This is a genomic window from Parabacteroides sp. AM58-2XD, assembly GCF_003463685.1.
In the GTDB taxonomy this organism is placed as follows: Bacteria; Bacteroidota; Bacteroidia; order Bacteroidales; family Tannerellaceae; genus Parabacteroides; species Parabacteroides segnis.
Window position 1 is genome coordinate 1 of sequence record NZ_QSDP01000042.1, and the last position, 51,914, is coordinate 51,914.

29 protein-coding genes and 6 pseudogenes are annotated in these 51,914 nt (G+C 44.4%); 12 read left to right on the top strand and 23 right to left on the bottom strand.

All coding sequences use genetic code 11. The features are described from left to right. Positions 1-677: 677 nt before the first annotated feature. The 3 genes and pseudogenes from DXA15_RS11705 to DXA15_RS11715 all read right to left on the bottom strand — a co-directional run bounded on the left by DXA15_RS11705 (position 678) and on the right by DXA15_RS11715 (position 7,362). A pseudogene (locus tag DXA15_RS11705) lies at positions 678-2,263 on the bottom strand (sulfatase). Positions 2,264-2,288: 25 nt separating this feature from the next. Next, positions 2,289-4,154: a RagB/SusD family nutrient uptake outer membrane protein gene (locus DXA15_RS11710; RefSeq protein WP_128134132.1), complete on the bottom strand. Its 1,866-nt coding sequence runs from the start codon at positions 4,152-4,154 to the stop codon at positions 2,289-2,291. A 12-nt stretch (positions 4,155-4,166) separates the two neighbouring features. Further along, positions 4,167-7,362 (bottom strand): annotated as a pseudogene (locus DXA15_RS11715) (SusC/RagA family TonB-linked outer membrane protein). 274 nt (positions 7,363-7,636) lie between these two features. Here DXA15_RS11715 and DXA15_RS26390 point away from each other — a divergent pair. From DXA15_RS26390 to DXA15_RS11720, 3 genes are read left to right on the top strand one after another with little or no spacing between them, the layout of a single operon-like run. Further along, positions 7,637-7,933, top strand: coding sequence for a two-component regulator propeller domain-containing protein (locus tag DXA15_RS26390; protein ID WP_233567200.1), 297 nt, complete (start codon positions 7,637-7,639; stop codon positions 7,931-7,933). After that, positions 7,915-8,649, top strand: a complete 735-nt coding sequence (locus DXA15_RS26395; protein WP_233567207.1) for a two-component regulator propeller domain-containing protein — start codon at positions 7,915-7,917, stop codon at positions 8,647-8,649. Before DXA15_RS26390 ends, DXA15_RS26395 begins: the two co-directional genes overlap by 19 nt. Before the next feature lie 37 nt (positions 8,650-8,686). Beyond that, positions 8,687-11,602, top strand: coding sequence for a response regulator (locus DXA15_RS11720; protein ID WP_233567201.1), 2,916 nt, complete (start codon positions 8,687-8,689; stop codon positions 11,600-11,602). 353 nt (positions 11,603-11,955) lie between these two features. Here DXA15_RS11720 and DXA15_RS11725 read toward each other — a convergent pair whose 3' ends face one another. The 4 genes and pseudogenes from DXA15_RS11725 to DXA15_RS11740 all read right to left on the bottom strand — a co-directional run bounded on the left by DXA15_RS11725 (position 11,956) and on the right by DXA15_RS11740 (position 17,107). After that, positions 11,956-13,305 carry a Gfo/Idh/MocA family protein gene (locus DXA15_RS11725; RefSeq protein ID WP_128134133.1) on the bottom strand — a complete coding sequence of 450 codons (1,350 nt, stop codon included), beginning with the start codon at positions 13,303-13,305 and terminating at the stop codon, positions 11,956-11,958. 123 nt (positions 13,306-13,428) lie between these two features. Beyond that, the gene (locus DXA15_RS11730) at positions 13,429-14,214 is read right to left on the bottom strand and encodes a porin family protein (protein WP_128134134.1); all 786 of its coding nucleotides are present in this window, start codon (positions 14,212-14,214) and stop codon (positions 13,429-13,431) included. 12 nt (positions 14,215-14,226) lie between these two features. Then, positions 14,227-15,321, bottom strand: coding sequence for a PCMD domain-containing protein (locus DXA15_RS11735; protein WP_128134135.1), 1,095 nt, complete (start codon positions 15,319-15,321; stop codon positions 14,227-14,229). Between the two features lie 221 nt (positions 15,322-15,542). Then, positions 15,543-17,107 (bottom strand): annotated as a pseudogene (locus tag DXA15_RS11740) (DUF4301 family protein). 131 nt (positions 17,108-17,238) lie between these two features. Between DXA15_RS11740 and DXA15_RS11745 the strand changes: the two are divergent. After that, on the top strand, positions 17,239-19,452 hold the full coding sequence (locus DXA15_RS11745; RefSeq protein ID WP_128134136.1) for a bifunctional (p)ppGpp synthetase/guanosine-3',5'-bis(diphosphate) 3'-pyrophosphohydrolase: 2,214 nt from the start codon (positions 17,239-17,241) through the stop codon (positions 19,450-19,452). A 231-nt stretch (positions 19,453-19,683) separates the two neighbouring features. Here DXA15_RS11745 and DXA15_RS11750 read toward each other — a convergent pair whose 3' ends face one another. Next, positions 19,684-20,526, bottom strand: a complete 843-nt coding sequence (locus tag DXA15_RS11750) for a mechanosensitive ion channel family protein (RefSeq protein ID WP_007654449.1) — start codon at positions 20,524-20,526, stop codon at positions 19,684-19,686. Positions 20,527-20,685: 159 nt separating this feature from the next. Here DXA15_RS11750 and DXA15_RS11755 point away from each other — a divergent pair, with 159 nt between their 5' ends. Continuing rightward, positions 20,686-21,507 carry a tetratricopeptide repeat protein gene (locus DXA15_RS11755; RefSeq protein WP_128134137.1) on the top strand — a complete coding sequence of 274 codons (822 nt, stop codon included), beginning with the start codon at positions 20,686-20,688 and terminating at the stop codon, positions 21,505-21,507. Between the two features lie 353 nt (positions 21,508-21,860). On the opposite strand, the pseudogene leuB reads toward DXA15_RS11755, so the two are convergent. The 8 genes and pseudogenes from leuB to DXA15_RS11795 form a co-directional block, all read right to left on the bottom strand. Further along, positions 21,861-22,866, bottom strand: a pseudogene (gene leuB, locus DXA15_RS11760) (3-isopropylmalate dehydrogenase). Between the two features lie 77 nt (positions 22,867-22,943). Continuing rightward, positions 22,944-23,390: a methylglyoxal synthase gene (locus DXA15_RS11765; protein ID WP_007654467.1), complete on the bottom strand. Its 447-nt coding sequence runs from the start codon at positions 23,388-23,390 to the stop codon at positions 22,944-22,946. Between the two features lie 18 nt (positions 23,391-23,408). Continuing rightward, the gene (locus DXA15_RS11770; RefSeq protein ID WP_128134138.1) at positions 23,409-24,920 is read right to left on the bottom strand and encodes an alpha-isopropylmalate synthase regulatory domain-containing protein; all 1,512 of its coding nucleotides are present in this window, start codon (positions 24,918-24,920) and stop codon (positions 23,409-23,411) included. Position 24,921: 1 nt separating this feature from the next. After that, complete coding sequence (leuD, locus tag DXA15_RS11775; protein WP_128134139.1) at positions 24,922-25,512, bottom strand: 3-isopropylmalate dehydratase small subunit; 591 nt, start codon at positions 25,510-25,512, stop codon at positions 24,922-24,924. A 33-nt stretch (positions 25,513-25,545) separates the two neighbouring features. Then, positions 25,546-26,942: pseudogene (gene leuC, locus DXA15_RS11780) on the bottom strand (3-isopropylmalate dehydratase large subunit). Positions 26,943-26,960: 18 nt separating this feature from the next. Further along, positions 26,961-28,457 (bottom strand): 2-isopropylmalate synthase, encoded by a 1,497-nt coding sequence (locus DXA15_RS11785; RefSeq protein WP_128134140.1) that lies wholly within the window; start codon positions 28,455-28,457, stop codon positions 26,961-26,963. A 351-nt stretch (positions 28,458-28,808) separates the two neighbouring features. Further along, positions 28,809-30,232, bottom strand: a pseudogene (locus DXA15_RS11790) (arabinose isomerase). Between the two features lie 16 nt (positions 30,233-30,248). Next, positions 30,249-32,426 (bottom strand): glycosyl hydrolase, encoded by a 2,178-nt coding sequence (locus DXA15_RS11795; RefSeq protein WP_128134141.1) that lies wholly within the window; start codon positions 32,424-32,426, stop codon positions 30,249-30,251. Between the two features lie 213 nt (positions 32,427-32,639). Between DXA15_RS11795 and DXA15_RS11800 the strand changes: the two genes are divergently transcribed. The 4 genes from DXA15_RS11800 (at position 32,640) to DXA15_RS27970 (ending at position 34,772) form a co-directional block, all read left to right on the top strand. Then, positions 32,640-33,152, top strand: a complete 513-nt coding sequence (locus DXA15_RS11800; protein WP_128134142.1) for an RNA polymerase sigma factor — start codon at positions 32,640-32,642, stop codon at positions 33,150-33,152. Positions 33,153-33,245: 93 nt separating this feature from the next. Next, positions 33,246-33,731 carry a FecR family protein gene (locus DXA15_RS11805; protein ID WP_128134143.1) on the top strand — a complete coding sequence of 162 codons (486 nt, stop codon included), beginning with the start codon at positions 33,246-33,248 and terminating at the stop codon, positions 33,729-33,731. A gap of 35 nt (positions 33,732-33,766) precedes the next feature. Beyond that, entirely contained in the window at positions 33,767-34,150 is a 384-nt protein-coding gene (locus tag DXA15_RS11810) for a FecR family protein (RefSeq protein WP_128134144.1), read from the top strand. A 310-nt stretch (positions 34,151-34,460) separates the two neighbouring features. Beyond that, positions 34,461-34,772 (top strand): STN domain-containing protein, encoded by a 312-nt coding sequence (locus tag DXA15_RS27970; RefSeq protein WP_369683064.1) that lies wholly within the window; start codon positions 34,461-34,463, stop codon positions 34,770-34,772. Here DXA15_RS27970 and DXA15_RS26400 read toward each other — a convergent pair. After that, entirely contained in the window at positions 34,682-34,897 is a 216-nt protein-coding gene (locus DXA15_RS26400; protein WP_233567203.1) for a hypothetical protein, read from the bottom strand. The genes DXA15_RS27970 and DXA15_RS26400 overlap by 91 nt on opposite strands. Here DXA15_RS26400 and DXA15_RS11820 point away from each other — a divergent pair. Together DXA15_RS11820 and DXA15_RS11825 are read left to right on the top strand one after the other, a co-directional pair. Beyond that, positions 34,802-37,552 (top strand): TonB-dependent receptor, encoded by a 2,751-nt coding sequence (locus tag DXA15_RS11820; RefSeq protein ID WP_233567209.1) that lies wholly within the window; start codon positions 34,802-34,804, stop codon positions 37,550-37,552. The two genes, DXA15_RS26400 and DXA15_RS11820, sit on opposite strands and share 96 nt — an antisense overlap. Positions 37,553-37,565: 13 nt before the next feature. Further along, a complete protein-coding gene (locus DXA15_RS11825; protein ID WP_128134147.1) occupies positions 37,566-39,209 on the top strand; it encodes a RagB/SusD family nutrient uptake outer membrane protein in 1,644 nt (547 codons plus the stop codon). Between the two features lie 109 nt (positions 39,210-39,318). On the opposite strand, the gene DXA15_RS11830 is transcribed toward DXA15_RS11825, so the two are convergent. After that, the gene (locus DXA15_RS11830; RefSeq protein ID WP_128134148.1) at positions 39,319-40,482 is read right to left on the bottom strand and encodes a metallophosphoesterase family protein; all 1,164 of its coding nucleotides are present in this window, start codon (positions 40,480-40,482) and stop codon (positions 39,319-39,321) included. Positions 40,483-40,844: 362 nt separating this feature from the next. On the opposite strand from DXA15_RS11830, the gene DXA15_RS11835 reads away from it, so the two are divergent. After that, positions 40,845-41,126 carry an HU family DNA-binding protein gene (locus tag DXA15_RS11835; protein ID WP_128134149.1) on the top strand — a complete coding sequence of 94 codons (282 nt, stop codon included), beginning with the start codon at positions 40,845-40,847 and terminating at the stop codon, positions 41,124-41,126. A gap of 170 nt (positions 41,127-41,296) precedes the next feature. On the opposite strand, the gene DXA15_RS11840 is transcribed toward DXA15_RS11835, so the two are convergent. The 5 genes from DXA15_RS11840 to DXA15_RS11855 form a co-directional block, all read right to left on the bottom strand. After that, complete coding sequence (locus DXA15_RS11840) at positions 41,297-42,886, bottom strand: RagB/SusD family nutrient uptake outer membrane protein (protein ID WP_128134150.1); 1,590 nt, start codon at positions 42,884-42,886, stop codon at positions 41,297-41,299. Between the two features lie 18 nt (positions 42,887-42,904). Next, entirely contained in the window at positions 42,905-44,461 is a 1,557-nt protein-coding gene (locus tag DXA15_RS26405) for a TonB-dependent receptor (protein ID WP_233567204.1), read from the bottom strand. Positions 44,462-44,578: 117 nt separating this feature from the next. Then, complete coding sequence (locus DXA15_RS26410) at positions 44,579-46,183, bottom strand: SusC/RagA family TonB-linked outer membrane protein (protein ID WP_233567205.1); 1,605 nt, start codon at positions 46,181-46,183, stop codon at positions 44,579-44,581. A gap of 474 nt (positions 46,184-46,657) precedes the next feature. Then, a complete protein-coding gene (locus DXA15_RS11850) occupies positions 46,658-48,316 on the bottom strand; it encodes a RagB/SusD family nutrient uptake outer membrane protein (RefSeq protein WP_128134151.1) in 1,659 nt (552 codons plus the stop codon). A gap of 15 nt (positions 48,317-48,331) precedes the next feature. Continuing rightward, on the bottom strand, positions 48,332-51,652 hold the full coding sequence (locus DXA15_RS11855) for a TonB-dependent receptor (protein ID WP_128134152.1): 3,321 nt from the start codon (positions 51,650-51,652) through the stop codon (positions 48,332-48,334). Positions 51,653-51,914: the final 262 nt, after the last annotated feature.

Genomic DNA, 51,914 nt, shown 5'->3' on the forward strand with positions numbered 1-51,914 from the left:
AGAATGATACAATTATTGATATATTCCCTCAATAAAAGTTTATCAAAATAAATCCTTCATTCCTTCATCTATATGATATCTTGTTGGTTATCTTTATGTTACTGATAATAAATAATGAACAAAATGAAGGAAACGCTTTTCAATCCCTGATTTTTAGCTAATAATTGATAGCTTCCAATACCATAAAAAGGTAAATATCTACCGGAAGATTATCTGTCAGCATATCTTATTCTAATACAGAGCCAGTGAACCCTTAGTCCTGATATGCTTTCTTCTTTCTTGTTTTTCAATTATCTGACACTTGTTTGCCATCTGTCGAACGCTTGTTCGATAATTGTGCGATAAGCGTTCGACATATGACAAACAACAACGCATATATAACCTACAGAATAGCAGACTATTAGGATATACCTAATTATCTATTACCGGACTCCTACTTCTTTTCTACCTGTTAACAAAGCCATTTCCTTCATCTTGTTCATCATTTATTATCAGTAACATAAAGATAACCAACAAGATATCATATAGATGAAGGATTTATTTTGATAAACTTTTATTGAGATGTTTAAGCGAATAAAGCATTTATACGATATATATAAAAAGAACCCCTGAAGCCTTTTTGTTCGACTCCAGGGGTTCAACTATCCACATCTCCTTTACCTATTTCACTTATTCTGTTAGCTTTTCTTTGCTAATTCCGATTCGATAGGATCGTTATATTGTTTCTGCAATTTGTGCAGTTCGTCCATCAACTGTTTGGTGATTTCTTCCGTACCGGGTTTATTATAAATGTTATTCATTTCCATCGGGTCGTTTTGCAGGTCGTAAAGTTCCCATACGTCGATGTCATTATAGAAATGCATTAATTTATAACGGTCTGTACGTACGCCATAATGACGTTTTACCATGTGTTCGGCCGGGAACTCATAATAATGGTAATACAAGGAAGTACGCCAGTCTTTCGGATGCTCGCCTTTCAGCAACGGCAGGTAAGAATCACCCTGGATATCTTCAGGAACCGGAGCGCCTGCCAGTTCGAGGAAGGTAGCGGCATGGTCGATATTCTGAACCATTTCAGGAATATCACCCTTTATGCCACCCGGATAGCGAACCAACATCGGTGTGCGGAAAGATTCTTCATACATGAAACGTTTGTCAAACCAACCGTGTTCACCCATATAGAATCCCTGATCGGATGTATAAACGATAATCGTATTATCCAGCAGATCGTTCTTTTCCAGATAATCCAATACACGACCTACATTACGGTCTACCGAATGGATGACACGAATATAATCGTGCATATACTGCTGGTATTTCCATTCTGCTAACGCCTTGCCGGAAAGTTTCTTTTCCTTGAACTCTTTGATGATCGGGTCATAATGCTTGTCCCAGGCGGCTTTCTGTTCCGGAGTCATCCGGTTGTACATATTACGTCCGGCTTTTTCCAATCCCGGATTGGAGTGGATCTCGTTTTCTTTGTCAGCCAGTTTCAGGTCATACACCAGATCCATGTCTTTAATGACACTCATTTCCTGCTGCGAAGCGGCTATACGGCCTCATATTTGTCGTAGAAAGTTTCCGGTATTGGGAAAACAACATCCTTATACAATTCCAGATCGCAGGTATCCGGCATCCAGGTACGGTGCGGAGCCTTATGATGCAGGAGCAGGCAGAACGGTTTGTTCTTATCCCTTTTCTGGTCCATCCAGTCGATAGCCAGATCGGTTGTTATATTGGTGGCGTATCCTTCTATTTGTTTCTTTTCTCCGTTATCGATAAAATAAGGATTGTAATAATCGCCCTGTCCTATCAATATGTTCCAGTAATCGAACCCGGTAGGTTCGGATGTCAGGTGCCATTTACCGACAATAGCGGTCTGGTAACCGGCTTGCTTCAATAGTTTCGGGAACGTCTGTTGTCCGCCGTCGAATGTTTTCGTGTTGTCGGTAAAGCCGTTTGAATGGCTATGCTTACCGGTCAGCAGACAGGCACGGCTGGGACCACTCAACGAGTTGGCAACGAAACTGTTGGTAAAACGGACTCCCTCTTTGGCGATGCGGTCGATGTTCGGAGTCTCGATGAACCGATGATCATACGCACTGATTGTCTGAAACGAATGATCATCACACATAATGTAGAGGATATTCATTGGCTTCTTAGCCTCCTCTGCCCCTGCTTTTTTCTCTTTGCAGGAAGGCAGCGATGCTAACACCGCTGCTCCCGTTAATGAGAATAATACTTTAGACCTAATGTTCTTCATATTCTATATACTTGTATAAATTAGATTACCATCCCGGGTTCTGTTCCCATTTACCTCCTGTCAAAGACAACATACGAGGTTGAATAGGCAACAAATAGTCGCGACCTACATTAAACCGCCATCCCTGCTCATAACCTGCCGGATTGCTGGGCACAACATAACGAAGTGCGTCACCCGGTTTACCTGTCAGGAAGAGATTGTTTCCGGAAGCCTGGTCGTAAACCAACTTACCGCCAAATGCGGGATGGTTTTCCAGGTTACTTCCAGTAAATAAGGCACCTTTCGGCCATTTGCCAACGATCAGTTCTTCGGCAGCAGCCCAACGAAGAATATCTTCCAGACGACGGCCTTCACAGGCTTTCTCGATACGACGTTCACGGCGGACAGCCTGAATATATTTATCCAGATGACGGAACGGATAATCAGCTTCCTGATTATACTCCCGATCAAAATCTACGGCAGGCATACCGGCGCGGTCACGTAACGGTTGCAAAGCTACAATTATTTTCTGAGAATTGGCCGCTCCGTCCAACTCGGCCAACGCTTCGGCATAATTTAACAGGATATCGGCATAACGGAACTGGATTGCCGGGGTTGCTCCTTTAGCTTCAGCATCCAGGCTACCGGTATAATCGATCTGTACATATTTCAGTAAAGAATAACCTGTCATATTCTGATTGTAAGACGAAGTACCAATCAGTGGCGGAACGACATAGTAAGGAGGCAAATCATCCGGACGCAGTTGTTGTCCGGGCGTACAGATCGTCTGCGACAAACGCGGATCACGTACGGTAGGCAATAACTCATCACCAAACACCTTCTTTGCATTTACCAATGCTGCACCGATAAACGGTTTGCCATCTTTTGTCAGATAATCATCGATCAAAGATGCAGTAACACCGATGCTACCTCCTCCCTGGTTCAGATAACGATTTACACTGTTACCCACCTGATCGCCATCATACATTTTAAACCAAAGTACTTCGGAATTAGCCGATAAGTCGGTGGTTTGAAACATCTGGCGGTAGTCATCCAGTTCGTTACCAGTAGAATATATTTTCCATACTCCGCGATCCATTACATCTTTGGCGGCATCGGCAGCCTGTGTAAAGTACCCGCGAATCTTTTCATCCGTTACGGAAGGATCAAAAAACTTATCGCCTTTTGCCTTATGATATTTCTCCCAGGTACCCTCGAAAAGAGCCACTTCACTCTTCAATGCACGGGCAACATCCTTATGGACACGCATGGAAGCACTATTATTCTGTATACCCAAATAAGAAATAGCCTTGTCCAGGTCGGCCAAAATGCTATCCGCCACTACGGTCCGGCTATCCCGAGGTAACTGCATCTCTTCTTCATTAGGGTCAAGCGGAGTACTTACCCATGTCAATGGGCCATAATCCACAAACATCCTGTAATAGTACCAGGCCCGGAAGTAATAGGCTTCGCCGACATACTGATCATAATCGGGACTTCCCTGTTCCACACAGTTATCTAAATTGGCTAATAAAAAGTTCAAATTACGGATAGCCGTATAATTGGTCAGTTTGGCTGCACCGCTCAAAGTAGTCTCCCCTACCAGACGCGAGCTAACAGAACTGGATGACATATTATCACTATTTATATCAGAACCGGCAATACCGTCACCACTACCACCGGCACCGAAGTCTTGTCCCCGCAAGCCGTTACCAAAATTTACTTTTATTTTATCATCTTCATATTTCGGATTGCCTATCTGATAAAACATGTCCAGATAATTTCTCATTTCACCTGTACTGCTGAAAGGCTGCGCAGTCGAAAGTACGCCTTCCGGCATTTTATCCATATCGAAGCAGGATGTTAGGCTGAAAGCCAGAATCACGCCTAAAAATATATTTCTTTTTTTCATATGATCTCTAAATTATAAGTTAACAACCAAGCCTACAGATACTACACGGTTCATCGGATAGTTCTTACCACCCTCACTGGTGTAGTCGTTCTTTGTATAGATCGCTTCCGGGTCAAACATACCTTTCAGTTTTGTAAAGGTCAGCAGGTTTTCACCAGAGAAGAATACCTGAACTTTCTGCATACCTACTTTATTCGTCCAGATAGCAGGAAGGTCATAGCTGATTGTCAGGTTTTTCAAACGGCAATAAGCACCACTCTGAATATATCGGTCGCTGGTAGTCATTGTTTTATCACGGAACGGAACAACACCGCCTGCTGTATGGATATAGGGCTTCGGATAATAAGCTCCCGGATTCGATTCACTCCAGAAATCCAGATGTTCCTTAAACACAGTTACCTGTGCATAGGGACCGCTTCCCCAGAAGTAAGCGCCTGTTCCCGGATCCCAATCACGTTTGCCAACTCCTTGGAACATCATGCTCAGGCTGATGCCTTTCCAACTGATAGAACCGTTAACTGTGTACTGATAACGCGGAGTCGTATTACCGATTACCGTCATATCGCCCATATCATCCAATGTATTTGTCCCGTTATTGATCTTATTATCATTATTCAGGTCACGATATTTCACATCACCCGGAGTCCAGGGTTTACCACTGATAAATGACAAGTCATACTTTTCATTATAAGCATCTGCTTCTTCCTGTGTCTGGATCAGACCGTCGGCACGATACCCCCAGATTTCGCCCACCTTTTTACCGGTATACCAGTTTTCTTTCGGATTTGTTCCGGTCGGGTTGGCATATTCCGTTACTTCTGAAGTTGCATCCGACAATGAACCACCGATCGTATACTGAATATCGCTACCGATCTGTCCGCGATAATTCAGGGCAAGCTCCCAACCGCGGTTTCTCATCCGTGCATTATTGGTCTTAGGTGCATCTGCTCCGAAAATATCCGGAAAGTCGACGCCGGGCCCTAACATATCCTTTGTATCACGCTGGAAAACATCGAGTGTACCGGTCAAAGAGTTCCCTAAGAATCCAAAGTCGAGACCGATATTCTTACTTTCCACCTTTTCCCAGGTAGTAGTCGGATTCACAACACCCGGAGCCCGTGTAAAGATATGACGTCCGTCAGAGAAAATATAATTGCCCAACTTATTGTTCAACTCCATTGTTGCGGCAAAAGTATACAAGGCAGCACCGGCCTGGTTACCCAGCAAACCATAGGAAGCACGCAGTTTCAGGTTTGACAGTACATCAGTCACAGAACTCATGAATTGTTCGCGGGTAATGTTCCATCCCAAAGAGACGGAAGGGAAGAATCCCCAACGATTGCCTGAGGCAAAACGGGAAGAGCCGTCATAACGTCCGTTCAGTTCAACCAGATAACGTCCGTCATAATCATAATTGATACGTCCGAAGAAACCGCGGGTTGCCCAACCGTTACGGGTATCGATGACAGTCTTGTCGCCGGTTCCCATACCGACATTCGGATTGCTGGTCGAATACAGGCCGGTAATGGAGTTCTTCATCAGACTGAACTCATAATCTTCTTCCTGAAAACCAGCCATTACTGTAAAGTTGTGCTTTTCAGCCAAGCTGAAAAGATAATTTGTATACAAATTGATCGACTGATAACGTGTACGGTCATAGCTACGGGTAAACTTACCATCAGGAGACATACCCAATTCCGCACGAACACCTTTTGAAGTACTGACACCGTCGGCACCATAAATAAGCGGACTGACATTTAGTGCTTCGTATTCTTTATTTCCTAATTTATAGGTATAGTCGAAGAATATAACCAGTTCTTAACAGGTTGAATATCCAACCGGCAGTGATATTCATATTATCACGCTGTGTATTTGTATAGGTTCCGCTCTGCAGATAAGGAATCATTGTCAGTTCCGTGAAATGACCGTTCGGGTCGACCGGAGAAACTGTGGGACGGAAACGAGCCAGTGAATGATAGAAACCTTCGCTGATACCACCGTCACCAAACGGAGTATTCTGGTCGGAATGCATGAATTTGGTATTCACTTTCAACTTCATCCAACTAGTCAGCTGCGAAGTAACATTGGCAGCAAAATTATACCGTTTATAATCCATATCGGCATAACGGAGGATTCCGTCTTCCGAATAGTAACCACCTGAAATATAATATTGTGCAGCCTTACCACCACCGCTCAGGCTGATATTATGATTCTGTTTAAACGCCCAGTTCTTATAATGCAAATCAAAATAGTTCACATTACCGACACCAGACTCCGAGTTTTCGAAAGCCGGGTTCATATTGGAATTGGCAGGCAGTTCGAACCACGGATCGACACTGCTCGGATCATTGATATACTGCTGTAACAAAGCTAGTTTCTCATCGCTGTACAAACGCGGAGAACCGGCATTGGTTACACCGGCATTCCAGTATTGTGCAAAATCATACGAATTGACCATATCCGGCAGAACAGTCGGTGTACTCCAACCGACCGTACCCTGGTAGTTGATGCGCGTTTTACCTTCTTCCCCTTTCTTTGTCGTGACAAGAATCACACCGTAAGCGGCACGTGCACCGTAGATAGCACAAGCAGCCGCATCTTTTAATACGGATATATTTTCAATATCACTGGGGTTTACATCGGTGAGGCTCATTTCCACACCATCGACCAGGACGTAAGGGGCCGCATTATTATCCAGGTTACCTTGTCCGCGTAATGTCAAAGTACCGGCTCCACCCGGACGGCCACCATCGGAATTGCTTACCAGCAAACCCGGAACCATCCCTTGTAAACTCTGTACGGCATCGGCAACAGGACGACGTTCCAGCACATCTCCCTTAACGGAAGATACGGAACCGGTCAGATTCACTTTCTTCTGCACGCCATAACCGACAACAACTACTTCATTAATATCAACCGCATCACTAAGCATCTTGATCGTTAAATCCTTCATGCCTTCCTTTATCAGGATTTCCTGAGGGATCAGACCAATATAAGATATTAATAATGTTTGTCCGGGTGATACCGAGATAGAAAAACGGCCATCGGCATCGGCAATCGTACCGTTCTGTGAATCTTTCACCTGAACAGCTGCTCCGGCCAAAGGTTCGGAAGTTGCCTCTTCGAGGATAACCCCCGTTACTGTTTGCTGAGCAAAACCTGCCAAGCAAAACAACATCAGTAAGAATGTTAGAAAAGATTTTTTCATAAAACAATAAATTTAGTAAACAACATAATTTAATTCTCAAGACAGGTAAGTTTTTTCAAATTCACCTATATCCAATAACATCGAATTAACCCTATTTCATAAGCACGCTCTGTTTAGTTAATATTTGCAAAGGCAAAGTTGCACTTTCCGAGACATACCGATGTCAACAATCGTACTTTTCATGTCAAAAACCATCCCAAAGTTCTGTTTACACTGAATGTTTTCTATTTTAGATCGGTTTTATTACATTTGCACTTATTAGAAATAAAGTACGATGAGAAGCATCCCTATTATAAAATTATTACAATTCCTGTTTTTGTTTTACTTCTGTATAGGATATACAAAAGGAGCAACCCCCAGCTATTTTTTCCAGCAGCTGAATCTGGACAAAGGTTTATCGCAAACAACAGTGAATTGTATCCTGGCAGACAATAAAGGATTGATATGGATCGGGACGGCCTCCGGATTGAGTTGTTTCGACCGTTACGGTATGAAAAGTTATTTCCATGAAAAGGATAACCCTTATTCCTGCCGGGAAATACGATTTATTTCATTGCGGAAGATTCATTGAACAATATCTGGGTTTCCACCAATAACGGATTAACCTTATACGATAAAAGCAGCGACTCATTCCGCCCTGTCAAATTCGAAGATAAGATAATCACAACAAATTCATTCCATACATTCTCCGGCTCCATCCTTTTCACAGCTGATGAAGGAGTGTATATCTATGACGGCAAAAGTCGGACTCTTCATAAAAGACCCGTCCTTCAAAAAGACTCATCCGATTTTATACCTTATTATATTCGTCCCTGGGACAAAGACGAAGTATTGCTTATCTCACGCAGAAACGGTATCCTCAGATACAACCCGGTTACCGATCAGATAACTCCTACCGATTATCCGATCCAAACGGGAGACCTGAATGCGGTTTATCTAGATAGTAAGAAAAGGCTTTATCTTTCCTCCTATAATAAAGGCTTCGTTTGTTACGCTCCGGATGGAAAAAAGCTTTACCATATCCATACGGGAAATTCCAAATTAAATAATAACCTGGTACTTGACTTTCTAGAGATAAATAACAAACTCTGGATAACGACCGATGGCGGAGGAATCAATATTATGGATCTGGAAAACACCTCCGATATTACAGCCATTGTCCATACGCCGGGAGACAGGAACACGCTTCCGGTAAATTCCGTCAAATGCATCTATAAAGACAAACAGGATAATATCTGGGTAGGGACAGTCAGAGGCGGTATGATCGGTATCAAAGAAGTTTCATGAAACATATACGGATGTTCCGCGCAACAATACCAACGGATTGAGCGATATATCAGTCATCAGTATCCACGAAGACAAACGGGGACGCTTGTGGCTGGGGACAGACGGAGGCGGTATCAACCAATACGATCCTTATACCGATACCTTCAAACATTATCCATCCACTTACGGAGATAAAGTCGTATCTATTACAGATTATTCGGACTCAGAATTACTCGTTTCCCTATATACCAAAGGTATGTATCTCTTTAATAAAGAAACAGGAAACTACCACCGGCCCTTCTATCTGATCGACGAAGCCACGACGGTCGACCAGTTTCACGGAGGAAATGCCTCACTGGCTTATAGGGTTACCGACGAATGGGCTTATTTTCTGGGTAAAAATGCAGTCAGCCATAGTTTCCGGACCGGTAAGTTCTCTTTCCTGAAGATAGACGGGAAGAAGCTGGCCGTAGGTCCGATGAAAATGGTTTGTGCCGACGATAAATCGGCCTTTATCATCCAAAGCAACAATCTGTATGAAGTATATCACGGCAGCGACACGCTACATATCCTCCTCAGCATCGGAGGACATGAAGCGATCAAAGCGGTAGCACGCAACAAGAACGGTATTTTCTGGATCGGAACGGAGTATGGTTTCGGTTATTTCGATTCTAACACAAAGGAATTCACCAAGATTGAAACCAAACTGTTCAACAGTGTCTCTACCTTGCTACTGGACGAACAGGAACGTCTTTGGATCGGTGCCCGCAATATGTTATTCTCATACGATCTCAAAAAGAAACGTTTCGCCTCCTGGGGAGAATCGGACGGTTATACGACGAATGAGTTCATCTATAAATACCAGGTTTCGTCCATCTCCGATTATATCTATCTGGGTGGCGCCTCCGGATTGCTACGTATCAATAAAAACATACCGACCAAAGAAGAGCCGCTGCCCGAAGTCAGGCTGATGGACGTGTTGCTGAACGGAAACTCCTGTATCGACCAGCTGGAAAACGGTCATAACCGGATAACGATTCCCCATACGCACAGCTCCATTGAAATAAAAGTCATCTCGATGGAAAAAGATGTGTTCCGCAGCAAACTATACCGTTATATGATTAACGGAACCGATCAACAATACACCGAAACATACAACCATGTCCTTTCACTGCGTATGCTGGCTCCGGGCAACTACTCCATCCTGGTGTCCTGCAACTCGAAAAGCGGAGAATGGAGCGAACCGGTCGAAGTACTTCATATCACGGTAACACCTCCCTGGTATCAACGCCCCTACGTCTTTGTCATTTTCATCATCCTGTTAATCCTCTTTCTTTTCTGGTCCGAACGCATAGCGAGGCGGTGCAGAAACCGGAAAATGAAATGGCAGATGAAAGAGCACACCAATAAGATGAATGAGGAAAAGGTACGCTTTCTCATCAACATCAGCCATGAACTGCGTACCCCGCTAACACTGATTTACGCACCTCTGAAAAGGATACTCGACAAAAACGGCTGGAATGAACCGGAAAATCTGAAAGGACAATTATCCGGCATATACAAACAGGTGCTGGATATGCGGAACACCATCAATATGGTATTGGATATGAGCAGCCTGAAGGAGGCGAAGAATACGTTGCACAAAACGCCCCATCAACTGAACGAATGGATCTTTTCCGTCGCCAAAGATTTTGAAAGCGAACTGGAAGCCCGCCATATCCGGATAGACTACCAACTGGATGAACATATCGGACAAGTTTCGTTCGACGGTCCCAAATGTACGACCGTCTTATCGAACCTATTAATGAATGCGCTGAAGTTCAGCCCTTCGGACACGACGATCACCGTATCCAGCGAATTACTGGATGGTAAAGTCCGGGTAAGCGTAGCCGACCAGGGAATCGGTCTGGGTAATCTCGATGCCAATAAACTCTTTACCCGCTACTATCAGGGCAACCACAACCAGTCGGGAAGCGGGATAGGACTCTCTTTCTCCAAAGTTCTGATAGAAAGGCACAAAGGAACGATCGGTGCCATGAACAATGAAGACTGCGGAGCCACTTTCTTCTTTGAACTGCCACTCGATGCCGAGAATGAAAACATAGAAAAAGAAAACCGGCAAGACGTATGGTTCCCGGTTGAAACACCATCCGAAGCGGAGACATTCTCTACAAACCATTATTCTATCATCATCGTAGAAGACAAGAAGGAATTAAGTTCGTTCCTAAAAGAATCCTTACAGGAATCATTCAAAAATGTCTATGTGGCAGGCGACGGAGAAGAGGCCATTGAAATAATTAACCAGAAGCATCCGGACATCATCGTCAGCGACATTATGATGCCGAAGATGAACGGTTATGAATTGTGTAAAAAGATAAAGGAAGATATGGCAACCAGCCATATTCCTGTTATACTCTTAACTGCCAGGGGTGATCTGGATAGCACGACAATGGGATACAAACTGGGAGCGGACGCTTATCTGGCAAAGCCTTTCGATATGGAATTATTACTGGCAGTCATCAGAAACCAGCTAAAAAACAGGGAAGCGATCAGGCAGAAATATAAAGAAAGCCATTTACTTCCTCCGGAAGCAACCCCTTCACAGACAAACAACCTGGACGAAGAGTTCATGCTAAAATTGAACAAGCTGATTTACGACAACCTTTCATCGCGTGAACTCGATGTCAAGTTCCTTACCACGCAGATGGGAATGAGCCGTACGCCGCTTTATGCCAAGCTAAAGGCCTTAACTAATATGGGGGTTAACGATTATATCAATATGATCCGCATAGATAAAGCCAGCCAGCTACTGGTTGGCTCTTCCATGAATATCACAGAGATATCCGAAACTGTAGGATTCGAGTATCCCCGCCATTTCAGCACGCTGTTCAAACAGCTCAAAGGCATGCCGCCATCGCAATACAGGAATAGTAAGGCAACAACAAAAGAATGCGATAGCGAAAGAGAAGATTAGATTCGATATTTGACAAATATGAATATAGCATCGTTGGTAAGGGCGTCGCGACGACCCTCTACATTGACACTGTAAGCCTGTAAGGCTTTAACAAACCAGCCCAGGGTTCTAACCCTGGGTTTATAAAAACCCGCTCCTATCTTTCCGCCCTGTAAGGGCGAAACAGATAAATATCAACCATTTCCATCTTGTCGCACCCTTACAGGGTGCCTCAGAAAGAGAAGGATTCAAGGGAACCCAGGGTTAGAACCCTGGGCTAGTTTGTTACAGGCCTACAGCCTGAAGGCACCGTCACTAATTGGTTCATCCTATAATTAGCAGATAGCTCAAATCTTTCTATAATTACCCCCCATTTATTTCCAGTAAGGCAATGTATAAGGATTGCGATACTGATACCAGTACAACCGATGTGCAGCGGCTTCCTTATCATTGACGAAACTTAATGTAGCCGGATTCCATTTTACCGGACGGTTCAGTTCGCGGGAAATATTTGCCAGACAACAAAGCGTATTAGTGCTGCAACCTACCTCTACCGGAGCAATCGGATTCTCACGTGAACGAACGCAATCGATAAAATTCTGCATATGAGGCGAACTTACTTCATATTCCCCTTTACCGACTTCTTTCTTCTTGGCTTTCAACAAGGAAGGATCCGAACATTCGATATAACCGCGTGCTACCTTCAGCCATCCTTTATCACCGATAAACTGGATACCCTGAGCATTCTCATTATCTTCCCGATAGGGTTGTTCGGTCATCACAATACCGTTGGCATATTTCATGGAAGCATATTTCTGTCCGTTATAACCTGCCGGAGTAAATTCTACCGGACCGGAACCGTCCATACCGATAGCAGCCTGAGCGATGTCAAACATATGGGCACCCCAGTCGGCCGTAAAGCCATTACCGGTTTCCTGATACCAACGCCAGGCTCCCCACAACTGTTCGTTCTGCTCCGGATCGAGAGAGATCGGAGGACAAAGATCCGGATGATAGTGTACCTTCGGATCATTCAACGGTCCCATCCATTGATTGAAGTTCAGATTTCCCGGCACAGGCATTTCCGGCAGATCCAACGGTTTTGGAGGTGCACCGACACGGGCATATATTTTCTCTACATGACCGATCGCTCCATTACGAACCAACTCGATCGCTTTCTGAAACTCTTCGCTCGAACGTTGCTGGCTTCCCACTTGCAGCACCCGCTTGTTATCGCGGACGGCTTTTACCATCGCCAGACCTTCGGCAATTGTATAAGCCAACGGTTTCTGGCAATAAACATCTTTTCCCGCCTGACAGGCATGAATGGTAGTCAAAGCATGCCAGTGGTCGGGAGTTGCCACCTCGATCGCATCGATGTCCTTACGTTCCAGCATATCTTCATAAAACTCATAGCTGTCGCAACGAGGCGCAACGCCCTGTTGCTTCTGCCAGGCCGTAATTCTACGCACAAAACGTTCGCGTTTCATGGAATCTACATCGCAACCGGCAGCAACCTGCACACCCGGACAATTGGAAAAACTGGTAAAATCGGATAAACCTTGCTGCCCCAGCCCGATAAAGCCTAAAACAACCCGATCGCTCGGTGCGATGCGCACTCCATTGATCGACCAGCTGGGAAGGATTGTAAAACTGGCTAGCCCTAGTGCGGACAAACCGAGGAATTTTCTTCGGGAAATTCCTTTCTTCTCGTTCTCTTTCATGGTATTAAATTATATTGGTCTTAAAAAATCAATACCGCAAATGTATAGAATTTATTGTAATAAATAAAAAAAAGCGGGAATATTTGATGAAATATTCCCGCTGATATGATATTGTATTATAGCTTAAAATGCATAACCGAAGCCCATATTCAGATAAATCGGATACATGGCAAAAGTAATCGTATTAAAATCTTTCTTGAATATATCGTTCATACCCCAGGTCAGGTCTGCATACACATTCAAATGTTTGAAGGCTTTCCATTCGCCTCCCAGCTGTAGCCCCCATGCAAAACGACGCAGGTCTTTGGAAAAATCGTAAGGAGCACTTTTACCGTCTTCAAATACGACTTTGTTACCGGTCGGATCGAGTTCACGCAAATAGCCGTCGTACACATCGCCCGTAAAATTACCTTCCATCCGATAGGAAACATACGGTCCGGCATTCAACTTCCAACGTGGAGAAACCCGCCAGGCAGCCAGCACAGGAACAGTCAGATACGAGTTATTTACCTTTGTCTTTACCTGCCCGGTCCAAAAGCCTTTCATACGTTCACCACCATCACCGATGATCTCCATGCTGTAATTCTTTACACGGGCATCTGTTTTCATACCTTTCGTTTCGAGACGTAAAGCAAGCATAATCCCCCAAGTGCGCGCCGGATTAAGCCACTTCGTTACATTCCCCTCGATGGCAATCTGCAATGTCGGGTTATAACTGTCGATGGAGCGTATCTCTTTCGGCAATGGCAATGGAGACGTCCCCCCGATACTGAATCCGGCTTTTACCTCATATTCCAACCCGATCAGATATGAATTGATGATACCGGCATTCTGGTCTTTCTGGGCAAACAGACTATGGCTAGTCAGCAATAATAAACCCAGGATACTTATAATTAATTGTTTTTTCATACTGTTTTATGTTTATTCTTCCACAGAATGGATCAGTTCGACTTCATCTATATATAATGTACTGCCAACTGCTCCGTTGAACAAATCACCTTCTATACTGGAAGAAAATACAATCGCCACATTATATTTTCCAGCTTTCAACTTATCCCGGTCGATAGTTTTACCCGGTCGCATATTAAACGGCAGATAGAATTGCGTCCATTCATCCGTTTCTTTTGCATCTTCGATCCGTGCGACAGAGATCAAGTTGGGATGGCTGAATTTGTTAGTTCCATCCAGCATCTTCACATCATCGGTCGTCTCATAGAAGATCGCATAGATATCGAACATATCTTTTTTACCGGGAACGATCTTTCCTGATTCAGAGAAATCCGGTCCTGCCTTGTACTTATAATATCCGGTCAGATAAGTCGGTACATACTCGAACGGCATACCGAATTTAGTTGCTTTCAAGGCATTCGTTACGGCACTGAGAATATCGAATGTACCCATAAACAAGTTTCCGGCAGCAATCGGCATACCTAACCGACTTCCAAAGTCACCGGTTGAGCGGGTTACTAATCTTACACAATTATCCTTATAGCCTTTATCTGAAGAAAGTGTCGGAAAGGTATCACGGGGGGCATTTACATCTGTCAGAGCAAATCCGGGGTTACCGCTTGCCCAATCCATTATAGTGTTTCCATTATCATCTGTTTCATAGAAAACATCATAGCCAGCTTTACCTTCATGTCTGACCTGTTCAAAACTATATTGTGTACCGATACCGGTTATCACATAATTCACCTCATAGCGTTTCTTCCATTGTCCATCTTCCGAAACGACAGTGTAATACTGCGGTTCGCTAAAATCAAGCGTCGTTCCGCTAGCCGGTGAAATAGAGGCTCCCGGTGTCAAAGTAAATTCGGGCGATTGTTTCGATAAATCAGTATTTGATTTAACCATCAATGTAATCTTATCATTTGTAATAATAGGATCGCGACGCAATATGTCGGCTGGTACTGTACAGGTCAGGATATCAGCTTCTGCATTCGGCGCCTCGTCCTGGATACAGGACATTCCCATAATACTTAAAAAAAGACAGGTTAATAAGCGTGTCAGCTTCATTTTGTTTCTTTTTTAGTGAATAATCCAATAATTACTTTTTCCATAAAGCGACTGCAAATTTACTTCCCTTTTTCGAATTTGTCTGCAATATTATGTTTTTATTACATATTTTATGGGAGAAGACCAGACTTTCTTCCTATTTACTATATAAAAAGGCGGGCTCTCGCAAGTCCGCCTTTTCGAATGTTTAACCCTTTATACTAACTATGGTATCGATCCGATCATTGATGCTCGGACCGTAGTAAGTCGTTGACAGTCTTTACCGGATTGAAAGTCTCGATAGGGACTTCTACAAATACGGTATTCCAGTCGCTCATTGCACCATTCCACAAACCGGGAAGTTCCAATGCCTCAAATCGCGACCATCTTTACTCTTGTAAGAGATGAAACCGGTATTTTTATCTACATAATCAGGCAGATTATATTTCTCTCCTTTATGATTCTTCAATGCACATACCAGGTCAACCGGATTGAAGTGGGTGCCTTGTTCGAACATCGCTTTCTTTGCAGGATCTTTCAGGTCGATCTGCGAACTTTCCAGAATCTGCGGAGAGACAGTGCCATCCGGATTCTGTGCCAGGAACGGACCGCCGCCCGGTTCGCCTACATTCTTCACCATACCGCAAACACGCAACGGACGGAGCAGTTTACTCTTGATATAGAGAATCAGTTCGGCATCTTCCAGCAACTTCGTATCCGGATTCTTGATACACAGGTCATCCTGCAGGAAATGAATCATTTCTTCCACCTGGTCATGTGAATATTTTCCTGTTTCGATCAGATTCAGATAATTGAATATACGTTCCTGCAAAGTAACCAACACACCGGCTATCACTTTCTTAAAGATAACAGTCGAACATTTGAAACTGTCGGGAACGACATTGTCGATATTCTTTACGAAAACGACATCGGCATCGATATCATTAAGATTCTCGATCAAAGCACCATGACCACCCGGACGGAACAACAATTTTCCATTCTTGTCGCGGAAAGGATTGTTTTCCATATCGGCGGCAACCGTATCCGTACTCGGCTTCTGTACACTGAAAGAAAGATCATAGCCTACCGAGAACTTTTCTTCGTATGCCTGTTTCTTTTCTGATACCAACTGTTCAAACAAAGCCTTATGTTCGGGAGATACGGTAAAATGGATATTTACTTCACCGGCATTGTTCTTGGCATACATGGCACCTTCAGCCAGATGTTCTTCCATGGCAGTACGGATCGTTTCGCCTGCACGGTGAAACAACAACAGACCTTTAGGCAACTGTCCGTAATTCAAACCTTTGGCATCCAGCAAATTGAAAACTACCGCCTTATAATTGCCGGCAGCGATCAGTGCCGGAATATCCTTTTCTTCGTTTGCCAGGCAAACGGCATTCAATGCATTATAAAAAGCGAAACGGGTAATCTCGCTAAAGAATTTCTTTTCAAAATCACTGGTCGGCACATCGTAAGAGGCTGACAGAAACTCGTACAGGTTCTTAAACATACGGCTGGCAGCACCCGAAGCAGGTACAAATTTCAGGATCCGTTTATTTTTAGCAAGATAGGCATCCCACGCATCCATATAAGTTGCCTGGTCCTCCTGCGATACAACCATTATACCTTTTTCTACTGATGCGGATGCGGCTATTTCCAGATAAGGGAAACCTTTGACGAAACAGGCCAGTTGTTCTTCAATCTGCTGTTCGCTGATTCCTTTATCAGCCAATTGCTTTAAATCGTTTGCGTTTAACATAGTATATCTTTTAAAATTAGTACTCTTCGCATTGTGACATAGCATTTTCCGTCTATGCTTCTCGCAAATGTATAAAAATACTGTTAGAATAGCATTGATATTCGAGGAAAAAAGATACTTTTACAGTATGTTTTACCGCCTGTCCTCAAATGGGCAGTAAAAAAGAAGATGCAACTATGGACATACAACCATTCTTTACGGAAGAAGAAAGAAAAGATTTCTTCTCAAAATACAGACAATTGGTACGTAGCCTCTACTCCTTTTTACATAGAGAGGATATACGGAAAATGAGAGAGTTGATGCAGCGCGTTGTCGCACTCGACTGTTACGGAAGAGACAAGAACGGCATCAACGGATTGATTCGCAATATTAATACTGCACTGATCGCAACAACGGAGATCGGGCTGAAACGGACTTCGGTCATCGCCCTCCTGCTCTATCGCCCGGTGCTGAAAAAGGTTATTACACTGGAAGAGGTCGAAAAGACGTTCGACGCAGATGTCACGCTGATCATTCAGCGCCTGCTGAAGACTTCCGATCTGTATGCCCGCAATACGGCCGTCAATTCTGAGAACTTCCATCACCTGCTCTTTTCTTTTGCAGAAGACGTCAGGGTGATACTGATTATGATTGCCGACCGCCTCTGCCTGATGCGCTTGGGCAAACAGTTGAAAGAGGACGACCGCCTGCGGCTCGCCACCGAGGCTTCATATCTGTATGCTCCCCTGGCCCATCGCCTGGGGTTATATACGATAAAGAGCGAACTCGAAGATCTGTCGCTGAAATACACCGATCCCAAACAGTATGATTTCATCAAGAAAAAGCTGAACGAGACCAAACGTTCACGCGACATTTATATAGCCGAATTCATTGCACCTATCAAGAAAAAGTTGCAGGAAACCGGCTTACAGTTCGATATCAAAGGACGTACCAAATCCATCCACTCGATCAACAACAAGTTGAAAAAGCAGAAGATCGAGTTTGAAGGTATATACGATCTGTTCGCGATCCGTGTCGTGCTGGATACTCCGCTTGAAAAAGAGCGTTCGGAATGCTGGCAGGTATATTCGATCATTACCGACATGTACCAGCCGAACCCCAACCGTATGAAAGACTGGATTTCCATTCCGAAGACGAATGGATACGAGAGCCTGCATATCACGGTCATGGGCCCGCAAAACAAATGGGTGGAAGTGCAGATCCGTACCCGCCGGATGGATGAGATCGCTGAACGCGGACTGGCAGCTCACTGGAAATACAAAGGCGTGAAAGCCGAAAGCGGACTGGACGAATTCCTCAATACCGTACGTGCCGCCCTGGAAGAGAAGGAGAACAACCCGCTCGACCTGATGCAGGATTTCAAGATGGACCTGTATAAGGACGAAATCTATGTCTTCACACCGACCGGCGAACTGATCAAACTGGCGAAAGGGGCCACCGTGCTCGACTTTGCCTTTGCCATCCATTCAAAGCTGGGATGCAAATGCGTTTCCGCCAAGGTAAATGAAAAGAACGTACCTATTAAATATGTACTGAACAACGGAGATACGGTTTCGGTCATCACCTCTCCAGCCCAGACGCCTAAACGCGACTGGCTGAACATCGTCATCACCTCCAAAGCCCGTGTAAAGATCAAGCAGGCCCTCCGTGAAGAGACAGCCAAAGCGGTCGACTTTGCCAAGGAGATGCTCCAACGCCGTTTCAAAAACCGGAAGATCGAGATGGAAGAACCTCATCTGATGCGTTACATCAAGAAGAAAGGATTCAAGACCGTCACCGACTTCTACATCGAAATAGCCGAAGAACGCCTCGACCCGAACAATGTGATCGATGAATATCAGGAGTTTGTCCGCAAGGAAACCGAGACCAACGACCGTTCGGAAACCCGCAGTGCCGGCGAATACATCACGACCACCGAAGTGGAGGAAATATCCACCAACAAGGATGTTCTGGTAATCGACAAGAACCTGACAGGGATTGAATACAAGTTGGCAAAATGCTGCAACCCGATCTATGGCGACGAAGTATTCGGATTCGTTTCTACCCAGGGCATCAAGATCCACCGGATGGATTGCCCGAACGCGCAGGAGATGTTCAGCCGTTTCGGTTACCGCATCATCCGTGCAAAATGGAGCGGAAAAGGCGACAACGGATATGTGGTAACCCTTCGCGTTGTCGGTAGGGACGATATCGCGATCGTCACCAACATCACCTCGGTGATCGGAAAAGAGAATGGCGTCACGCTCCGTTCGTTGAACATAGATTCGGTAGACGGGATATTCCAGGGTAACTTTGCCGTACTGGTGAGAGATACCAATTCGCTGAATATGCTGGTCAAGAAAATAAAATCAGTCAAAGGAGTCAAGACGGTAGACCGCCTGAATTCATAAAAAAAAGGCTCGCCATAACGGTCGAGCCTTTTTCTTTTTTTACAATCAAATAATTAATACTAAAGTAATAAAATAAAGTTCTTTGTATTTTTACCTTAAAAACATTTTCTGTTATTCACTTTTAAATTGATAGACAAAGATAAATCTTTTTGTTCAACTATTAAACGTATTACCGCCCGTCAGACGAACCCCAACGGTTATTGAACAAAAAGATTTATTTTAAGGACAAAATCAGTCTTTTGCCTGATGCACCGTCAGTTGCGGGAACGGGAACCCGATACCTTCAGCATTGAAGGTTGCATAAATAGCTTTATTGGTATCAAAATAAACGCCCCAGTAATCGGAACTTTTTACCCATACACGCACAACGACATTGACACTGCTATCGGCCAGCGCACTCAAGGCTATGAAAGGAGCCGGTTCGTTCAAAACACGTGCATCCTGTGCAAGAACGGATTCGATCACTCTCTTAACATGCTCGTAATCGCTCCCGTATTCCACACCGAAAGTCCATTCCACACGACGCGTCGGCTCATTACCGATATTGGTTACCACCCCGCTGCTCAATGAGCCGTTCGGAATAAAAATATTTTTATTGTCTGCCGTAAGCAAAATAGTATGGAAAATCTGAATCTCCCTCACCGTACCGCCTACACCCTGCGATTCGATATAATCGCCCACCTTATACGGCTTGAACAAAAGGATAATCAACCCGCCGGCAAAGTTCGACAGGTTTCCGCTCAACGCCATACCGATAGCGACACCGGCAGAAGCAAGCAATGCTGCGAATGAAGTCGTCTGTACTCCCAACGCCCCTACAACGGAAATGATCAACAGGATCATCAACGTAACATTCACCAGACTTCCTACAAATGTTTTAACAGACGGATCAAAATCACGTTTCGTTAAAATACGGCGAACAAGTTTGTTAATCATGCGGATAATAAACCGTCCTACAACGAAAACAATGATAGCTTTAATAATTGTCCACCCTAAATGACTACCCTGCTCTATCAGGGAATTGATAAAACCTTCCAATTTCGGATTGGATGCCAACACATCTAATAATATCATATTTCTATCTATTTTAATTAAACACTTTTATCTTATAACAATCAAAGCATCGAAAAGTCTTATAAAATGTGGCAAAGGTATAAAGTTTTTTTAATCCGGCGGCAGAACAAGATATTTGCGTAGCTTTGCGACGATCAAATAACAGATAAAAACAAGAGAATGAGATTACTGCTGATATTCATCACTTTTATCCTGGCAACAACTAACTGTTTTGCCCAATCGTATGAGGAACTGATTGAAAAAAGTTACGACTTTCTGGATAAGAAAGATCTGGTGTCTGCCGAAGAAAGCCTGAGGGCCGCCATGCGTCTGGAGCCGGGAAACCCTATGAACTATGCCTTGTTGACAAACCTCGGAAGTATCCAGCGCCGCCAGGGCAAGCTCCAAGATGCGCTGCTTTCCTATACGGCCGCACTCAGCGGACGTCCCAACAATCCGACTATCCTGGAGAACCGCGCCTCTCTCTACTCCGAGTTGGGAGAAACGGAGAAAGCGCTGAATGATTACGATGCCTTACTGATCGTGGAACCGACAAACGAAGAGGCTCTTTACTGTCGCGGACTGATCTATATCCAAAAGAAGAATTATATCTGGGCGGAGCAGGATTTCGATAAAATACTTGAAATGAACGAAAAGTCCGTCCGTGCCCGTCTGGGACATGCCATTCTTGAAAAGATGCGTGGTAACTATGAGGAAAGTGAAAGAATCTTCAACTACCTGATCAGCCAGATGCCCCGTGACTGGCTGTTGTATGAAGGTCGTGCCGATGTGTACTTCATGATGGGCAAGAACGCCCGCGCCATGGCAGATATTAACAAGGTATTTATTGAAAGTACTCCCAGCGCTTCCCTGTATGTGCTGAGAGGGAAAGTGAAGCTGGCCCAGTATGAAAAAGAATCCGCCGCAAAAGATTTCCTGAAAGCACAGGAAATGGGCTATGACCAAACAATCATTGACGAGTTGATGAAGATGACAAAATAAGAATCTATTTAGAAAGTTTTGAGCTATCTGCCAATTATAGGATGAGCCAGTTAGTGACGGTGTCTTCAGGCTGTAGGCCTGTAACAAACTAGCCCAGGGTTCTAACCCTGGGTTCCTTTGAATCCTTTTCTTTTTGAGGCACCCTGTAGGGGTGCAACAAGGTAGAAAGGGTTGATATTTATCTTGTACCGCCCCTACAGGGCGGAAAGGCAGGAGTAAGTTTTCATAAACCCAGGGTTAGAACCCTGGGCTGGTTTGTTAAAGCCTTACAGGCTTACATTGACACCGTAAGGGCGGTTCGCGAACGCCCTTACCAACGACGCTACATTCATATTTGATAAATTCCAAACCTATTATTTTTTCGCAATATATTCAGCAATCCAGTCCCCTACTTCGCTGGTCTTGTAGGCTTTGCCATTTTCAGCGATATCTTCGGTTACAATATTGGCATCCATGGAAGCAGCAACGGCTTCGCGGATCAATGCACCTTCTTCCATCAGGTTGAAAGCATATTCGAACATTAAGGCGGCACTTAGGATAGTAGCCAGCGGATTGGCTATATTCTTTCCGGCAGCCTGCGGATAAGAACCGTGGATCGGTTCGAACACGGAAGTATGCACACCGATAGAAGCAGAAGGCAGCATGCCTAATGAACCGGTAATTACCGAAGCCTCGTCTGTCAGGATATCACCGAACATGTTTTCGGTAACCATCACGTCGAAACTCTTCGGCCATTGAACCAGACGCATAGCGGCGTTGTCGACAAACATATATTCTGTCTCCACATCCGGATATTCCTTTTCGATCTCCTGTGCTACCTGACGCCACAGACGAGAAGTAGCCAACACATTCGCCTTATCGACTACCGTTACTTTCTTGCGGCGTTTCTGTGCATACTGATAAGCCAGGCGAACGATACGTTCGATCTCTTCACGGGTATAAACACAGGTATCATAAGCCGTGTTTCCATCTTCGCTTCTACCTGCGGACGACCGAAATACATACCGCCTGTCAATTCGCGGATACACATAAAGTCTGCTCCCTCGATCAGTTCGGCACGAAGCGGAGATTTATGCAACAGCGACGGGAACGTTGTCACCGGGCGGATATTGGCAAAAAGTCCCAGTTTCTTGCGCATTCCCAGCAGTCCTTGTTCGGGGCGTACCTTTGCGGAAGGGTTATTATCATATTTCGGAGACCGATCGCACCAAAATAAACGGCGTCGCTCTGCATACAAAGTTCGTGCGTTTCATCCGGATACGGGTTGCCGGTCTCATCGATGGCAACCGCTCCCACCAGAGCGTGTTTGTAACTTAGTTCGTGGCCATATTTTTCGCATACGGCTTTAACGGCTTTCATGCCTTGTTCTACAATCTCGGGACCGATACCGTCGCCGGGAAGGACTGCGATGTTTAATTTCATTTCAGTTTGTTATTTTAGTCTCTTTTAAATAGCACATATTTGGGTTCCATAGGGACGTAGCTATCATCGTCCCACAGGGTGCTCGTAATCATCAGGTCGGCACTGTAACGGTTACAAGCAATGGGTACATTATGAACACGACACTGGCGAAGCAACATCTGAATATCAGCCTCGTGCGGTTGCGCGTTCAGGTCATCGATCAGGAAGACCGCCAGATCCACCTCCTTGCGTACCACCATGGCGGCAATTTCTGCATCACCACCTAACGGCCCGGAATGCATACAGATTACTTCGGCAGCAATACCTTTCTCGTCGAAAGCATTACGTATCAGTCCGCCGGTTGTACCGGTACATACTAAAAGATGGTGGGAAAGGAATTCTGCATTGTGTACAGCCCATTCTACCATGTCAGCTTTACGATTGTCGTGCGCTACCAGCGCAATGGTCAGTTTTCTGTTCATAACTAATACCTCCTATATTTATTGTTCAATCTTATTCAGCATCTTCAGCGTCGCCTTGATGGCGGCTTCCGTCTGGTCGGCATCGAGGCCGCGGGTTTTGAAATCTATCCCGGCATAATTCCAGCTGATGATCGTCTGCACAAAGGCATCGGTACGACCTCCGGGGGGAATGGATACGGAATAGTTCGTCAGCATCGGGAACGGGCGGCCCAGATCGGAATAAATCTTGCGAAGGGCACGGACGAACGCGTCGTACTGGCCGTCGCCGGATGCGGATTCCTCGTATGCCTCGCCGTCGATCTCTATTTTCAGCGTGGCTACCGGCCTCAGTCCCTGCGCCAAAGATAAGGAATAATTTAATATACGGATACGTTGGTCTGCCATTGTATCATGGTGAAGGACATCACTGATGATATAAGGCAGGTCTTCCGTCGTCACCATTTCCTTCTTGTCACCCAGTTCGATGATCTTTTCGGTGATCTTGCGCATGGACTCGTCGTCCACGTCGATTCCCAACGATTCCAGGTTCATGCGGATATTCGCCTTGCCGGAAGTCTTTCCGAGGGCATATTCGCGGACACGGCCGAAACGTTCGGGGATCAGGTCGTTGCAATACAGGTTGTTTTTGCTATCGCCATCGGCATGGACGCCGGCACATTGCGTGAAGACATGTTCACCGATGATCGGACGGTTCGGGGCGATATGGATGCCGGAATAGGTCTCGACCAGGCGGCTTGCGGCATTGATCTTCTCTTCCCGCACGCTGGTCTGACCGTTCAGATGATCTTTTATCACAGCGATCACACTGCTGAGCGGTGCATTTCCCGCTCGTTCGCCCAGACCGTTGATCGTGGTGTGGACACCGTGTATTCCTGCCCGGACTGCCGAATAGACATTGGCTACCGCCAGGTCGTAATCGTTGTGGGCATGGAAATCAAAATGAAGCCCGGGATAATGTTCGAGCATCTGTTTGCAGAACTCGTACGTATTGCCCGGATTCAGGATACCCAACGTATCAGGCAGCATAAAACGTCGGATCGGCAGGTCTTTCAACGCATCGATCAGCTGGAAGACATAATCGGGGGAGTTTTTGATCCCGTTCGACCAGTCTTCCAGATACATATTAACCTCAATACCTTTTTCGGTAGCCAGCGATACAACAGAACGGATATCTGCAATATGCTGTTCGGGCAATTTGCGGAGTTGTTCGGTTACGTGTTTATACGAACCTTTACAGAGAAGGTTTACCACACGACAACCGGCCGATTCGATCCAGTTGAGCGAGGCGTCGCCATCCACAAAGCCCAATACTTCGAGCTTATGCAGATTTCCGGTACGTTCGGCCCAGGCAGCCACTCGCTTCACGGCTTCGAACTCTCCGTCCGATACGCGAGCAGAGGCAATCTCCACGCGGTTTACTCCCAGATCCCCCAACAGCATCTGCGCAATACTGAGCTTTTCGTGAGCCGCAAAAGAGACACCCGATGTTTGTTCCCCGTCCCGAAGGGTTGTATCCATTATTTCTACCATCTTACTTTCTATTTGCTTCGTACGCTTCTATCTTCGACTTATTAGCCAGCAGGTAATCGATATCGTCCAAGCCATTTACCAGGCAATCTTTTTTATAGGCATTGATGTCAAAGGATTCGCTTTTGCCGGTTGCGTTGTTGGTAATTGTCTGCGCGGGCAGGTCGATTGTCAACGTTGCTTCCGGATCGGCTTCGACAGAAGCAAATATCTCCGCCAGGAACTCCGGAGAAACAACAACCGGAACAAGGCCGTTGTTCATCGAATTGTTCTTGAAGATATCGGCGAAGAAACTGCTGACTACCGCCCGGAAACCATATCCGGCAATCGCCCAGGCAGCATGTTCGCGACTGGAACCGCTACCGAAGTTCTTCCCGGCAACAAGAATCTGACCTTTATAAGTATCCTGGTTCAATACAAAGTTGGGATTAGGGTTACCGGCCTTGTCATAACGCCAGTCGCGGAAAAGATTATCTCCGAAACCCTCGCGTGTGGTCGCTTTCAGGAAGCGGGCCGGGATGATCTGGTCTGTGTCGACATTTTCCAAAGGAAGGGGGACACAGGTCGATGTTACTATCGTGAATTTTTCTTTCATTTCGTTCTCTTGATTTTTCAGTTCGTAATCTTATTACATTAAATCTCTCGGATCGGTGATCTTACCCGTCACTGCCGCAGCCGCTGCAACCAACGGTCCGGCCAGGATGGTACGTGCACCCGGTCCCTGACGGCCCTCGAAGTTACGATTTGAAGTAGATACGGCATATTTGCCTGCCGGAACCTTATCTTCATTCATGGCCAAGCAAGCCGAGCAACCCGGCTGACGCAGTTCGAAACCAGCTTCCGTCAACACCTTATCGATACCTTCCGCACGGATCTGGCGTTCCACCTGCCAGCTGCCCGGAACCAGCCATACGATCACATCGTCGGCCTTTTTCTTTCCTTTCACCAGGGAGGCAAAAGCACGGAAATCCTCGATACGGCCGTTCGTACAACTTCCCAGGAAGACATAGTCGATCTTTTTGCCCAATACAGGTTCACCGGCGGTGAAGCCCATATAGTCCAGAGATTTCTTATAAGAGATACGGCCGGCTTCGTCTACGCTCTCCATCGTCGGGATGTTTTCGCGGATGCCCATTCCCATTCCCGGATTGGTTCCGTATGTAACCATCGGGTCGATATCTTCTGCATGGAAAACGATTTCCTTGTCGAATTTAGCATCGGGATCGCTGTACAGTTCACGCCATTCAGCCAGTTTCTTTTCCCAGGCTTCGGCACGGGGAGAAAATTCACGGTCTTTCAGATAGTCGAAAGTGACCTGGTCGGGAGCGATCATACCACCGCGAGCACCCATTTCAATAGACAGGTTGCAGATGGTCAGACGTTCTTCCATCGTTGTGTTGCGGATAGCTTCGCCGGCATATTCAACGAAATAACCGGTAGCGCCGCCTGTCGTCATCTTACTTATAATGTATAGGGCGAAATCTTTTGCCGTTACACCCGGTTTGCGCCGGCCGTCGATGGTGATACGCATCGTCTTCGGCTTGCGCTGCATAATACACTGAGTAGCCAATGTCATTTCTACCTCGCTGGTACCGATACCGAAAGCAATTGCACCCATGGCACCGTGGGTAGAAGTATGAGAGTCACCGCAAACGATCGTCATACCCGGCTGAGTCAGGCCAGTTTCCGGTCCTACTACATGGATAATACCGTTTTTGGGGTGTTGCAGACCGTAATAAGTCAGGTTGAAATCCTTCGCATTCTTTTCCAATGTATCCACCTGGTTTTTGGAAACAGGGTCTTCGATCGGTTTCTCCTGGTTCAATGTCGGAATATTATGGTCCGGCATACAAGTAATCTGCTCCGGTCGGAAGGCTTCAGGCCACGGGCACGTAACCCCGCAAATGCCTGCGGACTGGTTACTTCATGGCAGAACAGACGGTCGATGTAAAACTGGATCGTTCCGTCGGGCAGGGTATCCACCACATGTTTCTCCCAAATCTTTTCGAATAATGTCTTGCTCATTGCTAATTATGTATTATGTTATTTTACGAACTTGTTGATTGCGTCGATAAAGGCTTCTACGGAAGCAGCGATGATATCGGTATTGGCAGCAAAACCGTAGTAATTGTTTCCGTCGTATTCCACCTGCATATGGACTTTACCCATGTCGTCGCTACCTTTATTAATAGCCTGGATGAGAAATTCCTGGATGGTCATCGTACGATGGATAATCGACTTCACGGCTTTGATGGCAGCATCGACAGGGCCGTTACCGGCAGCGGCAGCCTGGAACTTCTCACCGGCGATATTCAAGCAGACGCTGGCGACAGACTGTAAACCGACACCCGATGTAACCTGCAAATATTCCAGTTTGATACGGTGCATGGCTGTGCGGTCTTTTCCGGCCAACATCAACACGTCGTCGTCATTAATATCTTTCTTGCGGTCAGCCAGTTTCAGGAATTCCTGATATACCTTATCCAGTTTTTCCTGGTCCAGTTCCACACCTAAAACACTCAGGCGGTGTTTCAATGCGGCACGTCCGCTACGGGCAGTCAATACGATTGCGTTATCGTCGATACCGACATCTTTCGGGTCGATAATCTCATAGCTTTCACGGTTTTTCAATACACCGTCCTGGTGGATACCGGAAGAATGGGCGAAAGCATTACGTCCGACAATCGCCTTGTTCGGCTGAACCGGCATGTTCATCAAGCTGGAAACCGTACGGCTGATGCCATAGATTTTGGTTGTGTTTATATTGGTTTCGATACCACGTTCTTTGTGGCTGCGGAAGATCATGGCTACTTCTTCCAGCGAAGTATTACCGGCACGTTCGCCGATACCGTTGATGGTCACTTCCACCTGACGGGCACCGTTCAGGACCCCCTGCACGGTATTGGCAGTTGCCATACCCAGGTCATTATGGCAATGAGTGGAGATGATTGCATGCTGGATGCCGTCCACATGTTCCATCAGATATTTGATCTTTGCGCCATATTCGTCAGGCAGACAGTAACCGGTCGTATCCGGGATATTCACAACGGTTGCACCCGCTTTGATCACCGCCTCCACGACACGTGCCAGATAGGCATTGTCCGTACGTCCGGCATCTTCGCAGTAGAATTCTACGTCTTCCACATATCTTTTGGCATACTTGGTGGCAGCGATGGCACGCTCCAGTATCTCGTCCTGGTTGGAGTTGAACTTATAACGGATATGGTAATCGGAAGTACCGATACCGGTATGGATACGTCCGCGTTTGGCGAACTTCAATGCTTCGGCAGCCACATCTATATCTTTTTCAACCGCACGGGTCAAAGCACAGATAGTCGGCCAGGTAACGGCCTTGGATATTTCAACCACACTGTTGAAATCGCCCGGACTCGATACAGGGAATCCAGCCTCAATCACATCGACGCCCAGCTCTTCGAGTGCTCTGGCAACCTGAATCTTTTCAATACTGTTTAACTGGCAACCTGGCACTTGCTCACCATCCCGTAATGTGGTGTCGAAAATAAATAATCTGTCTGACATAGTTCTTATCGTCTTAAATTTGTTAATATTCTTTTGTTCATTCATAAAAAAAGCCTCTCTCACAAGGAAGTGAGAAAGGCTCTTTAATATCTTCATGCATCAGAAAAACACGTACAGTCTCACTTCCTATCCCGTTCCCAGAGTAGAATAATGTTTAGAGAAATAATGAGACTATTTGCTATGTTCTGTTTCATTGTCATTTTTATTTAACGCTGCAAAGATACAGCCTTTTTCTAAACCACCAAATATAAAACGATATTTTTTACACATATTATCTTATAAACTGAAAGAGGAAAGGCTTTCGAATTAATAAATCATTACTCAAACTCCCTTCCTATAGCAGTCTCCCACCTATCCTACCCTGATAATCGGTATATCCAGCAGGAATGCGATTTTCTCCAGTTTATCTACCTGATGTCCAAGCCCTATCGCACAATGATGGGAAGGGCCTGCCTTGCTCCATGCGTCGATAAAAGCACGGGCACCACAAGCAAAACGATAGCGGCTGTTCGTATTTCCAATCTTCAAAGTCGGTCCTTCCACCGATTCTCCTTCGGCTGCCAGCAGGAAAACGCCGTCTTTCCCTTCGCAGACGGACAACAAAGTAACAGGGCCATGTTTGACCGTCATCTGGATAGACAATCCTTTACCCGGTTTGCCATGATAAACCGGAAGCGGCACCAACCGGACTTTTCCTTCCGCTATGGTAAAATGAGCCGGACCGTCATGCCCCAGCATAACGATATCATCCTTGAAATCGAGGGCATAAAATTCAGAAAAAGAGCCGCCTGCTCCCAACAAAGACATGATCTTCATTGCCTGTACATTCTTCACTTCACATTCGCCGGCAACAGGGATCTCGCGTCCGGTCAACAACGTGTTCCCGGCAATGACGGAAGTCACGATATTCTCATAGTCATTTCCGGCATAGCTTCATAATAATAGGCCATCGAACCCAGATCGTGCGCATCGATCAGCCTGTCAAGGGCTATGGATGTCCGGGCGGCACGTTCCAGCTCACCGGCTTCGCATTGCTCGTCAATCTCAAAACAAGCATTGAATTCATCCAGTTTGTCTTTTACATCTTCATCGGTAACATTGTCACGGTAGGCTTTCAGTTCGCACATCTCCACGATTTCCACATGCGTACCGAAAACAGACGACTGCCGGGTCAAGTCGGTATACACATCGAGCATCCCGCAATAATAATGGCCCAGGATTCCCATGCGGTTATTCTTCATCCCATTTACCACACGGGCGGCATCGATCCAGCCGTTTATCTGCTTCCACACATATTCTTCCTGCAAATAGCCGCTTACGATTTCATAAGGAATACCGGCGCGGTTGAACACGCTAGCAAATTCAGGTACGGAACAGGCCTGGCAATGTGCCAGCCATTCACCTGTCATTTTTCCCCTGTCACCCAAGCCGTTTATATATTCATAGTCGATTGCCGCAACGGGCTGGATATTCAAGAGAATAACCGGGACTTTCACACGCTGGGCCAACGGAAGGACCGTCGAAGATAAAGCGTAGGTAGAAATAAAGACAAACAGAAGGCTGATCTCTTCCTTCTTCAGATCTTCCGCTGCCTCAACAGCTTTTACCGGGTTATCAGCAATTCCGGCGTTAACGACTTCAGTGTCCCGACGGGACATCTCCGATGCGATCCAGTCCTGGTATCCGCAAAGACGTGTGTATAATCCTTCAAATTGGGGCCAATACGTATCCAGGCCCAGTCCAATCAGGCCGATTTTAGTTTTTCCTGTTTTCATGGTATCTATTTTTCTATTATAAAATGTTATCAATAAGGAATACGGACGAATGCCTTTCTATCGGTAATGTAACCGTTGTCGTTTCCATACCGGAAACACGTTTATGTTCATATGCCACCTTCATCCGCTGTCCGGTATGAGGGTTCAATAAGACAGGTTTCAGCTTCCCCCGCAACACGACATTTACCTGATAGGGTTGATCTTTCAAATTGGCAAAATAATAAACAGACTGATTTTTCAGTTCCTTATGTATGTAATTCAATTCATGCCCTGCTTCAAAGGCCACATCAGGAACAGGATAGGAATCTTCGATTGCTGTCTTTAATGCATCCGGTCCTGGTTTCTCTACGAAAAAGGCTTTACCCGCAGTTGCGTAGGAAGCATTCACACCTAATATACGGGAAATGATCTCTTTCACCTCCTTGTCCTGTCCCGGTTCTACCGATTTTTCCGGCAACTGGGTTGTAAATATGACATTCCCCCCGGATTTAAAGAAAGACTCGACCTGTCGTAAAGCCGTTAACGATATTGTTTTTACTCCGGGAATAATAATCAACCGGAAAGTTTCTTTGTTCACCTGATTATCGAGGTGCAACAGTCCTTTTTTCACACGGCATTTTGTAGACAAGACCTCCGGATGCAGATAAGTGAAATCACGCCCGAGAGTATCAGTCAATAAAGCCGAGACATGTGTATAATCCGTATTCGGGATCATTACCCCGCCTTCATAAAATCCCAGTTCCCCGTCCATCACATGTTCTCCCTGAAGAGATTCGATCGGGTAAAGGACTGCTATATCGGCAACATGTCTTCCTTCCTGCTGCAAAATATAGTTGAGACGTGACAGGAACTTATTAAATGCCGGAAGTGAGTCCCGGTATAGTTCGTTCCGCCAAGATAACTCAGGCAGAAAAGTAACATGCTGATCGTTATACCAGACAGCATGAGGGATAAGCGTATTGACCCCTTTCGTATATTGTTCCATGGCTATGTGGTAAAGCTCTTTTACACTGATATTCCCCATAGCACCGTATGTTTCGGACATTACCTGGCGTTTGTCCCAGTTATAGGCAGAAGAAGAAACCACTTTATAAAACAATTCGGTCGGACGGCCTCCGCCAATCTTGTCAATACCGGGAATCCCCATATATTTCCCGCACAACATCAAGTCACCTGAAGTACCCACCGGATTCGCAATCTCTTCCTGATCCTGATGGCCGGTAGAGTAAATATCATGGGCAGAAGCCCATTCACCGATTATTTTCATAAAACCTTCGGAATACAAATGGGCACGCAAGCCAAACAGACGGTTTCGCGCAGATTGCGTTTCCTCCCCGATGTCATACCATAATGCCGGATACAACAATTCGGGGGATTCCCCGTAACGGGAGATAAATTTGTCGTTAAACGCGTCTGTCCAGATACGTCCCTTAGCCCGGTACAGGGTCGGTTCATCGAAAAAAGTTTCTATGATCGTATTCCCGAAATAGGGAGAGAAACGGTCATAATATGCCTGATGAGTTTCTTTTACAAACAGCCTGACGGCTTCTGGGTCCAGATAATCCACATTCGGATCGCCATCTTTCACACAGACGAAAAACATGATCTTCCAGGCCCCTTCCGGAACTTTCCAGTTGAGTTTGCCGGAACGGATATGTTGTTTCAGTGAAATCCGATGCTTCGTCAGCGTGTCCATTGCAACGACCGACATCAGTTTTCCGGCAGGAACGACCTGCTCGAATGATTCGCCGGCAGCTACTTTATACTCCACTTTATCCAGCCGCTTGATTGTGGCATTCGGATATTTGTTCATAAAACGAGGTACCCCATCCGCATTGATGGCTCCCATACTTCCACTCGGAAAGCCATACTCATCATACAGGGACATATGCACATCCAGCTTCCTGGCTTCCTCTATAATCTTGCCATAAAGATTGAAATAATCGTCAGATAGATATTCAGGTTTGAAATCTTGCCCAAAAGGAAGGATTGCACAACCGCCATACCCATCTTTTCGGATCATCTGACGGAATTGGTCCAGCAATTCGTTTTCATTGACCGTCGCATTATTCCAAAACCATAAAGGAACAGGCTTGTATTTATTCTCTGGATTTACAAAAGCCGACTCACTGACCTGGGCAGATACTCCAAACGAGACAAAACACATACATATGACAAAGAAAATACCTTTCATTAAAGATTCTATTTAGGTTATACAATGATTACCGTTTTTATGATTGCACAAATATAGAACCTCTGCTTCAACAGGTTATTTTCAAAACTGATTCTATTCTTCCTATTTTTGATAGTTCAGCCGGAAGGGGGATTGGTTTGTATAAGATTATAATTTATATTTGTCCTCTAAAGAGTCAACCTCTAATAATATACTCGATTTTACTCTGATACAATGACCGAAAAGTATAATACTTTCACGATTCTATATGAACAGCAATATGAACGTTTATTTCGTTTTGCCCTTCATTTTGTACCTGATCATGAAGATTGTGAAGATATACTGGCCGATGTCTTTGTTGCTATTTGGGAGAACTGGGATACATTGAAAAAAATAGACAACCTCAACTCTTATCTTTTTACATCCGTCAAGAACAGATGCCTGAAGTTTCTAAACAAACAAAATCATTTTGAAGAATATATCGAATATCTGCATATCCATTTAAGCATCGATTCAACCACTCCGGAGTCTCTCCTGCATTCGGGCGAAATGACAGGGATAATAGAAAACGCACTGAATCAACTCCCCCAACGATGTAAACTGATCTTCCTAATGTTGAAGGAAGAGAATCTTAAATACAAAGAAGTAGCCGATATCCTGGGTATTTCTGAAAAGACAGTGCAAGCTCAACAAATCATTGCTAAAAAGAAACTGACAGAGATTGTCAGACATTACATAAATGAATAGTAAACATACATATTAGTTAACAAATACTAAACACCAACTTTCCTTTAGGCATAAATGATTGTTTCCGGATTCTATATATAAAAACGTAGAATTATGAACAATCAAGAACAATCATGGAAGGGTCTACCCGAAGAACAACTTACCGATAAGCTGGCCGGACAAATACGCAGCCAGGCAGACCCGGAAGCGATTCGGAAAAGAAAAAGGAGTGTTCAGGATAAAATATTTATACAAATACAGCAACGAAAAAAACAAAAAGAACGAAGAATCCTTTTTGTGTCGATTGCAGCTTCCCTGCTCGTGTTATTTACCATCGGATATAACCTTTTGACAGGCAGTCATAGTAGTGAACAAATAGCCTGGATCGAAATATCCACCCCCAAAGGAGTACGCGATTCGGTATTATTGTCCGATGGCAGTAAAATATTTTTGAATGGAGGATCCGACTTGAAATATCCCCGGCAGTTCACAGGAGATACACGTGAAGTGTCTTTCACCGGAGAAGGTTATTTTGAGATTGCGAAGAATGCAAAGAAACCATTTTTAATTAACACCGAACTTATCGAAGTTAAAGTTTAGGAACCAAATTCAACCTGAAAGCTTATGCAAACGATATGTCGGTAGAAACAATACTGGAAGAAGGCCGCGTACAAGTGAAACATTCCGCCTCGAATCAGATACTCGATATGAAGCCTAACGACTGTGTAACCTTCAATAAACAAATGAATACATTTTCGACCAAGCAGGTAGATCCCTTAGTGGCTACTATGTGGAGGAGCGGAAAGTATTCTTTTCACTCTACCCCATTCCCTGAATTCGCCCAGACATTGGAAAGAGGGTTTGGTGTAACATTTATCATTGAGAATCCGGATGTGGCCTCCCGCCACTTTACCGGTGAGTTCATACGGGGAGAATCAATCGATGAAATATTGAATATCCTAAAAATAAGTAGTAAGCTGAATTATCAGAAAAAAGATAATATTATCACGATCAGATGAGATAGCAGTAAAGTAATCAGAATATAAACCTAATCTAATATCGCCTATGGTATAACTTCATTAAAAAAAAGAATAGGAAATACCTCCATATTCCCTATTCTCTGCGTTTGCCGAAGCAAACACGTAAACTTAATTAGCAATTAAATTTCTTCACAAAAGTATGAAAAAAAAACAAGACAAGCATCTCGTTTCAGGCATTTATTGTCTTAAATTGAAGCGAATTATGAGAATTACAGCCTTTTATTTAATCTGTTGCGCTTTATATGTTTCAGCGGAAACATATTCGCAAACCAAGGTATTTTCATTTACCATGAAAAATGCAAGCATAGAAGAAGTTCTCTCAGTTATAAAAAAAAGCAGCGAATATTCTTTCTTCTACGAGGATTCCCAAATCGACCTAAGTCCCAAAGTTTCAGTTTCCGCCCGGAAGGAGACTGTTTCAAGTATTTTAGACAAAGTGTTAACTGACAAAAACATCAGCTATAAGATCGAGAACAAACATATTATTCTTTACAAAGCAGAACCTAAGAATCAACAGGCCAGCAATAAAATATCAATAAAAGGCCAGGTATTCGATAAGCAGGAGCCGCCTTCTCCCTGCCGGGTGTTACTATCCAGATAAAAGGTTCTAACCAGGGCGTAGCCACCGATCTGGACGGCCTTTTCCATATCGAAGCCCAACGGGATGATATTCTGATCTTCTCGTATGTCGGTTACAAACCTGTCGAATATGTGGTAAAGCGTCATCAGTCGAACCTGATCATTTCATTGGCCGAAAATATAAGTGCTTTGGAAGAGGTGATCGTAACCGGTTTCACAGAAGAACGTAAACTAAACAGCATTTCCTCTATCTCGCAGGTTAAACTGGATGCAACACTCAATAACAAACCGATCACTTCATTATCACAGGCGCTGCAAGGTGGTGTGACAGGAATTACCGTCACACAATCGACCGGCCTGCCGGGTGGAGATGCGGCAATAATAAAGATCAGAGGCGTTACGATGGGTAACCTGTCTCCACTGGTCCTGGTGGATGGTATCCCTATGAATATGGACAACCTCGATCCCACAACGATTGAAAGTGTCACTGTCTTAAAAGATGCGGCGGCGGCAGCTATTTATGGAGCCCGTGCAGCAAACGGAGTTATCGTGGTAAAAACGAAAAGGGGCCAGCCCGGCAAAATCAAAGTCAGTTACAATGGATACGGTGGCGTGCAAAAAGCAACCTATATGCCTGATTTTGTAAATGCCCCGACTTACATGAGAATGATGAACGAAGCCCACAAGAATAATGGAGGCGACCCGGTTTATTCGGAAGATGCGATACAAAAGACAATCGACCAAAGCGATCCATACAAATACCCCGATACCGACTGGACGGATTTGTTATGGAAAAATGCAACGATACAAAACCATTCGGTATCCGTTTACGGAGGTAGCAGCATTGCCCGTTTTGCCATTACAGGTAATTATATGTCGCAGACTGGTTTTGTCAAAGATTTCACATACGATCGTCTGAACCTCCGCGCAAATACCACCGTCAGTTTACGTGAGAATATCACAGTAGGCGTTGACCTGAATGTGATTCGCGGAACACAGCATAAATGTAGTGTGGACGGAGCTACCGGAGCATTCAATCCTATTAGCTTGCTGTACTGGACACCTCCTACTATCGTGGGTAAATATCTGCAGCGGGAAGGAGACCCCAATGAATACTATGGGAATTACGGTTCAAGCATGAGAAATCCGCTGGCACAAATTGAAAAAGGAGGTTTTACCGAGAACCTGACAGATAATATCAGTGTCAACCTGCAACCCAAATGGGGAATAATACCCGGTTTAAACCTGGCCGGACAATTCAGTTACCAAGTAAACAGCGGTGCAACCAAAGGAGACCGTCGTGCAGTCAACTTTTTCGATTACGATAACGGACAGCTTATTGCCACATGGGGTAACTTTCAGCCTTCCTCCACATGGCGTTCCAGCTATTACTATATAGGGGGAACCGTTGACTATACTAAAACGTTTAATGAAAAACACCGGCTGTTTGTCATTGCCGGAGTAAATGCCGAATTAAACAACAGCGGCGTGTGGGATGAATATGCCATGCAATCATTACTGGCTAAAGCCAATTATACGTACGACGAACGCTATTTGTTTGAAGCAACTATCCGCCGTGACGGATCGTCACGTTTTGGTCCCGGAAATAAGTTCGGTTGGTTCCCGTCCGGAGCTATCGGATGGAATGTGAATAAAGAGGCTTTTTTAAAGGAGGTTGAATGGATAAACAATCTAAAACTAAGAGGTTCATACGGATTATTGGGAAACGAGAATATCGGCGCCTATAAATACCAAAGTACGATCGATCCGAACAACGGCTCCGAACTTATTTTCGGAAATCCGGATATTTCATGGGAAAAGGTATCCATGTTCAACACTGGTGTCGACTTTAGCATTTTCAATAATATGATAGATATCACCTTCGATTATTACGACAAACTAACCTCAGACATTATTTTAAGACCGCCTTTATCATCTGTCGGCGGTATCGGACAATCGGATATCAATGCCGGAGAAATAAGAAACAGAGGTTGGGAATTCAGTATGAATTATATGCAAACCTTCGGGGATTGGAAAGTTTCAGCATTCGGAGGTATATCCCGTAATAAAAATAAGATTGAGAAACTACCCGGAGGTCCTTATGACGGCGGTAGCCATATCGACAAAGAAGGACATGCGTTGAGCAGCCATTACCGGTATGTGTCGAACGGATTATTACAGGAAAGCGATTTCATTCAGCAAAGTGACGGAAGTTACATCCCCAAAGAAGGCATTGTAATCATAGACGGACAACAGCCCGGAGACACCCGTTATATGGACCTTGACGGTGATAATATGATCACGGCTAACGACCGTAAAGTTATGGGAAACGGAGAACCTGATTTCAACTACTTCGCAAACCTGAGTCTGAACTGGAAAAATATTGATTTTGAGATCATGCTACAAGGCGTATCGGGAGTTGATGCCTACTACGGAGGAGCCTTTTCCGATCCGATTGGCAATGCTGCCACTCCACAGACATTCCATCTGGACTATTGGACAAAAGATAATCCGGACGCCCGTTTTCCACGCTTGACACCAACCTCCGGCGAAAACGGCAAATCATCTGATTTCTGGTACTTTGATGCCAGCTACTGCCGGGTAAAATATATCCAGGTAGGATATACGGTCCCTTCTTCTTTTAGCAATAAATACTGGGTATCCAATCTGCGCTTCTTTGTAAATCTTCAGAATCCGTTTACAATAGCTAAAGAAAACAAGATTGACCCTGAAGCCAGAGGAGGAGACAGTACTTATCCTCTGTCAAAAACATATTCCGCAGGTATAAATATTTCATTTTAAAAGGAATACAGATATGAAAAATACATATTTATTATTGAGTCTTACAGTCTTACTATCCAGTTGCAGCGACTTTCTGACACGGGATAATCCTTTCGGTGCTACCGACGATGCTTTCTGGAAAACCAGTAGTGAAGTGGGAGCAGCCTTGAATCTTTGCTATTCACTACCCTCCGGCTCCCTGCATTATACAGCACCTTATGCCTCAATCATCCATTACGAAGGATTTACAGACAACACTTATCATGGAGCTGATTTCGGAGGTTTTATAACCACCATCGGAAACAGCACTATTACCTCCGATAGTCCCAACTCTTTTGGTGGTATTTCTGATGTGTGGACATCCTATTACAAGAATATCCGGAACTGCTGCCGTTTGCTCGAAAATATGGACAAAGCATACTTTATCGATCCGAGTGAAAAAGAACGAATGCGTGCGGAAGGAATCATTTTACGTGCATATTATCATTGGGAATTATTCAAATATTTCGGATATAAAGAAGGCATCCCCGTCGTTGATCATGCTTTATCTCCTAACGAGAATTATATGGAACGTTCTACACTTGAAGCGGTTGTCGATTTTATTCTGGCTGAATTAGACCGTGCGTTGGCTATTGAAGACCTACCCTTCAAATATGAGGATGCAAAAAAAGACAGAATGGATAAAGCTGTAGCCTTATCTCTTAAATCGATTGTTGCCTTAAATGCCAAACGTTACGAAGTATCCAGACAGGCTGCGGCTGAAATTATAAATAGCGGAAGATATGAACTATTCTATACAACAGCGGAAGATGACGATCCTGGCAAAAATTTCAGAGATCTATTTCGGACAGTCAGCATGGACGGCTCCAATAAAGAACGGATACTTATCAAACCAGCCGGATGCAAAGAGGCTTATTTCCGTTTTTCCGGACCAGGATTGGGACAGCAATGTACCTCATGGCCCACACTCGACTTCGTTAACACATTCGAAACCAAGCAAGGAAAAACCTTGCAAGAATTAGGACCAGACTCACTGGATATTTATTCTAAAGATCCTCTGTATAATAATAACCGTGATCCACGTCTTTATGCGACTATTGTTATGCCTTACGACAATACAACTTTTGAGCAATACACCTACGATCCATGGGGAGAAGGACCTGAAGCCGTCGGCAGGCCAAATGCATCGCGCAGTGGTTTCATGCTGAAGAAGTTCTATGATCCACAAGACAGGACCAGTCAAAGAAACGACTACATGATCATCCGGTATGCCGAAATTTTGCTTAATTACGTAGAGTGTTTGATCGAAACCGGACAATACAATAACCCGGATGTATTAAAGTATATAAATGATATAAGAAAACGTGCCGGTCAGATACAGGTTACTGCCGCCGAATATAACAGCGAAGCCAAAGTACGTGAATTATATCGCCGGGAACGTCGTATCGAACTGTCTTTCGAAGGTGCCCGCTACATGGACATCCGCAGATGGGATATTGGCGAACAGACAATGAATGGCCCTATATACGGAGCAGTAAATCCCGCAACCGGCAAAAAGGTGCAGATAGAAATACGGCAGTTCCGCAAAAACAAAAACGAAGTCTGGCCGATACCGGAAAGCGAAATTCTTGCCAATCCGAATTTAAAGCAAAACCAAGGATATGTAGGCAAAGACTAATGTATATTATAGTATGAAGAAAACTCTCTTAACCAATTGAACAACAAAAATCCCCAACAAGCAGCACCTACACTGTTTGTTGGGGATAATTTATATCAGGAGTTATCTTTTACTTATTTATTGTCAGCATATCCACCTCTTTCCCCTCCATGTCCAGTATCCTGATGTTTAATTCTTTTGCGCCTGCTTCCGCTTTCAACACCGTATTGTTGGAGTTTACGATAACCGGAAAACGGACACCGTCTTTCGGTTCATTCCGCATATACCGGTGAAGGTGGCCGCAAAGCATGATATCGACACCGGCATTATTGAGTAAGGGGATAAACTTTTCGGCAACTTCCTGTTCACCGTGCCAACCGCCAAACGGAGGCATATGGCAGACAACGACCTTAAACGGTGCTTCTTTATACTCCTTGCTTTCAAGTACCTTCTTCAACCATTCCGCCTGTTCCGTACGATACTGGTCATAGACCGTTATGCCGGCATATTCAAGATCCGAATCCGGCTTATCTTCGCCACTGTCCAGGATAACAAAGCAGACAGGTCCCTGGCGGAACATGTAATAGATATGCTCCTGTTTCGGAGAGAAATAGTCCTGGAATGCGGTAGCAAAGGAACCGCGGGTTTCATGGTTTCCACGGGTATAGTACATTGGTATCTCGGAGGCGAAAAGTTCGGTTGCCTTATCCATAAAGCCTTCGAATATTTCCTTTTCATTATTGAAAATAGAGACCATATCGCCATTGAACAGAAACATATCGGTCTTTTTCAGATCACAATGGGAAATCAGTTTTTCCAGCAAATCGCTTTTTCCGTGGATATCGTTGACCATGGCAAAATTCACGGATTGCCTGCTATGATCGCTGGTCAGGAACGTCAGCGGTTGCTTGCCGTAAACAGACGTTGCCGCCACATTCCCGTAAATCACCCGCCAACCGACATGGCTTAACACTTCCTGCGAATACACCCGGTAGCGATAACGTGTGCCGGGCTTTAACCCTGTCAGATGCACAGAATGGACAGTGGAGGTCAGCTTGATGCCATTCTTCGCATTAAAGAACTTCGGACGTTCTGTCTGATAATAATGAGTTCCGTCATCAGGCGCCAGTTCCACCCAGCCGATCGAAGGCTTGTTCGCAGTCCATACAATAGTGACTTCATTTTCTCCCAGATTTTGCAGATAAGGGGCATGCGTTATCTTTATATCATCCTGGGCATATGCAGAAAAAGTGATTAATACAGACAAAATAAACAGTAAACTGATTTTATTCATGGTATATCTTTTTAAGTTGTTAACGATCTCCTACAAAGATACATTCTTCATTTATTCCGGCAAACCCTACCGGGATTAAATCCCGTTATCTACAGGAAAGAAGTACACCTTCGCAGACACGCCTCTTCTTTTATGACAGATTAAACTATACCAAAAGAATTTGGTTCAGTTCTGAAGTTGACAGTTGACAGTCATTTTGGCTTTCAGTCGATTCATTTACCGGGTGCGAAGCTTAAAAGAGCGTAGAAACAGATAAACAAGTTCATATTTATGTAAAATAAAAGAAATAATTCGAGAAGTCTTGAATAATAATAGGTCTTTTCATTAGCTTTGCAGAATCATTAATCATAAAAAAAATACCTATGAACAAAGCAGAACTCATTGTGGCTTTAGCTGAAAAGTCCGGATTGAATAAACAAAAAGCAAAAAAAGTCCTGGAATCTTATATAGAGATCGTGACTGAAAAAATGTCCCAAAATGAAGAAATAGTCCTTATTGGCTTCGGGACGTTGATTCCCAGACCGCAAAGTAGCCGGATGGCGCGTAATCCAAAGACCGGCACTCCGGTACGGATCAAGGCAAGAACAACCGTAAAATTCAAACCGGGCAAATTCTTGTTGGAAGCTATAAACGGTAAAAAATAAAAAGAATACCGATACATTCATCATCTAAAGGTAGATGTCGCAAAAATCTCGTTTTAAACGAGATGAAATTCGTCTTAAACGGACTGTAACCCCGTTTTAAACGAGAAAAAACCCGTTTTAAACGAAGTTTGTGCTCGTTTAAAACGGGTTTTCAGGTAAATATGATCTGCTTATTGTCCGCTCCAAGGATTCTGATCCGATTCGGAGATCGCATCATTGTTCAGGATTTCCATCTGAGGGATCTGGCAGAAGAAACGATAATCATTCGCTTCCAAAGTGCCTATCGGTTGCGGATCGAGCGCATTATATCCGTTCAGATACTGCATTCCCCAGACATAATGGCCGGCAGGATTGGTAGTTGATTCACCGATACGGACCAATCTCTTTTGCAGGCGCACCAGGTCATAGAAACCTGCCTGTCCTTCACAGATCAATTCTTTGCGGCGTTCCACATAGATGTCTTCCAACAACGCATCACCGCCGGCATTGGTTGTCGGGGTAGCATTACGCGCCACCTGCAAACGGTTCAGCAGATTCAGGGCCTCACCGGAGTTACCTTTTTGGGCGGCAGCTTCGGCCATGATCAGCAGCATTTCGGCTCCGCGCATCAGGCAGACTTCCGGACGGGTGGCGCTTTGGATAACACTTCCGCCGTCTTCACCATAGTGTTTATACTTATCGAAAGCCCATTTTGTATTGATTTCCGTATTCGCATTGTTCGTACGTTTCCAAAACTGATAACGGTCTTCTTTTTCTTCAAACAGTTTCACAAACTGCTCATCCACGAAGTAGTCAAGGAACGAGTAGATAGGACCGTCAGCATAACCCTCGCCGTAGCTGGCATCCTGGTTGTACCAGAAGTTGAACTGCGTACTACCGCCCAGGTTATTATCGGCTGTATATTTCATGGCCCATACCACTTCCGCATAATTGCCGGAGATCATATCGTCGAAACCGGAACGGTATTGTTCGCGGGTCATCAACTGGCTGTGCTGGTCGTAGACGATCTTGGCTTCGTTGTAGGCACCGTCCCAGTTCTGCATGACCAGGTAAACACGGGCCAGGATTCCCGAACATATTTTAGAGTTGATCAGCCACATATCGTCCGGATTATAATCGGCAAGCAATGTTTTAGCCGTCGTCAGGTCGGACACAATCTGGGTATAGATTTCCTCCACGGTAGAAAAACCTTTATGGGATTCGTCATCAGAAGAGGTACGCAGAATCACGCCACGCTTGCTTTTGGCTATCACATAGGTCTGTTGGTAATTCTGGATCAGATGGAAATACTGGATTCCACGCATTGCCAACGCCTGACCTTTGATATGTTTTTTCTGTGTTTCATCACCGGCGGCGGCATCCACATTGGTCAGGATGATATTGGCACGGTTGATCACATTATAACACATCGACCAGATTTTTGAGGCATTTCCGTCAGCCTGTGTTTTTGAGTTGGAATACTGGTATGCTGTTACCTGATCACCTCCCATATTGGTATGGCTGATCACGTCGGGACCACTCGCATCGACATACATCTGGAATCCGGGGAGGCCAGCATACACACGGTCGCCTTTATCGGTATTAAAATACAGCTGCTTATAAGCTGAAGTCAATACTTTTTCCAACTGAGAGACATTCCCCAGTACATCTTCATCGTTTACTTTCACATAGGAGCTGGTTGTCAGGTCGTCGTTACATCCGGTCAGGGCCATACCAGCAAAAACCAGGGACAGGAAGGATATATTTATAAATCGTTTCATAAATATCATTTTTTACGTTTACAATGTGATTTGAATACCGACCATATACAGTCTTCTCGAACCCTGAATACCGTTATCGGTTTCAACATTACCGTTATAACTGTTACCCATTATACCTGTTTCGGGGTCTGTGTAGCGTTTTTTGGCAGGACCGAAAGTCAACAGGTTATTACCGGTTACATAAACACGCAGGTTTTCTACCAGGGCCTTGCGGGTAAGGCTCTTAGGCAGCGTATAACCTAATGTCAGGTTTCTCAGACGCCAGTAATGGTTGTCGAATACGAAGTTATCGGCATACTTTACCGTCGCACCATACTGGTTGTACGACCAACGTGGGATAAGTACATCCGCATCGCCCGGTTGACGCCATCTGTCCTCAACCAACTCCTGTATGACACCGACACCCGGACGGTTCATGATACGTTCTTTATATGTATAGTCCGATATTTTGGAACCATAAGAATAATAGAACATGAATGACAGGTCGATCCCTTTGAACTGGAAGTTATTGGTGATAGCACCGAATACTTTGGGGATCGCGGAGCCACAGTACACAAAATCGTCTGTCGTTACTTCCTCCTGCTTTTCCGTACGTTTCCAACCGCCGTTACCATCGCGGATCAACCAGCCGGGTACTCCGGTTTCCGGATTAACACCGTCGTACTGGGGAGCGATAAATTCATACAGAGACTTGCCTTCCTCCATCTTGTAGGTACAAGCCGTACCGGAATAGGTATAAGGACCTGTAGGCAAATAAGTCACCTCATTTTTCAGCGTACTCATGTTGGCATCGATATCCCATCTGAAATCTTTCGTTGTAAGGATATTCGCATTCAATGTGATTTCAATCCCGCTATTACGCAGGTCACCGATATTCATATTATACCCGGATGCACTACCAACCTGGGCAGAGAGAGGCAGTTCCTTATAATACAACAAGTCATGGGAAGTACGGGAATAATATTCCACTGTACCGCTAAGTCGGTTGAATACGGAGAAATCCAAACCGATATTCCATTGCTGATTACTTTCCCACTTCAAGTCCGGTGTCGGATAGGTAGATGGTTTTAAACCGGATTTCAGATACAGGTCATCACTTTCATAAGTACCCTGGTATCCATAAAGGACTTCATCCCCTGCCTTACCATTCGATTCACGCACAATCAGCTTATCATTACCAGTCGTACCGTAACTACCACGCAACGACAAGTTATCAATCCATTTCAGGTCTTCCATAAAACCTTCTTTCGATATTCGCCATGAACCGCCAGTCGACCAGAATGTACCCCAGCGATGATCGGAGCTGAAACGGGAAGAACCATCCTCACGAAGCGAAGCGGACAAGTAATACTTATTCAAGAAGTTATAATCGACTTTACCAAAGAACGAAAGCAGAGAGTATTTATCACGTCCGCCGGAAACACCGAAGTTCTTGGTGGTATTCGACAATTCATATTTACCCAGTTCCATGATACCTTCACCCCAACCTTGTTCGTAGTGGGAGTCCCAGGTATACCACTCATGTCCGACCAGACCTGAAATCGTATGGTCACCGATCATCCATTCACCTGACAATACATTATTCCAGGTGGTGGAACGTTTATTGAAATTATAACGGCTGGCATAACCACCGTCTGCCAGTATAGAAATACCATAAGGTTCATTCTGTCCGCTACCATGTACGGCAGAAGTTTATTGCATAGTACGATACCAGTAATCGTCAATATTCAAAGCCGAACGGAATTTCAGGTTGAAAGGCAGAGTAAACTCTGTATTTACCTGGGCAGACAGGATATGCCCCATATTGTTATCGAAACTGTCATCGTTCGGATTATCCCAATAATCACCCGAGTTATTCAGGATATGGGCACCAAAGAAGTTATTGGTATATTTGCCGTAACTGTACATCCGTTCCCCTGTTTTTTCGGAAACGACCCAACCGGTATTATCTTCATTACGTAACCAGGGTGAAGACAAAGTTGTCGTAAAGTTAGCCGCACGGCTGGCACCACCAGAAAGGTTCTGGCGATGACGCGAATAAGAAAGGCTACCGGCCACTTTCCACCAATCGAACAACTCTGTACTCAGGTTGGTACGGAAAGAATAACGTTTATAATATTGCCGGTTACCATATCCCTGGTCGTCCAGATAACCGCCGGAGAAGAAATAGGCTGTTTTTCCACCATTGGCCTGACCACTTATATCCACACTATAATCCTGGCGCAGTTTACGGGAGAAGATAGCTTTGTAAACATCCCGATCATCTTCATCCCAGACATATTCCAGATTAGGATTCATGTAAGGATTCCCATTGCCGTCATGCAATACGTAATTTTCATTGATATGTCTGAACGGAGTGACATAAATCGGATTGTCGTTCGAATCTTTTGTAGCCTTTACCTGTTTGGTCAATGCCTGCGACGAAGCATAATCGCCCGCCTGCTGCATATTCATGCCATCATAGAGGAGAGCGTCATAATACAAGGCATACCAGGTATTTTCCAGCTGCTGGTACGGATCGGCTTTTTTCGGATTCTTGACTGCATTATCCGAAGTACCCCAACCTCCACGGAAATTAATACGCGGTTTTTCCGATTTTCCCCGCTTGGTTGTAATCATTACGACGCCGTTTGCTGCACGCGAACCGTAGAGCGAAGTGGCCGCCGCATCCTTCAACACCGTCATCGATTCGATGTCCGTAGGATTGATCTGATTCAGTTTTCCATCATAAGGCATCCCGTCCACAATATATAACGGATCTGCCTTTCCGGACATGGAAGCAATACCACGAATCTCCACACGGGCATCGGCTCCGGGGTTACCTTGTACGTTCACTACATTCACACCGGCACTCATTCCCTGCAATGCTTCCGCAAAGCCGGAACCCATAATCTTTTCGAGCTTTTCGGCTTTTACAACGGAGGCCGATCCGGTGAAGGTTGACTTTTTTGCCGTTCCATAGGCTACGACAACGACTTCATCCAAGTCTTGTGTCGCATCACTTAATTTTACATTTAAAATAGATTGCCCGTTCCAGGTGATCTCCTGTGTGGCTAAACCGACGAAGGAGATCACAATAGTCGCTCCCCGCCGAACATTATCCAGAGTAAACTTTCCATCGATATCGGTTATCGTACCGATAGTGGTTCCTTTCACTACAACAGAAGCTCCGGCGACAGGTCCCATCTGGTCTTCTACCAGGCCGGTTACCTTATTACCCTGTTGTACTACCATCGTTTCCGGACCTGTAGGATTGGCAGCAATCGTACCTGCCGCACCCAACAATACAGAAATCATCAGTGATCTAATTAGTTTTGAGTTGGTCCACATAGCTAAATTCAAGTCTTTAATTAAATAAAATTAATCACAATAGCGTTCATTTCATTAGAGGTTACACTTTTCTCCGACAAAAGTGACAGGTATACATTTCAACAAAATAAAGTTCAATAAAACGAAGATACACTGATATTTGCACACAACATTTTCTACACACCCTCTCTACAAATTATAGCATCTCCATCAGCAAATATAACTTATCATTATTTAATACTTGCATAATTATGTATATTTATTACTCAAATAAATATATTTTAACTCACTCTGAATTGCTATGCATATACAAAACCGGTACTCAAACAATGACATACATATTGAGAAGAAAAATCAATAACGACCATAAGCCCAAACATTTTTAACTATTTACACATCACAAAAAAGAGGAACACATCACAAAAACGTGTCCCTCCTACTACTATTTATAGAAATGACTTGTTATTGTCCGCTGAACGGATTCTGATCAGCATTACTGATCACTTCGTTGTTAGCCAACTCCAACTGCGGGATCTGACAGATAAAACGATAATCGTTAGACGGCAGATAACCGTAAGGCTGTGCGTCCGACGCATTGAAATTATCCAGATACATCATACCCCACGAATAATGACCGGCAGGATTCGTACTGCTTGAACCATAACGATACAACGGTTTTTGCAGACGAAGCAGATCATACATACCGGTTACACCTTCGCCCAGGAGTTCTTTACGACGTTCCACATAGATAGCTTCCAGTAAATCATCCTTAACCGTTGTCGTCGTCAGGTTTGCCACATTTCTTGCACTTTGTAATGTCGTAAGATAAGACAATGCAGTTTCTGTATTACCCTGGTTAGCTTCTGCTTCAGCCATGATAAGCAACATTTCCGAACCACGCATCAAAGGAAGCTCCGGATAAGTATTACCTTGTTTGGCTCCGTTGGCATCACCATAATATTTGAATTTATTATAGGCCCATTTTCTTCTTGTTTCGCTATCGCCGTTGTTTGTACGATGCCAGAACATAACGTTTTTAACATCTGCATCTGTAACACCGGTTGTCTTATCACATCTGCGACCGCGATAATCACCATCGTCAAACAATTCTACATATTTTCCATCTACCAGCAAGTTGATAAAGCAGTAAATAGGACCGTCCGTCATACCTTCCCCGTAACTAGGGTCCTGGTTATACCAGTAATTGAACTCCGTATTGGAACTGATATTTGTCAGGTTCGTGTATTTTACTCCCCAAATAACTTCTTTACAACCATCGGTCAGGAAATTATCAAAACCGCTGTACCATTCGTTTTCAGTCATCAATGTATTGTATTTGTCATAAACGGATTTCGCCTCCGACAAAGCATTCGACCAATCTCCCATTACCTGATAAACACGCGCCAACTGACCGGAAACCACATCCGCATTCAGCCTCCACATATCAGTTCTGTCATAACCGGCCAGCAACGTTTTGGCTTCCTTCAAATCTTTCAGTATCTGGTCATAGCATTGCTGAACGGTAGAGAAACCCATCGATTCCGGATCGGAAGACGATGTCCGCAGAATAACACCTCGCTTGTCCTTAGCAATTGCATAAGTCTGCTGATAATTCATGATCAGGTTAAAATAACAGATACCGCGGATTGCCAGACACTGCCCTTTCAAATCGTTCTTTTCGGAATCTTCTCCGGTTGCATCCGGCAGGGCATCCAGAATGATATTCGCCTGGTTGATCGCCTTATACATATTCACCCAGATTCTTTTGGAATAATCGCCGGTAGATTGCGTACGTTCCGGTGCAGCCCGGTAACACATTTCCGGAGAACCGCCATAGTTGGTCGTACTCATAATATCGGCACCGGTCAGGTCGTAATACATGCAATAACCAGGTAAACCGGCATAACAAGCATCATTCTGACTTCCTGATCCATTATCACCCATCAGAATATATTTGTAAACAGAGTTAAGCACCATGTTTAACTGGTTCGTGCTTGAAAGAATCGTTTCTTCCGAAATCGCTGTAGATGAATTTGTAGTCAATTCGTCCGTACAGTTACTCAAGGAAAGAGTAAGTACAGCCAATGACATTATCTTTACGGTTTTATATAAACTTTTCATAAGAACATACGGTTTTTAAAATGAAACTTGAATACCACACATATATACTCTTCTTGAACCCTGGATACCGTTGTCAGTATCAGCATTACCATTATAGTTATTACCCATCACACCTGTTTCCGGTTCTGAATGGCGCTTGGCAGCAGGACCAAAAGTCAACAAGTTGTCACCCGACAAATATACGCGGGCATTGGATACACCGATTTTCTTTGTCAGATTCTTAGGCAATGTATATCCGAATGTAAGGTTTCTCAAACGCAGATAATCATTGTCAAACAGATAGAAATCAGAGTTCTTACGTGTATTGGAATAATCTACAGCCGACCAGCGCGGGAATTTGGCATTATCGCCCGATTGCATCCAAACGTCACCATCCACCAAATCCTGGATAATACCGACACCGTCACGAACTGTTGTACGTTCCTGATAAACATAGTCCCACATCTTAGCACCAAAAGAAGCATACCACATGAAAGACAAATCAAAATCGCGGTACTTAAAGTTATTGGTGATCGAGCCGAATGCTTTAGGAATGGAAGAACCGCAATATTGATAATCGTCAGTTGTTACATCCGAATAGTTTTCTGTTTTCTTCCAGCCACCGTTGCCATCCTGTACCCAATATTGCATATTTCCGTTATCAGGATTTACACCGGCATTCTTAACCATAAAGAATTCAAACAAAGAATACCCTTCTTCCAGCTTATAACTCGAACCACGGTTGGAGTAAATATAAGAACCACCCGGCAGATAAGTTACTTCATTCTTTAATGTAGAGAAGTTAAAGTCGATATTCCACTGGAAGTTGTTAGTCCTGATGGCAGTAGCATTCAATGTCAATTCCACACCACTGTTACGAACATTACCCAGGTTGGTATTTACACCGGAAGCATCTCCCGTCTGTGAAGATAAAGGAAGACTCTTATAGTACAACAAGTCTTTTGAACTGCGTGAATAGTATTCAATCGTACCACTGATTCTGCTCAGGAAACTGAAATCCACAGCGATATTATATTGTTCATTACGTTCCCATTTCAACTTCGGTGTCGGGATGGTTGTCGGCTTATAGCCTGCCATTCCATAAATATCGTCAGAGTCATAGTATCCCTGATATGCGTACAAAATTTCATCACCCGGTGTACCGTTTTCGTTACGCGGATACAACTTATCATTACCGGATGTACCGAAACTACCGCGTAATGCCAGGTTATCGATCCATTTAATATCTTCCATGAAAGCCTCTTTCGAGAATCTCCAGGATGCACCTACCGAGAAGAAGTTACCCCAACGGCTGTCTTTACTGAAGCGGGAAGAACCGTCGCGACGGAAAGAAGCGGATACATAATATTTATTCAGGAAATTATAATCGGCTTTTCCGAAGAATGAAAGCAGGGCATAACGGTTTCTGTAAGAATCTACAGCCCAGTTTTTGGTAGTAGAAGTCAATTCATACTGGCCTAACTGCATGATACCTTCGCCATAACCGTAATTATACTGCTGGTTATAAGAATACAACTCGTGGCCCAACAGGATATTCAAACTATGGTCACCGAAAGTTTTATCCCAACTCAGCAGGTTATTCCATGTTACCGAAGTCGTTTTATAATTTGCGCGTGAAGCCCAACCGCCATTCGTCATAACAGTCACACCAAACGGTTCCAGCTGGCCTTGTCCATGAACGGCCGAACCATACTGATATTCATTTTTGGTGATATCATCCAGGTTCACACTTGTTTTGAACTTAATATCAAAAGGTAATTTGAAATCTGCAAAATAGTGAGCAGTCAACATGCCTCCTTCATTATTGTTGAAATCTTCATCATTCGGGTTATTCCAATAATCACCGCCATTCTGAAGAACATGTGCTCCGAAGAAGTTGGAACTGTTTACGCCAAAGTCATACATACGCTCACCAGTTTTCTGTGAATAATACCAATCTGTATTATCGGAATTTCTCAACCAGGGAGAGTTCAGGGTATTTGAAAATACCAAGGCACGGTTAGAACCTGATACATTCTGGCGTGAGTAGCTATATGCCAGACTACCGCCCATTTGCAACCATTTTGTCAATTCGGAAGTTACATTCGCACGGAAAGAGTAGCGTTTGTAATACTGATTATTCGCATATCCTTTATCGTTCAAATAAGAAATAGAAGTATAGTAGCTGGTCTTACCGTCATTGGTTGAACCGCTAACATCAATACCATAATCCTGGCGTAGTTTTCGGGAGAAGACGGCACCATACCAATCATAATCGCTTTCGTCCCAAACCATTTCCAGATTCGGATTTGTCCAGCAATTACCATTGCCATCGTGCAATACATAATTGGAAGCATCTCCAGTCCATTTGAACGGAGTGACATAAACAGTTTCTCCTTGTGAATTTACACGCGGATTTACCATATGCGGCAAAAGTGTTGAAGAAGCATAATCACCGGCTGCCTGTTTATCCATACCATTTACATAGTACTGGTCGTTGTAGATTGCACGCCAGGTATTTGTCATCTGTTCATACGGGTCTGCTTTTGTCGGATTCTTTACAGCATTATCCGAAGTACCCCAGGCACCTCTGAAATTGATGGTAGGTTTACCGGCTTTCCCCTTTTTAGTCGTGATAACAACCACACCGTTGGCTGCACGGGAACCATAAAGAGAAGAGGCTGCCGCATCTTTCAATACGGTCATAGATTCAATATCAGAAGGAGAAATAGACGTTAGGCTACCATCATACGGCATACCGTCAACAATGTACAGCGGAGTGGTCTTTCCTGACATGGAGCTGATACCACGAATCTGGATACGGGTTTCACCTCCCGGGTTACCTTCGTTATTGGTGACATTTACCCCAGCACTCATCCCCTGAAGGGCTTCAGCGAAACCCGTACCGGAGATTTTCTCCAACTGCTCGGACTTTACAACAGAAGCTGAACCTGTAAATGAAGATTTCTTTGCCGTACCATAAGCAACAACAACCACTTCGTCCAAATCCTGCGTATCACTAACAAGTTTTACATTCAAAATACTTTGTCCGTCCCAAACAATCTCTTGCGTAGCCAATCCTACGAATGAGACAACAAGTACCGCACCTTTTTGAATTCCATCCAGTGTAAACTTACCGTCCATGTCGGTAATTGTCCCGGTGGAAGTTCCCTTCACTGAAATAGAAGCACCCGCAATAGGGCCCATTTCATCTTCAACTACACCTGTAACTTTGTTTTTCTGCTGTGTAATCATCGCTCCTGCGGAGGTGGGGATTACAGCGGCATTGATAGTCCCGCCTGTACCGAATACAGTAGCCAGGACTAAAGCCTTAACCAGTCTCGAGTTTGTCAACATAAGCTAAATTTAAAAATTAAACAATCATACTTTTTTTATGTTTAATGCTCCCTCACAAAGCACCAACTCTTTCATTACAAGGCTTATACTCCTCACTAGTCATACATAAAATCCGGATTCATACTTTCATTCATTAGTTTAAGCACTTAATAATTCACCATAGTTTTAGTAGAACAAATATGGTTTTCGGCTTCAAATATAGTAATGTTATTTAAATTCGGTATAAAAATATAGTTAAAATGTAATCTTATCTAATTTTTAA

Coding starts and splice junctions, on each gene's coding strand:
- DXA15_RS11755 (WP_128134137.1), top strand. CDS start 20,686: ATGAGATTACTGCTGATATTCATCACTTTTATCCTGGCAACAACTAAC.
- DXA15_RS26400 (WP_233567203.1), bottom strand. CDS start 34,897: ATGACGCTTTACCACATATTCGACAGGTTTGTAACCGACATACGAGAA.
- DXA15_RS11810 (WP_128134144.1), top strand. CDS start 33,767: ATGTCGGTAGAAACAATACTGGAAGAAGGCCGCGTACAAGTGAAACAT.
- DXA15_RS11855 (WP_128134152.1), bottom strand. CDS start 51,652: ATGTTGACAAACTCGAGACTGGTTAAGGCTTTAGTCCTGGCTACTGTA.
- DXA15_RS26410 (WP_233567205.1), bottom strand. CDS start 46,183: ATGATTTCTGTATTGTTGGGTGCGGCAGGTACGATTGCTGCCAATCCT.
- DXA15_RS11835 (WP_128134149.1), top strand. CDS start 40,845: ATGAACAAAGCAGAACTCATTGTGGCTTTAGCTGAAAAGTCCGGATTG.
- DXA15_RS11805 (WP_128134143.1), top strand. CDS start 33,246: ATGAACAATCAAGAACAATCATGGAAGGGTCTACCCGAAGAACAACTT.
- DXA15_RS11710 (WP_128134132.1), bottom strand. CDS start 4,154: ATGAAAAAAAGAAATATATTTTTAGGCGTGATTCTGGCTTTCAGCCTA.
- DXA15_RS11750 (WP_007654449.1), bottom strand. CDS start 20,526: ATGATATTATTAGATGTGTTGGCATCCAATCCGAAATTGGAAGGTTTT.
- DXA15_RS11770 (WP_128134138.1), bottom strand. CDS start 24,920: ATGGTAGAAATAATGGATACAACCCTTCGGGACGGGGAACAAACATCG.
- DXA15_RS11725 (WP_128134133.1), bottom strand. CDS start 13,305: ATGAAAGAGAACGAGAAGAAAGGAATTTCCCGAAGAAAATTCCTCGGT.
- DXA15_RS11830 (WP_128134148.1), bottom strand. CDS start 40,482: ATGAATAAAATCAGTTTACTGTTTATTTTGTCTGTATTAATCACTTTT.
- DXA15_RS27970 (WP_369683064.1), top strand. CDS start 34,461: ATGAAAAATGCAAGCATAGAAGAAGTTCTCTCAGTTATAAAAAAAAGC.
- leuD (WP_128134139.1), bottom strand. CDS start 25,512: ATGAAAGAAAAATTCACGATAGTAACATCGACCTGTGTCCCCCTTCCT.
- DXA15_RS11825 (WP_128134147.1), top strand. CDS start 37,566: ATGAAAAATACATATTTATTATTGAGTCTTACAGTCTTACTATCCAGT.
- DXA15_RS11785 (WP_128134140.1), bottom strand. CDS start 28,457: ATGTCAGACAGATTATTTATTTTCGACACCACATTACGGGATGGTGAG.
- DXA15_RS11795 (WP_128134141.1), bottom strand. CDS start 32,426: ATGAAAGGTATTTTCTTTGTCATATGTATGTGTTTTGTCTCGTTTGGA.
- DXA15_RS11765 (WP_007654467.1), bottom strand. CDS start 23,390: ATGAACAGAAAACTGACCATTGCGCTGGTAGCGCACGACAATCGTAAA.
- DXA15_RS11745 (WP_128134136.1), top strand. CDS start 17,239: ATGGACATACAACCATTCTTTACGGAAGAAGAAAGAAAAGATTTCTTC.
- DXA15_RS11840 (WP_128134150.1), bottom strand. CDS start 42,886: ATGAAACGATTTATAAATATATCCTTCCTGTCCCTGGTTTTTGCTGGT.
- DXA15_RS11735 (WP_128134135.1), bottom strand. CDS start 15,321: ATGAAGCTGACACGCTTATTAACCTGTCTTTTTTTAAGTATTATGGGA.
- DXA15_RS11730 (WP_128134134.1), bottom strand. CDS start 14,214: ATGAAAAAACAATTAATTATAAGTATCCTGGGTTTATTATTGCTGACT.
- DXA15_RS11800 (WP_128134142.1), top strand. CDS start 32,640: ATGACCGAAAAGTATAATACTTTCACGATTCTATATGAACAGCAATAT.
- DXA15_RS26390 (WP_233567200.1), top strand. CDS start 7,637: ATGAGAAGCATCCCTATTATAAAATTATTACAATTCCTGTTTTTGTTT.
- DXA15_RS11850 (WP_128134151.1), bottom strand. CDS start 48,316: ATGAAAAGTTTATATAAAACCGTAAAGATAATGTCATTGGCTGTACTT.